Genomic DNA, 55,370 nt, shown 5'->3' with positions numbered 1-55,370 from the left:
ACAACCCTGGCTACGCCGACCTCATCGACCCAGGGCACCCGGGAGTGGCCAACCGAGGCTGAGGCGACGGCGTAGCGTCAGAGCGAGGGGCCCGTCCGCGAATCATCGACCGAACGGAGCCGGCATGACCACGATTCACCTGCAGCGGACCACGACCGCGACGCCCGAGGAGTTCGTCGCCGCGTTGACCGATTTCGGGCCGGGGCGGTCCGAGATCTTCAGCCGCAGCGCCGACGGCTATCTCGAGGTGCACGATCTGGGCACCGATCAGGCCGACGTCACCGAGGGCTCGGGCGGCATCTGGGAACGCATGCACTACGACTGGTCCGACGTGAACCACGTCGTGGTGACCACCACGGATTCCAACAGGTGGGGTGGCAGGTCGGGCTTCACGTACACGCTGAGCCCGCAGCCCGACGGCACGACCAATGTGGACCTCGTCGAGGTGCGCGACGGCAAGAACGTCAAGGGGCGCGCGCTCGGCTTCCTGATCGGATTCATCGGCAATCGGGTGCTGGGCAAGGAACTGGAGCACGCCATCAATGCCATCGAGGCCCGCAACAACGGCGGAGACGAGCCTAGAGTCGCCCCTCCGCCACCGCGCGGGTGATCCACGGGATCACCTCGTCGAGCATCGCGTCGAGGGTCGTCGTCGCCGTGAAGCCGAGGACCTCGCGGGCCTTGGTGACGTCGGGCACCCGCTTCGCGACGTCGTGGGCGAACGGCTCGTCGCTGACGTGACGGAATGGCACGTCCGGGCCCTTGATCTTGCGCCAGATCAGGGCGGCCAAGGCCAGCACGGTCGTCGACGAAGCCGTCGAGAGGTTGAAGTCCTCGTTGCGGGCGGCCTCGTGCTCCATCGCTGTCACGATGCCCCGGGCCAGGTCGCCGCCGTAGGTGTAGTGGCGCACCTGATCGCCCGAACCCAGGATGTGCAACGGGTCCTGACCCTTGAGGACCTTCTGCACCAGGTCGGGCACGACATGTGACATCGCGAGCTTCACGTTGCCCGAAAGCACTTCGGCCGAACCGAGTGCTCGGCCCTCGCCCACGCCGACGCAGTTGAATGGCCGGACGATCGTGTACGGCAGCCCGTGCTGATCCCAGGCCGCCCGCGCCCAGTATTCGACGGCGAGCTTCTGGAAACCGTACGAGGAGACCGGTGGCGGTATGCGCCGCTCGTCACCCTCCCGACTCGGCCACACGTCGGCCGACTCGAACACCATCGACGACGAGATGTACGTGACCTTGCGCAGCTGACCGGCGCGGTGAGCCGCGATCGCCGCGTCGCACGAGGCCGCCATGATGCGCTCGTTGGCAGCCAGCAGGTCGTACGCGTACGCGTGGAAGTAGGAGATGCCACCGATCATCGCGGCGCCCGCGACGAAGTGGTCGCAGTCGGCGAGCAGGTCGGTGAGCAGGCCCGGGTCGCGGGCATCGCCCTCCACGAACGAGAAGCGCGGGTGGTCGTCGTACCCATGGGACACCGGGCCGTACTTCGAGAAGTTGTCGAGCCCCACCACCGAGTGCCCGCGGTCGAGCAGCTCCTCGACCAGATAACCGCCGATGAAGCCCGCCGAACCGGTGACCAGCACCTTCGCCACGAGAGTTGTGCCTTCCTATCGCGTCTTGTCGAGATCCTGCGACGGCTGCACCGCCGGGCGCACCCGCGCCCACCGCGCCGCGAGCTGGTCGGCCGTGAGTCGCGGCCCGAACGCGAAGAAGTACCAGCGAAGGTAGCTGGGCAGGAAGCGGCCGAGGTCGAAGCGTGACTCGCCGAGCTGGCGGTCGAGCCAGATCGTGGGGACCTCCGCGACGGGCAGGCGCAGCCGGGTCGCCTTCGCGGTCAGCTCGATCCCGATCTCGAAGCCGGTGCGGGACTCGATGCCGACCTCGCGCACGAACGCGGTGTCGTACGCCTTGAAGCTGTTGGTGGCGTCCCTCGTGCCGACCCGGGCGAGCAGTCGCAGGCTGCGGCCGGCCCAGCGCGATGCCATCCGCTTGAACCGGGGACCGCCGACCTGCTGGCCGCCGGGCATGTAGCGGGAGGCGGCGGCGACCACGACGCCGCGGTCGACGAGGCGGGCCAGATCGTCGATCTGGCGGGGGTCGTCGCAGCCGTCGGCCATCGTGACGACCGCGACCGGCGCGCGGGCGGCGTCGATGCCGAACCGGACCGCGTTGGCCGGGCCAGGCCCGTAGGTGTTGAGCACCGCACGAACCCGCGGGTCGCGCTCGGCAATCTGCCGCGCGTACGGGACCGTCGTGTCCTCCGGCATGTCGTGCACGACGAGGATCTCGGCGGGCAGCATGACCTCACGCAGGATGCGGTCGAGGCACCGCACGACCGCTTCGCCCTCGTTGTAGACCGGGATGACGACGGTGACGCGCGGGTTCACACGCGCACGCCCCGCCCGGTCAGGCCCCACATGTCGACGAGGGGTTTGTCGGTGTCCAGCCGGCCGTATTCCGCGTGCGGCGCCGCGATCACCAGCAGGTCGGCGCGCTTGAGCACGTCGTCGAGCGGTAGGAAACGGTCGTCGGTCACGTGCGGGTCGGTGCACAGCGTCTCGCGCGCCTTCAGCGTCAGGATCTTGCGCAACTTGTACGCCAGGCTGTCGCGGGAGTCGTCGCTGCCGCCCTTGAACGCCATGCCCAGGATGCCCACGGTCATCTCCGCCAGGTCGAACCGGTCCTCCAGCCGCGAGACCAGATAGAGCGGCAGGCCTTCGTTGATGAGCATCGCTGAGTGGCCGAGCACGAAGTTGTTGCGGTTGAACGCCGCCAGCTGCATCGTGTCCTTGAGCAGGCACGGCCCGGCGGCGAAGCCGGGCATCGGCAGGTCCGCGGCCCGTGGATAGTCGAATGCCACGGCGTGCCGGATGCGCGCGAAGTCGAGCCCGAAGTCGTTGGCCATCATCCAGAACTGGTTGGCCGTCGCGAACTTGATGTAGCGCCACGTGTTGGTGAACAGCTTCGCGAGCTCGGCCTCCTCGGGCTCCAGCTCGACGATCGAGTCGGTGAGGTGGCGAAACAGCCGGCCGGCGCGGGCCAGCGCGCCGGGCGTGCGGGCGGCGACGATCTGCGGCAGCGCGAACAGCTCGGTCATCGCCTTGCCCTCGGCGATCCGTTCCGGGCAGAACGCGACGTCGACGGCGAGGCCCTTGCTGGCCAACAGCTTCTCGGTCAGCGCGGTGACACCGGGATAGACGGTGCTGCGCAGCACGACGAGCTGACCGTCGTGCAGGTGCTCGGCGCAGCGCTCCAGCGCGCGCGGCACGGCGCCGAGATCGGGGTTGAGGTGCTCGTCGACCGGGGTGCCGACGACCACGACCAGCGCGTCGGCCAGGCCGACGCTCGACGCCGCCGTGGTGGCCGTCAACCGGCCGGCGGCCAGTGCCGCGGTCAGCGCGTCGCCCGCGCCCGCCTCGGCGAACGGCAAGCGGCCGGCGTTGACGAGATCGACCGCCGCCGCATCGATGTCGTAGAGCACGACCGAGAGGCCCCGTGCGGCCAGCGCGATGCCCAACGGCAGGCCGACCCGCCCGCACCCGCCCACGACGCAGACGTCGACCGCGGTCTCCGCAGCTGCCATCGCGACCTCACACTCCTGTCCGCCGGTGCGGATCCTGTGCAGGTTACTGGTGAGGAAACCTCGGGTCCACCCGTCCGCGTGACAGGGGTTAAGGTGCCCGGCATGGCCGGGTCCCTGTCCTCTGAGATCAGCTCGCGCGTGGCCGCGGCGCTGCCGGCCGGTGCGGTGGGCGCCGCCATCCGGGCGGTCTACCCACGGATCGAGCCCGAGCTCGCGCGGCTCGCCTCCTACGCGCCGCGCGGCGGCACCGCTGTCGACATCGGCGCGTGGTACGGGCCGTGGACCCGCGGCCTGCGCCGGCTCGCCGACCTGGTCGTCGCGCTGGAGCCCGCCGCCGAACTGGCGCACCGGGTCGCCACCGCCTATCCCGACGTCCGGGTGGTCGAGGCGGCGGCCTCGGACCACCCCGGCACCGCGACGCTCTACCTCCCGGCCGGTGGACCGGGCGTGGGCACGTCGTCGGTCGAGCACGGCGAGGGTGTCGGCACCACCGTCCGCCGGGTGACCGTGGACAGCCTCGAGCTCACCGACGTGCGGTTCATGAAGATCGATGTCGAGGGACACGAACTGCCCGCGCTGCGCGGTGCCGAGCAGACGGTGCGGCGGGACCACCCGCTGCTGCTCGTCGAGGTCGAGGAGCGGATCCAGCCGATCGAGCCGGTCGTCTCGCTGCTCGCGGAATGGGGCTACCGGCCGTTCGTGATGCCCCGCGACCGTTGGCTGCCGCTCGAGGAGTTCGACCTGGTCACGCACCAGCGCGCGGCGGTCGGCCGGGTGCGGCAGAGCTTCGCGCGGCGGGTGGTCGCGCCGTGGCCGCGCTACGTCAACCTCGTGCTGTTCCGGCCGGAAGGATCGCGATGAGCGCCAGCACGGCGGAGGCGCCGGCGACCGTCACGATCCCGGCCTGGATCGCGCGGGATCCGCTCCGGTTGGTCGCCGCGGTGCTGATCGCCGCGAGCACCGCATGGCGAGCCGCGATCACCACGCGCGGCTATCTCACCGCCGACGATTTCCCGATCATCTCCCAGGCCGACGCCAGCAGCCTGAGCCCCGGCTACCTGCTCGAGCTCTACAACAACCACCTGATGCCGGCCGGCCGGCTGGTCACCTGGGTGACGCACCGGCTCACCGAGTTCGACTACTGGCCGTACGCCACGCTGATGATCATCACCAATCTCCTGGTGAGCATCGCGTTCTACCGGCTCCTGCGGCTCATGCTCGCGCCGAGTTGGGCGCTGCTGGTCCCGCTGTGCCTGTTCCTGTTCAACCCGCTGACGCTCGAGGTCAGCGCCTGGTGGGCGGTCGGCATCAACCTGCTGCCGATGCAGCTAGCGATGACCATGGCTGTCAGCAGCCAGGTCCGCTACATCCGCGACCGGCAACGCCGGCACCTGGTCGCGCTCGGGCTCTGGGTGGTCTTCGGCCTGGCCTTCTTCGAGAAGGCGTTGCTGGTCGTGGCCCTGGTCTTCCTGCTGACGGTCTGCCTCTACGGTCCCGGCGGCCCGGTCCGCGCGGTGCTCACCACCATCCGGCGGTGGTGGCCCGCTTGGCTGGTCCTCACGGGCATCTCCCTGGCGTTCCTCGCGCTCTACCTCACCGGGTCGACGTCGTCGCTGCGCCGACCGATGTCCAGCGCCGAGGTGGGCACGTTCGTCCAGCAGTTCTTCGGGCAGTCGCTCACGTCCGGGCTCCTCGGGGGGCCGTGGACCTGGCTCGACGCGTCGGACGGCCCGGCCGTCGCCGCACCGACGGTCACCCTCCAATGGGTCTCGTGGGCGCTGGTGGCCGCGCTCGTCATCGTCACGTTGTGGCTGCGCCGGACGGTCGCCCTGCGGGCCTGGCTGCTGTTGCTGCTCTACGCCGGGTTCGCCGCCGGCCTCATCGGCGCCACCCGCCTCGGCTCGGCGTTCAGCGGTGTCGCCGGCCTCGTGCCCCGGTACATCGCCGACGTGCTGCTCGTGGCCGCGATCTGCGTGGGCGTGGCGCTGTGCGGGCTGCGCCGCCAAGACCAGGAACTGCCCGCGGCGGTACGGTCGCGCCCGCGCACGTTCGGCGCCGCGCTCGCGACCGCCACGGCCCTGCTCGTGGCCAGCAGCCTCTACAGCGGGGTGGACTTCGGCACCGACTGGGCGTCGAAGCTGGGCCGCGACTACCTGACGACCGCGCGGGACGGCCTCGCGAACGCCGCTCCGGGCACGGTGTTCATGGACCAGCCCGTGCCGGCCAGCATCGTCGACCCGCTCTCCGCGCCGTGGAACATGCAGTCGCGGTTCTTCGCCCCGCTCGACCATGACCCGGTTTTCGTGACCAAGGCGCAGAACCTGTGGGTCTTCGACTCCTCCGGAAAGGTGCGGCCGGCGTGGGTCAAGGGCGTCAAGGCCCAACCCGGACCGACACCCGGCTGCGGCTACCAGCTCACCGGTGGGCGGACCACGACGATCGCCCTCGCCGGCACCGTCACCGAATACTGGCAGGCGGTCCGCATCGCCTACCTCAGCGACCGCGAGACCAGCGGCGCGTTCCGGCTCGGCGCGGGCGACGCCGTCACGTTCGACGTCCACCGCGGGCTCAACGCGATCTTCCTGCTCGTGCACGGTGGCGGCAGCTCGATCGAACTGGCCGTGACCGAACCGGCGGCCAGCTTCTGCACCGACGAGATCGAGATCGGCGAGCTCGTGCCGCAGCCGATCGGCTAGACCGTGTGGCGACCGACAGCCCGGCTCGCGCCGCACCTCACCTCGGCGGCGATCACGGCGGTGGTGCTCGCGCCGCTGGTCGCCCCCGGCTACGTGCTCCGCTACGACATGGTGTTCGTCCCGCGGCAACCGTTGAGCTGGGAGATGGTCGCGCCGGCTGACGCGCTGCCGCGGGCCGTACCCCTGGATGCGCTCGTGTCGTTGGCGAACCTGGCCGTTCCCGGGTGGCTGCTGCAGCGCCTCGTGCTGGTGGCGACCCTCTACTTCGCGGCGCTGGGCATGGCGCGGCTGGTGCCGACGGAGCGGACACTCACCCGGGTCGTTGGGGCGCTCGCCTACGCGTGGACGCCGTTCCTCGCCGAGCGGCTGTTGCTGGGCCAGTGGGGGCTGCTGTTGGCGTACGCCGCGCTGCCGTGGCTCGTGGCAGCGGTGCGCGACGTGCGCACGGGGCGGCCCGGCGCGTTGGGCCGGCTGGTGCTCGCGGCGGCTCCCGCCGCGGTGACGCCGACCGGAGGCTTGATCGCGCTCGCGACCGTGCTCGTGCTGCTCCCCACCAAGGGTCGGTGGCGGGCGACCGTGCTGGGCGTCGGTGCGGTCGCGGCGCTGTGCCTGCCGTGGGTGGTCGCGGCGCTGACCAGCGCGGCCGGTGGCCGGTCGGATCCCGAGGGCGTGGCCGCGTTCGCGGCGCGGGCCGAGAACTGGAGCGGCACCGTCGGCGCCCTGGCCGGCACCGGCGGGATCTGGAACGCGCAGACCGTGCCGGGCAGCCGCTCGTCGGCGCTCGTGCCGGTCGCCACCCTCGTCCTGCTGGCCGTCTGCGCGGTCGGGTTCGGCGCGCTTCGCCGGCGGTGGCCGGACGGCATCGCCCGCCTGGCGTGGCTGGCCGCTTGCTCGTTCGTCCTCGCGCTGGCCGGCACGGCGCCGGGAGCACCCGCCCTCGAGTGGCTCGTCACCACCGTTCCCGGCGCGGGCCTGCTGCGCGACGGCCAGAAGTTCCTGATCCCGTACGCGCTGCTGGTAGCGCTCTCGTTCGCGGTCGGCGCGGAGTCGTTGGCGCACCGGCTCGCCGGCCGCATCGACGCGAACGCCGGGCGGGTCGTGCTGGTCGCCGCCGCCCTGCTACCCGTCGTGATCCTGCCCGATCTCGCCGTCGGCGCGGCCGGTCAGCTACGGCCGGTGCGGTACCCGGCCGACTGGGACGCCGTGTCGGCGCGGGTCGCCGCCGCACCGGGTGAGGTGCTCTCGCTGCCGTTCGACGGCTACCAGCGCTACCGGTGGAACCACGGCCAGGTCGTTCGTGACCCCGCGCCGCGCTACTTGGACGCGCCGGTGCTGATGAACGACGCCCTCCGGGTGGGCGCCGTGACCGTCGACGGAGAGAACCCGCGGGCCGCGAAGGTGCAGGCGGTGCTGGACGCGGGACAGCCGGTCGCGAGCCTGGGCGTGCGGTGGGTGCTAGTCCGCGCGGAGCCGGGTCTCGACGTGCCCGCGACGGTCCTGTCCGGACTGCGGCCCGTCTACACCGGCAACTACCTGGCCCTGTGGGAGAACACCGAGATCACGGCGGCACCCCCGGGGCCGGGCCGACGCTGGCCCGCGGTGGGCGCGCACGTGCTCGCGGCGCTCGTCGTGATCATTGGTGCCTGCGCAGTGCTGCGCGGGCGGCGGAAGCCGTGATACGGTCCGCGCACTCACAGTTCCGGGGAGGGGTATCAATGGCCAAGTTGGCCACCTTCATCGTCGCCGCCGTCCTCGGTGCGGCGCTGGGCATCATCGGTATCTTCGCCACGGTTGGTGCGGTGAGCCCGTCCGCGGATCACGTCGCCGACCAGAGCGTCGAGGACCCCGCCATGACGGTCTACGGCACTCGCTGACCCCGCAGCGGCTCCGCCTCGCGGGTTCGGGCGTCGCGCGGCTCAGCTTCCGCAGGGAGCTGAGCCGCGACCAGTTCGGCGAACGCCGCTCCCGAGGATTCCCAGGTGAACCGCTGCGCGTAGGCGCGCGCGGCGACACCCATCTCCGCGCGCCGGTCCGCGTCGTGCAGTAGCCGGCGCACGACCCGCAGGAAGTCCACCTCGTCGTCGACCAGCACGCCCGTCTCACCGTCGAGGATCGCCTCGGAGACGCCGCCCGCCGACCGGAACGCGACCGAGGGCGTGCCGTGCACGGCGGCCTCGACGATCGTCAGGCCCCAGCCCTCTTTGAGCGACGGCGCCAGCGCCAGCCACGAACCGCACAGCAGTTCGTGCTTGCGTTCCTCGGTGACGAAACCGGTGAACCGGACGCACTCCTCGATGCCCAGGTCGGCCGCGAGCCGCCGCAGCGGCGTCTCCCACCAGCCCTGGCCGGCGATCACCAGCTCCAGGCCCGGCATCTCGAGCGAGAGCAGCGCGGTCGCGCGCATCGCCAGCTCGATCCGCTTGTGCGGCACCAGGCGGCCGAGCACGATCAGGCTCGGGTGGGCCGTACGCGGCGCGGGCGGGCCGATGACCGCCGGGGTGCCGTTGTGCACGATCCTGATCGCGCCTTCGTCGACGCCGAGACCGGCGAGCTCTTTGCGGGTCGACTCGGAGACCGTCACGTACGGGCAGCCGCGGTAGACCCGGACGGCCAGGCGCGACTCGATCCACCAGCCGACCCGGGCGGGCCTCGGTCCGAAGAGCACCTGCCACTGCTCGCGGTGCACGTGGTGGACCAACGCGATGACCGGGCGCCGGGCGTAGAGCCGGCTGAGGAACGGCAGGCCGTTGCAGACGTCGACGACCAGGTCGGGCCGGCCGAGCCGGCCGCTGGACAGCGGTCCCACGCCGAACACGCCCAGCACGTAGAACAGCGCCGCGAACAGGTAGACCGTGTGCCGGCCGCCGCGCCGGACGACGTTGACGCCGTCGGGCTTGGCCTCCTGTGCCGGCGCGTGCGCGTGCGCCTGGCAGAACATGGTCGCCCGATAGCCCCGCGCGACCATTTCCGCCGCCATGCGCTGGATGTAGACCTCGGAGCCCCCGCCTTCCGGATGCAGCGTGTCGCGCCAGTTCAGGAACAGCACGTGACGAGCGGGAGCATCGGCCATGGTCTACTCGTTCACTCCTACTACCGAGTACGATTCGCGGTCGCGTCACACTAGGGCGCCCGCCCGATGATCCGCAACGCCCTACCGCGAACGTCCAGGGCGCGGTGAGAGCCGTTGACAACGCAGGGAGAGACTCTTGGCGGACAGTGGCGTCCGACGACGAGCGGAGTTCTGGCCGGTCGTTGTGCTGAGTTCCGCCCTCGTGCTGGTGCTGGCCGGTTGGGCCGCGGTCACCTATCTGGACCGCACGCGCAGTGACCCCGCCTGCGCGCAACGCACCTCCGTGCGGATCGCGGCGGCACCGAGCGTGGCGGCGCCGGCGCGCGAGGTCGGCGAGCGGCTCGCCGCGCGCGACCGTTGCCTGGACATCGCGATCGACTCGCGGGAATCCGCCGATGTGTCGCGCCAGCTCGCCGACACCGCGCCGGGAGCCGAGCCGTCCGGTCTGCCCGACGTCTGGTTGCCGGAATCGACGCTCTGGCTGCGCAAGGCGCGGGCCGCGGGCGCCTTCCAGGTGCCCGAGGCCGGTGTCTCGGTGGCGAGCACGCCGGTCGTGCTCGCCCTCGACGAGCGCACCGCCCGCCGGCTCGGCTGGCCCGATCGTGCGCTCGACTGGAAGACGCTCGTCACGGCCGAGCAGCCGCCGGTGCCGGTGGTGCTGCCGGACCCGGCGACCAGTCCCCTCGGTTTCGGTGGGCTGGCCGGCATTCGGGCGTTCGCCGGCAACGGTCCGGGTGCGGCCGCGGCGACCGCCGCGATCATGCGGCGGCTCGCACCCCGCACGGTGGCGATGTCCGGTGAGACCCCGCCCGCGCCGGGTGCCCCCGGCGCGGCCGGCGGCGAATCGGCGGTGATCAGCACGGAGCAGGAGGTCCTGCGCACCGAAGGCCGGGTCGCGGTCTATCCGGCCCGTCCGGTGCCGAGCCCCGACTACCCGTACGCGGTCCTGTCATCCAGCCCGGCGCGCGAGGGCGCCGCCGCGTTCCTGCGCGCCATGCTCGCCGACGAGGGCGTCTCCGCGCTCACCCGGCACGGGTTGCGCACCGCCGGTGGCGCACCGCCGACCGGGTCCCATGAGGCCGGCCGGATCCGGGAGGCGACCTACGCGCCGGCACCCATACCCACCGACGGCGAGACGGCGACGCTGCTCAACGCCTGGGGTGGCGTGCACATCAGCGCGCGGCTGCTCGCGGTGCTCGACATCTCCGGTTCGATGGCGGCACAGATACCGGGAACGGCGGAGACCCGGCTCTCGGCGACCGTCAAGGCCGCGCAGGGCGGTGTCCAGCTGCTCCTCGGCACGACCGAGATCGGCATCTGGACGTTCTCCACCGACCTCGACGGCAACCGCGACTATCAGGAGGTCGTGCCGGTCGGGCCGGTGGGTCCGCGGCGTGCCGACATCGTGGCGCGGCTCGGCCAGGTCAAGGTCAAGCCCAACGGCGCGACCGGCCTCTACGACACCACGCTCGCGGCCTATCGCGACGGCGCGCGCAACTGGACCGCGGGCCGGATCAACCTGGTGCTCGTGCTCACCGACGGCAAGGACGACAACGCGAGCGGCATCAGCCGGGCCGAGCTGCTGCGGGATCTCGGCGAGCTGCAGGACCGGCGGCGCCCGCTGCCGATCCTGTTCATCGGCGTCGGACCGGAGATCGACTCGGGCGAGCTCAACCAGATCGCCGAGGCCACCGGCGGGCGGGTCGCGCTGACCCCGAACCCCGCCGGTATCCGGCAGATCTTCTTCACCGCGCTGGCCGAGTTCAGCTGCCTGCCGCCGAAGTGCCGCCGATGACGGCCGGGACACGCGGACGCCGGCTCGGCACGGCCGCCGGCGCGCTGCTGCTCGTCGTGGTCAGCTTTCTCCAGCGGTCCGGCGAGGTCACCTTCGACACGAAGCTCGACCTGGCCGTCGACCCGTTGGGCTTCATGGCTCGGGCGCTGCATCTGTGGAACCCCGAGGCCACGTCCGGGGAGCTGCAGAACCAGGCGTACGGCTATCTGTTCCCGATCGGACCGTTCTTCGCGGCCGGCGACGCGCTGGGCGTGCCCGCGTGGATCACCCAACGGCTCTGGTGTGCGCTGCTGCTGTGCACGGCGTACCTGGGCGTGCTCCTGCTCGCGCGGGCGCTGCGGATCGGCTCGGAGCCAGGGCGCCTGATCGCCGCGCTCGCCTACGCCCTCGCACCGCGGATGCTCACCGAGGTCGGCCCGCTGTCGTCCGAGATGCTGCCTGTAGTCATGCTGCCGTGGGTGCTGCTGCCGCTGGTGCTCGCGCCGCGGCTGGGTTCGCCACGCCGGGCCGCGGCGCTGTCCGGGCTCGCGGTGGTCTGCATGGGCGGGGTCAACGCCGCCGCCGTCGTCATGACGCTGGCGCTGCCGGCGCTCTGGCTGGCGACCCGGCGCTGGGACCGGCACCTGGCCAAGCTGGCCGTGTGGTGGAGCGTCTGCGTCGCCGCCGCGAGCCTGTGGTGGGTCGTGCCGCTGCTGCTGTTCGGCCGGTACAGCCTGCCGTTCCTCGACTACATCGAGTCGTCGGCGACCACGACCGCGGTGACGTCGCTGTTCCAAGCCGTCCGGGGTACGAACCAGTGGGTCGGCTACATCGTGCAGGGCGAGCCGTGGTGGCCCGCCGGTTGGGTGCTCGTCGACAACCCGGTGCTGATGGCCGCGACCGCGCTGGTCGCGGTCGTCGGGCTCGTCGGGCTCGCGCAACGCGGCCTGCCGGAGCGACGGTTCCTCGTGCTCGCGATGCTGACCGGGCTGACCCTGTTGACGATCGGCTACCTGGGCACGGTCGACAGCCCGTTCGCCGGCCCGGTGCGCGGCCTGCTCGACGGCCCGCTCGCACCGCTGCGCAACGTCCACAAGTTCGAGCCCGTCCTGCGACTGCCGATCGTGCTCGGCCTGGCGCACGCGGCCGCGACCCGGATCTCGCTGCCGCGGCTGCGGGTGCCGGCGGCGCCGGTCGTGGCGTGCCTGCTGGTCGTCGCGGCCGCGCCCGCCTGGCTGCTGCTGCTCCGGCCCGGGCCGGGCTGGTCGGACGTGCCGGCGCACTGGAAGCAGGCGGCCGACTGGCTCGCCGATCAGGACCCGCACGCGCGCACGCTGGTCGTGCCCGGCGTCGGGTTCGCGCAGAACCGCTGGGGCCGCACCGTCGACGAGCCGATCCAGCCGCTGGCGGGAGCGCCGTGGTCCACCCGCCACCAGATCCCGCTCGGTTCCGAGGGCAACATCCGCGTGATGGACACCGTCGAGGCGGTCCTCGAACAGGGCCGCGGGTCGCCGGGACTGGCCGACTTCCTCGCCCGCGCGGGATACCGCTACCTGCTGGTCCGCCACGACGTCGACCGCGCGGCCACCGGCGTGCCGCCGATCGCCGTCATCCGCCAGGCCGTCGCCGGGTCGCCGGGACTGACGCCGGTGGCGACGTTCGGGCCGGAGGTGGACGCGGGCCCCATGCACAGCCCCGTCGACGCCGCGGCAGCCGTACCGTCGATAGAGATTTTCGAGGTACGACGAACGGTGCCGCAGGTGTCGGCGGTGGCGCGCGCGGACGTGCCGACCGTCAGCGGAGGGCCCGAGTCGCTGCTGGGTCTCCTGGAGCAGGGCCTGATCGACGGCAGCACGCCCACGATCCTGACCGGCGACGACGCGTCCCCGTCGGCGAGCCGGATCGTCACCGACGGGCTTCGGCGGCGCGAGCTCAACGTCGGCCGGATGCGCGACAACCTCAGCTACACGCTCACCCGTGACGAGCCGACCCGCCAGCAACGGCAGCGGGCCGACCTGGTGCCGTTCCCGATCGACGGGCACGACACCGTCGCGACGTTCCAGGGGATCCGCTCGGTGGACGCGTCCAGCAGCGCGGCCTTCGCCGACACGGTCGGCGCCACGGAGGTGTCGTACGCGCCGTTCGCGGCGCTGGACGGCGACACCCGCACCGCCTGGCACTCCGACCCGCTGCGCGAGCCGGCCGGCCAATGGCTGGAGGTCACCTTCGACACGCCGCAACGGGTGGACGAGTTGACCGTGGACTTCGTCGAGGACCTGCGCGTGGCGGCGCCCGTCGGTTATCTGCGGGTCACGACCGATCAAGGCGCCGTGGACCGGGCGCTGCCCGAGACGCCCGGCCCGCACCGGCTGGCCACGCTGCCCGGCCTCACGACGACGGTGCGGGTGACCGTGCTCGCGTTGCGACCGGGCCACGAGGGTGGTGCGGTCGCGTTGCGCGAACTCGGCATCCCCGGTCTTTCGGCACAGCGGGCGTTGCGCGCGCCGGCGGACGTCACCGGCGGACCCGCGCCGACCTACGCGTTCGGTCGTGCCATCGAGGACCGGGGTGCCTGCTTCCCGTCCGGCGGCGAAACTCGGTGCGACCAGTTCCTGGCCCGGACCGGCGAGGAACCGCTGGGCCTGGACCGCATCTTCACCACGCCGGTGGAGTCGCCGTACGAGTTGCGGCTGACCGCACGCCCGCGCACCGGTGGGCCGCTTCCGCTGGACCGACCGGTGACGGCGTCGGCCACCTCGGTGCTCGCCGGCGATGTCGAGGTGGGCGCCGACGCCGCCGTCGACGGTGATCCCGCCACCGCCTGGCTCGCCGAGCCGGTCGACGCGAACCCGGCCGTGGAGCTTTCCTGGGACGGGCCGCGGAAAATCGACCAACTGCGTCTGGTGACGCCCACCGCGCCGGTGGCGTCGGTGCCCCTCGACGTCGTCGTGCGCACACCCACGGGCGCGCGCAACGCGAGCGTCGGCGAGGACGGCTGGGTCCGCTTCCCGGCGGTCACCACCGACCGGGTGACGATCGCGGTCGCCCGGTTCGACAAGAAGATCGCCGACGAGCGGGGCAACGGATGGCCGGCGCCGGTCGGCATCGCCGAGGTCGAGATACCCGCGTTGAGCGACCTGCTCCCCCAGGCCTCGGCGGCCGCGTCCACCAAGCTGGTCGCGCCGTGCGGACGCGGGCCGACCGTGATGCTCGACGGCGTGGACTTTCCGACGTCGGTCGCGGGCACCTTGGCGGACGTACGCGCGGGCCGGGCGCTGCCGTTGACCGTCTGCGACGACTTCGCGAGCGAGTCGGTCGAACTCGGTGCCGGCGAGCACCGGTTGCGCACCGAGCCGTCCGACTCGTTCGTCGTGGACTCCGCGGCGCTCGTGCCCGTGTCGACGGCGCGGACGTCGGCGGCGGAAACGGCGCGGACGCGCGGGGTCGAGGTCACCCGCTGGGACCCGACGGCGCGCACGGTGACCGTCGCGGCCGGCGAGGCCGCCCTGCTGGTCGTGCCCGAGAACTTCAACGCCGGTTGGACGGCGTCGCTGGGCGACACGCGGTTGACCGCGGTGCGGGTCGACGGCTGGCAGCAGGCGTTCGAGGTGCCGGCCGGGTCGGGTGGGACGGTGACGCTGACGTTCGCGCCGGACGAGCCGTACCGGAACGGTCTGCTGGCCGGCGCGGCGGCCGTGCTGCTCGTCCTGTTGCTCGCGGCCGTACCGGCGCGCCGGCGTCGAGTGGCGGCCGCGGTCGGGCCGGCGGTCGGCGCACCCACCGCGCTCTCGGCGTGGTGGATCGCCGTGCCGCTGGTGGGCATCGCGGTCGCGCTCGGCGGCGTCGCGGCGCTGGCGCTGCTGGTCGCCGGGATGCTCGTGCGCCAACTCCGGCCGGGCGCGCTGCCCGGCATCGCGTTGGTGGCCGCCGGCGGCGGCACGGCGGTCGCGGTGGTCGGTCGGATCCAGGGGTACGGCCAGGATTGGGCGCACGGCGGTATCGCACAGGCCGCGATGCTGACCGCGGTCTGCGCGGTCGCCGCGACCCTGGTGCCGTCGCCCAAGCAGGCCGCCGAGCCGCAACTCGAGCCCCCGGTCGCGCCGGAACCCGAGGCGCCGCCGCACCGCGCGACCGTCGGCCGCTCGGTGCGGTTGTTCCGAGCCTTCCTGCACGAGCAGAGCGATCCGGACATGTTCTATTCGCTGCTGGCCAAGGACTCGGTGGATCAGCTCGGGTCGTACGCGAGCCTGAACGACGCGGTCGTGCTCGACGTGGGCGGCGGACCCGGCTATTTCGCCGCCGCGTTCCGGACCGCGGGCGCGACCTACGTCGGTCTGGATCCCGCCGTCGGGGACTTCGCCACCGACGGAGCCGCGGTGGCGGGCATGGTTCGCGGCGGTGGCACGGCGCTGCCGGTGCGGTCCGGCATCGTCGACGTCTGCTACTCGTCGAACGTGCTGGAGCACGTGTCGACACCGGAAGCGATGCTCGACGAGATGGTGCGGGTGACCCGGCCCGGCGGCACGATCTTCGTCTCGTTCACGCCCTGGCTCTCGCCCTGGGGCGGTCACGAGACGGCACCGTGGCACTACCTCGGCGGCACCCGGGCTCGGCGGCGGTATGCGCGGCGCATGGGACGGGAGCCCAAGAACCGCTATCTCGAGACGCTGTTCCCGATCAGCGCCGCGCGGACGTATCGCTGGGCGCGCGCAGCCCGTCGTGACAGCCGAATTGTGATCATCGATGTTCTGCCCCGATACCACCCCCGATGGGCGCATTGGGTGGCCCGTTTGCCGCTGCTACGCGAGACCCTCACGTGGAACTACACGATGGTTCTGCGACGCGAGCCGGATCAGGGGTCGCGTCCGGATGTGACTCAGTAGTAACCTGCTCGCCAGCCAGCGGACGTCCAACCCCCACCGTCCGTCCTTACATTGTGGAGGCACCATGAGGTCTCGCGTCATCGGCGCCGTCTTGTTCGGCCTCGGTGTCCTAGCGTTGATCTTCGCCGCGGGTCTCGCGTTCGTCGTCGGTCCACGCGTCGCGCAGCTTCCCTACGACCTCGATCTCACCCAGTCGGTCGCCGAGGCGCCCAACGCCACGTTCCTCCAGGTCGACAACGGGGTGGCCACGATCGAGACAGGGAAGACCCTGCGCTCGACGGTCACGGTGCAGCCCGACAAGGCCGAGACCGCCAAGCTCGAAGGAGACCTCGACGGCAAGGCAGTCGTCTGGCAGGTCGGTCAAGAGGTCGTCCGCACCGACAACAACGTGCTGATCAACGCCTACAGCACGAAGCTCGCGCTCGATCGCAAGACCGGCGCGGCCGTGCCCTGGGACGGCGCGTGGCTCGACACCGGCAACAACCGCCAGACCGTCGAATACTCCGACCAGATCTACAAGTTCCCGTTCGGCACCAAGCAGGAGTCCTACGGGATCTTCGACCGCGACGTGCTCGCCGCCCAGCCGGCGAACTTCGTGAAGACCGAAGAGATCGACGGCCTGGAGACCTACCAGTTCACGCAGGAGATCCGTGACGGCCGCCAGCAGGTGCCGTCCGACCGGATGGCGGTGCTTCTCGGCGCGTTCCTGCCGGGCGCGACCTCCGGCGACATCGTCTACAACAACACCCGCACCGTCTGGGTGGAGCCGACCACCGGCGCGTTCATCAAGGTCCAGGAAACCCAGGAGAAGAACCTGGTCGGCAACAACGGCCAGTCGGTGAAGATCCTCGACGCGGTGTTCACCTACACCGACGACACGATCGCCAAGAGCGCCGACACCGCCAAGTCCAACCGGCAACTGCTCCAGATCGTCAAGCTGTGGGGGCCGATCGGCCTCGTGGTGATCGGTCTCATCCTGCTGGTGCTCGGGTTCATGTTCTCCGCACGCCGCCCGCAAGGGCGACACACGGCCGACGAGCAGACCGACGTGACCGAGGACGGCACCGTCAAAGCATCGTCGTAACAGCGGTATTCGAAGGGGCATCGGAACGTTTCCGGTGCCCCTTCGCGCATCCGGCTAGGTGAGGCGGGATCGGGTGCGGGCCGGTGTGGTCGCGGGAAGTGTCGCGATGATGTCGGCGAGTGAGACGCCGGCGAGGCTGCGGCGCCAGGCTTCGTGGGCCTCGGCCATCTTCTCGGCCAGGATGCACGTGTTCTGGCACTGCTCGGGCGGCAGTGCTCCCCGTCCTTGTTGACGGATCTCGCGGCACTCATAGGGCCCGGCGGTGCCGTCGACCGCCTCCACGATCCGCAGCAGCGTGATCTCCGATGCCGGTCGTGCCAGCCGGAACCCGCCGCGCGGGCCGGTGGTCGCGGTCAGCACCCCCGCCTTGACCAACTCCTGTAGCTGCTTGGCCAGATAGGCCGCGGGCAGGTCGAAGTAGCGCGCAAGCTGCGCCGCCGATGCGCTGGCCCCAGGCTCCAACTGCGCCAGGGTCGCGGCGCAGTGCAACAGCCATTCGGTGCTCACGGGCAGCTTCACCGCGTCAGCATATCGCGGATATTGCAGATCTGGTAAGTCCGAGATAGCGTCAGCCCCGCAGTGAGCGAGAGGAAAGATCATCATGCGAATCGCAGTGGTCGGGGCGACCGGGAACATCGGTGCCCTCACCGTGGCCGCCCTCGAGCGGGGCGGACAGGACGTCGTGCGGATCAGCCGTGCGCTGGGCGTGGACCTGTCGACCGGTGACGGGCTCGACCGCGCCCTGACCAGCGTCGACGCGGTCATCGACGTCACCAACGCGCCGGGCGGTGGCCACGCGGAGACGGTGGCGTACTTCGGCACCACCACCCGCAACCTGCTCGCCGCCGGCGAGCGGGCCGGCGTCCGGCACCACGTGCTGCTCTCGATCGTCGGGGTCGACCGCGTCGAAGGCAACGCGCACTACGCCGGCAAGCGCGAGCAGGAGCGGCTCGTGGCCGCCGGCCCACTGCCGTGGACGATCGTCCCGGCCACGCAGTTCCACGACTTCGCCGCGATGGTCGCGGGTTGGACCGAACACGACGGCGTCGCGACGATCGCGCCCTTGCTCGTGCAGCCGATCGCCCCCAGGGACGTCGCCGAGATTCTCGCCGAGATCGCGGTGGGCGAGCCGCGCGGCCGCTACGCCGACGTCGCCGGCCCGGAGCCGCAGGACCTCGTCGACATGGCCCGCCGCACCAACGAAGCGCGCGGCCACACGGTGACACTCGTGCCGACGTGGTCGGGCATCTTCGGCCCGGCGATGGCCGGCACGGTGCTGCTGCCCGGCGAGGGCACCCGCATCGCACCGACCACCTTCGACGAATGGCTCGCAGAACAGCGTGTCTAGCCCACGGCGAGGTCGGTGACGTCGACGACCTTCGCGTTCCTCGGCGGGGCGAAGGCGGCCCGGTCGACCTTGTCCGAATAGGACACCAGCTCGATCGCCGTCTGCTCGCCGCCGTGCGTCTCACCGCTGAAGGACGAGAGCAGGCCGGCGTCCGTCACGCAGACCGAGAACGACTTCAGGTCGCCGGGCTGGGCGCCGGCCTGCGGGTCCTCGATGCCGTCGACGTCGGCGCAGAGCGAGTCCTGGCCGGCGATCTCGCGCTCGCTGGTGCTGACGTCGGTGCCGGGCACGATCGCCGCGGCCGCGACCATGCCGAGGGCCAGCTCAGGAGTGAGGAAGCCGGCGCCGCCGACGGCCGCCACCAGGTTGGCGTCCGGGCCCGCCGCCGCGGGGGCCCGCTGGCACTCGCCCTTGTCGCACATGATCATCGCCTGCGGGGTGAAGATGAGCCGGCCGCCGGCGCTGAGGACCGCCGAGTTCGGCGGCTGCTGCACGAAGGTGACGGTCCCGTCGTCGGTCTTGTACTCGGCGGTGTAGGTCAGCTCGGCCGACTTGCCGAGCCGGTCCGAGAAGTCGCCGAGGGTCTGTGCGGTGTCGACGGCGTTCTGCACGAGACCGCAGCCGAGGGTGAAGCCGCCGAGCACGACGGCGGCGGCGACGGTGGCGACACGAGCGGTGGTGCGGCGCTGGTTCGTCATGTCGACGAGAGTGGGGCCGATCCGGCGGGGACGCTCGTGCCGGCGGCGGCCGCGGCACGAAGCCGGTAGAGCTATTCAGCCGTCCACCGGACGACGGCCTCCGTGCGGCTGCGGACGCCGAGCTTGGCGAAGATGTGGTTCAGGTGGTTCTTCACCGTCTTCTCGGTGAGCCAGAGCTGTTGGGCGATCGAGGCGTTGGACAGCCCCTGGCACAAGAGTTCCAGCACCTCCAACTCGCGCTCGGTGAGGCTGCCGCGCGCGGGGTCGACGCGCTGGCGCCGCGGGCGCTCGCGGGCCATCGACACGGCCACGGACGCCGCGATCGGGGAGAGCCAGCCGCGGCCGCCGACCACTTCGTGGACGGCGCGCACCAGATCGGTCGGCTCGAACTCCCCGTGCACCAGGTATCCCCGAGCGCCCCGTTGCAACATCTCCGCGATGGTGCCCGGGTCGTCGGAGCTGGTCAGCACCAGCACGGCCGAATGTTGTCCCAGCTCGCCGACGACCGACAACCCGTCGGCGATGGGCATCCGGTGGTCCAGCAACGTGACGGCCGGCCGCAACTGCCGGGCCAGGGCCAGCGCCTCACGGCCGTTCGCGGCCTCACCCACCACCTGGAGCCGCTCGTCGGCCGCCAGGATGCCGCGCAGGGCGGCACGCATGATCTGGTTGTCGTCGACGACGAGCACGTCGATCGCCATCAGAGCGCGCCGACCGAGCGGCGATGAGCCCGATCGTCCAGCGGCACGGAAACCGTGATCCGCGTGCCGTAGCCGGGTGCGGACGCGATCCGCAGGGCGCCGCCGGCCGTGCGGGCCCGCTCGTTCATGCCCACGATGCCGAAGTGGCCGGCCGACTGCAGACCGGTGAGGTCGGCCGGCACGGTGAAACCGACGCCGTCGTCGGAGATCTCGAGCACGAGGCCGTGCGGCCGCGGTGCGAGCCGGACGGCGACCTGTCGGGCGCCCGCGTGCCGCGCGACGTTGGCGAGCGCCTCCCGCAGGATCCGCGTCAGCTCGTAGGACACCGAGTCGGGCGAGTCGACGGCGGCGACCGAGACCTGGACCGGAATCCCGGTGGACGCGCTCCAGGCCCGGCACAGCTCGTCGACGCTCGCGGCGAGGTTCCGGACGTCGAAGCGCATCTCCTCCAGCAGCTCCCGGGCTTGCGCGGCGGCCGCGGTGGCACCGGCGACGACCGTGCCCGCCAGGTGTTCGGCCAGCGCGGGCTGGCGCCGCAGCAAGGACGGCAGGGCGAGGGCGGCCAGGGAGACGCCGCGGAGTGTCTTGGTCACCGAGTCGTGCAGCTCCCGGGCCAGCCGGGCGCGCTCGGAGGCGACGGCCGAGCGTTGGGCCGAGGCGACCAGCTGGGTGGAGAGCTCGAGCTGGTGGGTCAGCACGCTGGTGGCCACCGCGGCGCCCACGCCGGCGAGCGCACCGGCCATCGGGAACGCGACGACGAACGCCACGAGGTCGACCGGCGGCTCGGTCCGGCGGAGCATCTCGGCGATGACCGTGAAGCCCAGGGCGGCGTGGGCCGCCCAGACCGGCAGGGCACGCAGACCGAGCAGGACCCCGGCCACGGCCCCGGCACCGGCGGCGTAGCAGAAGTAGGCGACACCGCCGTGGCTGACCGCGAGCACGACGAGCACCAGCACCGAGTCGAGGGCGATGGCCGCGAGACGTCGGGTGACCAGGCCCGGCCAGCGGCCGAGGGCGGCGAGCTGTGCGGCCGTGGCCAGCACGACGAGGGCGATCACCGCGATGACCGGCACGCGGTCGTGCACCAGCAGCAGGCCGGCCGCGGCCGCCGTCACGGTGGCCGCCGCGCGGCCGATCAGCACCGCCCGGGCCAACGCCGCCGCAGCGACCGCACGGCCGACACTCACCACTGGCTCTTCCACCCTTCGCTCGCACTCAGGAGATCAGGACCTGGTCGACGTCAGGGGCCGGGGTCTCGTCGTTGAACAGGGTCAGCCGCAGCGGGCCGGCCGGCAGGTCGGCGGTGAAGCGGAACGACCGCGGCGTGGTCCAGTCGGTGCCGGTCACCTGCCAGGTGCGGGCCGGCGCGCCGTTGACGCTCACCTTCAGCGCGCGGTCGCCGTCCGTCTCGTACACGATGGTCACGGTTCGTCGCCCGGAGACCGGCACCGTCGTGCGGACCGTTACCCGGCAGGCGATGCAGAGGTAGCGGACCCGTCGGCCGCCGCGGCAGCTCGCACAGGTGGTCGCCGCCGCGCCGCCGGACAGGATGTTGCCGGGGTCCTCCGCTTCGACGGTGATCGGCACGAATCGGATTGCGGGGCTGGCACTGCCCGAAGGCGAGGCCGCGGCGGCCGCGGTGTGCGGGGCGGTCGACGGCTCGTTCGGAGCGAGCACGGGCTCTCGGTTCGGAGTGATCAGGGGCGGCACGGCAACGGTCGCGACCGCGACGACGGCCGTCACCGCGGCGAGCCCGACCCACTGACGACGACTGGGGCGATGGTGACCCGGCAGGGTGTCCGGCGCGATGCCGTTTGCCACGGGCACTCCTCGTTCGAGCTGGTCCAGCCGGCCGCGTCGACAATACGACGAGGGGCGGAGCGGCGTCAGACGCCGCCCCACCCCTCACGCCCCGGCAGGAGCGCTTACGGCAGGAGATAGTCCTTGTTCAGCACGTACGGCGCGGGCTGCTGGTCGTCCCGGCCGTCGTGACCCTGTGCGTCGCACTGCCTCGCCGCCACGATGCAGCCGTTGACCATCGCCGCGAGGGTGCGGTCGTCCCAGGCGTTGATGAAGTCGTAGTGGAACGTCGGTCCGGCACCGCTGGCGAACTTCACCTTCGACATGTCGCCGTTGACCGGCCAGGCCATCTTGAACTCCAGCTTCGGCACCGCCACCGGGTGCGAGTCCGGGCAGACGACGCCCGAGGCGGTGTGGGTGTCGATCGGGTACGCCATGTGGCTCTGGTGGTCAGGCGAGTCCAGGTGGATGCCGTCCCAGCAGCTCGGCGCCTGGTAACGGATGTTGAGCTTCACGCTGCGCTCGCTCGAGCAGGTCAGCGGGATGTTCTTGTTCTTGTAGCTGTCACCGCACTCGAAGCCTTCCTCGGTGGCGGCGAGGAACTCGTCCGCGTCGGTGTTCTTGGCGTTGCCGACGACGAACCGGAGACCCTTGGGGAACGGCCGCACGCTGCGGTAGTCGTACACGCCGGACTTGTAGTAAATGGTCTGGAGACCCTCCGGGTTGACCGCCGTGTTGCCGTTGAAGAGGGCCGGCATCCAGTAGGCCGACAGGTCACCCTTGGCCTTGCAGGTGGTCTGGCCCCTGGAGAGCGACTCGATGGTGCTGTTCGCGTTGGTCGTCGTGTTGCCCATGAACGTGTGCAGGTGCGACGCGCCCGGCAGCTTCGGGAAGACGATCGGGTCGTCGCCGATGTTGGTGCGGCTCACCGAGCAGTTCGCCTGGAACTCGTGGAACCCGCCCTTGTTCGGCGGGACCGCGCGGGACGGCTTGACGTCGGTCACCGGGTTGGGCGCCATGATCCATCCGGCCGCGTTGTTGCCGCCGGACGGGGTGGACGCGCTCGACGACGGGCTCGCCGAGGTGCTCGGCCGGGTGCTCGGCGACGCGCCGGTCGACGGACCCGCCGGCGTGCTGGGCGCGGAGGTCGGCGCGGTGGTGGGCGCGCCGCCCGGCTTTCCGAACACCTGGAACTCGAACAGCGAGTAGCCGTAGCCCGAGGACCGGGTGGTGCCGTACATCCGCACGAAGCGGCCGGTGGTGTTCAGGGTGTGCGTCTCGGTGCCGCCGGCGCCCGTGGTGGTCTGGTAGACCGACGTCCAGGTGTTCGCGTCGGGCGACACCTGGATCTCGTAGGCCTTGCCGAACGCCCGCTCCCACTTCAGCACCACCCGCTCGATGGCAGCCGGTGCACCGAGGTCGACCTGGATCCACTGTGGATCGGCAAAGGCGCTGGACCAGCGCGTCTTGTCGTCACCGTCGACCGCCGCCTCGGCGGGGAAGGCGCGCCCCTCGCTGGACGAGGCGGTCACCGGCTTGCCCTGGGACAGGGAAGCCTCCTCGGCGCCGGCCAGGTGTAGCTGCCCGACGGCGAACCATGCGACGAAACCGGCGAGTGCGAGGCCGATGCCGGCCATGGTGAAGCGCCGCGATCGCGACGCGCGGGGACGGGAACTCATCGGGATTTCTCCATTGCTGGGCAAGACGATCGAGTACGCCGCCGAACGCTAGCGATTAGGCGGGCCGCGGTCTTGAGCCCAAAGACCCAGATTCCCGGGCCGCAGAAAAGGGCCGAAAATCGCAGGGAAAAACTGTTATCGCCGCCGGACGGACAACAAGTCTTTAGGAGATTCTTAAGAGCATAGGAGTACCCGCGACAAGGTGCCTACGCTGCGATGCCATCTGTTCCGATCAGCACGTAGGAGTGATCGTGTCGTACTCGGCGGTGCCCAAGGGTCGGGCCGTCCTCTGGGGCAGCCTGACCGTGGCGGCGGTGGCGGTCGCGGCGACCGCGGTCCACCTGACCGGTGCCCTGGCTGCCGGCCCTGCGCCGACGACCAACGCCGCACAGACCGTGCCGGCGACCGCGGCCGGCGCGGGTGCCGCCGGCGCGCCGACGTCGACGCCGAAGCCGACCGCGAAGCCCACCGCCTCGGCCAAGGCCTCGAAGAACCCGCCGCCGGCCGCGCCGCAGCAGGCGACCCCCAAGGGTGGCTGGATCCCGGTCGACCAGGCGGCCTGGCAGAAGCAGGTGGCGGCCTACCAGGCCCGCAAGACCGACCCGGTGCCGGCCGGCGTGGCCGACATCCCCGAGTTCCGGGCCGACTGCACCTACAGCCACCGGCTCGCCGACGACCCGATCGTCTTCCCGGGGCTCGCGGGCGCCTCCCACATGCACTCGTTCTTCGGCAACAAGGCGGTCGACGCCGACACGACGACCGGTGACCTGACCAGGTTCACCGCCACCACCTGCAAGCCGGTGCTCGACCACTCGTCGTACTGGGTGCCGACGCTCTACGACGCCGCCACGAAGAAGCCGGTCGAGCCCACCGGCTTCCGGGTCTACTACCGGTCCATCCGCAACAACTCGACCGGGATGATGCCGATACCCACCGGACTGCGCATGATCGCCGGCGACGCGAAGAAGCGGGTGCCGACGCCGCGCGGCGCACACGGTCAGTTCTACTGCGCCTTCTACGGCCCCGGCGACCTCGACGGCGTGGCCCGCAGCAGCAACGGCAACTGGCCGATCTGCGACCCGAACAGCTACGCCACGCTGCACTACATGCTGCAGTACCCGGACTGCTGGGACGGCAAGAACCTCGACAGCCCCGACCACAAGAAGCACGTCGCCTACGGGACCGACAAGGGCTGCCCGGCCTCCCACCCGGTGCGTATCCCGTCGCTCACCTTCGACATCCAGTACGGCGTGAAGGGCACCACGCAGGGCTACTACCTGTCGTCGGACCCGACGGGCCGGACCGCCTCCTCGATGCACGGCGACGCGTTCCTGGTGTGGGACACCGACGCGATGAACAAGCGCACCAAGAACTGCGTCCTCCAGCGCCGTCAGTGCGACAACGACGGCTACCAGAACTAGGGCCTCACCAGGCGAAGCGCTCCCGGTGCAGCCGGCCGGGAGCCACGCCGGCCCCGCGGGCGGAGCGCAGGACCGCGGCGGTCCACGCGTCCGGGCCGCAGACGTAGACGTCGTGGTCGGCGATGTCCGGTGCCAGCTCGCGCAGGGCCTCGGCGTCGGTGTACTCGGCGTACTCGGCCGGCAGCCACGAGTCGGCCGCGGCCCGGGGGCCGACCAACAGCACGAGGCGTACGCCCCGGTTGCGGGCCAGCCACCTCAGCTCACCCAGGAAGGCCACGTCGTGCGCATGCCTCGTGCGGTAGACGAGTGTCGCCTTTCCGTGCCCGTACGGCAGGTCCCAGAGCAGGGCCAGCAGCGGGGTCACACCGACACCGCAGCCGAGCATGGTGATCGGCCCGCCGCTGTAGGTGGCCGCGGTCATCCGCCCGTACGGTCCCTCGATCAGCACCCGGGTCCCGGGCCGCAGGGCGGCCACCCGGGCGCTGCCGTCCCCGACCGTCTTCACGGTGATCCGCAGACCCTCCCGGCGCGGCGGACCCGACAGCGAGAACGGGTTGCCGCGCAGCGCACCCTCCCCGTCCAGGAACCGCCACACGAAGAACTGCCCGGCCCGCGCCGGAAGCCGGTCCAGCCGCCGGCCGCGCAGGTAGACCGAGACCAGACCGGGCGCCTCCGGGTGGACCCGGTCGACCACCAGCCGGTGCCGCACGGTGCGCCAGACCGGCAGTCCGATCCGGAAGACCAGCACCGCGCCGGCCACCGCGACGTAGGCGGACCAACCCGCGAACTGCGCCGCCGGGTGCTGGAAGTCGCTGCCCAGCAACAGTTCGTGCGGCACCGCGAGGCCGATGCCCAGGTAGGCGTAGAGGTGCAGCAGGTGCCAGGCCTCGTAGCGCATGCGGCGGCGCACCGACCTGGCCGAGGTCGCCACGACCAGCACCAGGGCGGCCAGGGCCACCATGGCCAGGACCATCGTCTTGTACGCCGAGAGCAACCGCCACAACCGCGTGAGCGGGTCGCCGCCGAGGGCCAGGGCCACGTGCGCGAGCAGCAGCACGAACGAGGTCACGCCGGTCCACCGATGCCAGCGGGCCAGCGTGTCCTGCCCGAACGCCCCTTCGACCCACGGGATGCGGGCCATCAGCAGCACCTGGAGCAGCAGGAGGTCGGTGCAGACGAGCGCGGCGAGCCGGCCGTACGCCGCAGCGCCGACCGGAGCGGTGTCACGTCCACCGAGCCAGAGCATGACCACGGCGAGCAGGCTGAGGGCTGCCACCGTCTTGACCGCGAGTCGCACGGCGACCGAACCTACAAATCCGAGCCGAGAACCGGGAGTGGTCCGTGAAACTTCCCTCGGTTTCCCGATTTCCTGTTATCCGGGCGATCGGCCGAAGAATTGTTATCCGGCGCACGGTCCCGCGCGTTTCTTCGCCAGTTGATCCACCGGCATTCGATACGCATACTCCACGAAGCGAGGCACGGTTGAGAACACGATTCGCGGCGCTGCTCGTCGCGGCGGCGCTCCTGCCGGCCGCCGCCGGATGCGCGGACGAGGCGCCCGCTCCCCCGGCCGTGGTGCCCACGACGGCGACCACGACCACCGCCACCACCTTCGGCGGCACCGACCTGGCCTGGATCGAGATCAACATCGCGATGAACAACCAGGTCCTGCCGCTGGTGGCCCTGGTGCCGACCCGCAGCGACGACCCGGCCCTGACGGAGTTGAGCGCGCAGGTGCAGGCCGCCGCCACCGCCGAGCTGACCACCTTGCTGAGCCTGCACGCCCAGGCCGGCCTGCCGGCGCAGAACCCGCACGAGGGCATGCTGATGCCGGGCCTGGTGCCCACGGACGCGGTGGCCGAGGCGGCGAAACTCTCCGGCCCGCCGTTCGACAAGGCGGTCCGCGAACAGCTCGCTGGCTATCTTGAGCAGAGCCACCGCCTGGCCCAGGACGAGCAGGAGGCCGGCACGGACCCACAGACCCGCGCCCTGGCAAACCAGGCGGCAACCGCCCGCGACACGGCCCTGCGCCAACTCGCCGACTAGGACAACCGGTCCCGGAAGCGGTCCGCCGCGACGAGCAGGGTGACGTCATTGGTGCGCGCGTACTCGCGCCGCGCGGCCTCGGTCAGCTTGATGACGTGTTCGTCGTCGTGCTCGACCGCGCGGGCGCCGAGCGTCTCGGACAACGCATCGGCGAAGCCGGCGAGCCGGCGCAGCGACACCAGCCGGCCGCCGATGCCGAGGCCCTCGGACGGTATCGCCGGGTCCAGCCGAGGCAGGCCGCGCAGGGCCGCGACCGAATCGGAGCCGCCCACGAGCCGGGGGTCGCCGGGCACGGTCTGGTAGCGCGCCGCCCAGTAGCCGAGACCCTGTGCGAGCTCGTCGACGAGCAGCGGGTGCGGCTCGGCGGCTCTTTCGAAAACGCGTGTCTGCCGGCGCGCGGGCGCCTAGGCTGCACGCGGGAGCCGACACCGGTTCGCGGCCGGTCGTCATCTGCCGGAGGGCAACGGCAGCGCTCGTGCGCGTGTCCGCGCATCCCTCCAATCAGGAGCGACATGAGGCTTCCCAAGGCACTGCATGCCCTCTGGATCGTGTTGGCCGCCGCCGTCGTCGCGGCGACGCTGCTCGTGGCGTCGCCCGCCAAGGCGGCGACGTTGAACGAGGTCACGAACTTCGGTGCCAACCCCGGCAACCTGCGCATGTACCTCTACGTCCCCGACCGTGTCGCCGCCCGGCCCGGGCTGCTGGTCGCCGTCCACTACTGCACCGGCAGCGGGCCCGCGTTCTACAGCGGCACCGAGTTCGCCCGGCTCGCCGACCAGTACGGCTTCATCGTGGTCTACCCCTCCGTCACCGCCAGCGACGGCTGCTTCGACGTCGCCTCGACCGCGACGCTGACGCACAACGGCGGCGGCGACTCGCTGAGCATCGTCTCGATGACGCGGTACGTGCAGCAGAACTTCAACGCCGACCCCAACCGCACGTTCGTCACCGGTGTCTCGTCCGGCGCGATGATGACCAACGTCCTGCTCGGCGCGTACCCGGACGTCTTCCGTGCCGGCGCCGCCTTCGCCGGGGTGCCGTTCGGCTGCTTCGCGGGGCCGAGCAAGTGGAACAGCCAGTGCGCGCAAGGCCAGCTCACCCGCACGCCGCAACAGTGGGGTGATCTGGTCCGCAACGCGTACCCGGGATATTCGGGTTCGCGACCGCGCGTGCAGCTCTGGCACGGCACGAACGACGAGATCCTGTCGTACGTCAACTTCGGCGAAGCGATCAAGCAGTGGACGAACGTCCACGGTGTGAGCCAGACGCCGACGTCGACGGACAGCCCGCAGTCGGGGTGGACCCGGACCCGTTACGGCTCCGGCCAGGTCGAGGCGATCAGCATGGCCAACACCCCGCACAACCTGCCGGTGCAGGCGTCCGCGGCGATCGCGTTCTTCGGGCTCAACAGCGGCGGCCCGACCAACCCGCCGACGTCGAACCCGCCCACCGGTGGGCCGACCACACCGCCACCGGGTCCGGGCGGCTGCACCGCGGTGTTCCGGGTGACGAGCTCCTGGCAGCAGGGGTACGTGGCCGCGGTCCGCGTCACCGCCGGCAGCGCCGGCATCAACGGCTGGCGGGTCGGCCTGCCGCTGCCGGCTGGGTCCACGATCGTCAACTCGTGGAACGGCACGTTCAGCGGCTCCGGCAGCGGGACGCAGGTGTCGAACGTCAGCTACAACGGCCGCTTGGCGGCCGGCGTGGCCACCGAGTTCGGCTTCCAGGCCAACGGGGCGGCGCCGAACCCGACCCTGACCTGCACCGCACTGTGACGGTTTCGCGCGGCGGGGGCTCGGGACAGATCCCCCGCCGCGCGCCGTGGATGATGTCGCGATGACCGATGGGCCACCCACCCGCATCGCCATCGACCACGACGACTACCACGCCGAGCACGTCGGCCACACCGCCGACGGACGGCAGTTCTTCCTCACCACACCGTTCGAGCCGGCGGGGGACGACGGCGGCGGGGCGGAGTTCGTCGCCCTGTTCCTGTTCGCCGCCGACGGCCGCTTCGTGGAAGCCAGGATCGACGCGTTCGGCCCGCGGGACGGCATGGACCAGGTCGCCGCGCGAGAGACCTACGACGCCCGGCTGGCCGAGTTGGGTGACGTGACCTTCGCCCGCATCGAGGTCGAGCCGTTCGCCGTCGAGCGGTTCGGCACGACGTTCGGCCTGATCCCCGAGCCGCCCGAGGACGAGGACGACGGCTGGTGGGTCATCCTCGAACCGGGCGACTACATGGCCTTCACGGCGCCGTGGGACAGCGGCGGGTACGACACCTGACCTCCCCGAACCCTGACCTCCCCGAAACGTGGCCTTGACGGGACTGATGCGCACAGCGATAGTAGCCATTGTAACCAGTGATGGGAGGGCTGCGATGGGCCGCAGGCCGAGCTACATGGACATCGTCGACGACATCCGTCGACAGATCGCCGGTGGCCGGCTGGCGCCCGGTGCCACGCTCCCGACCTGCCGCGAGCTGTGCGCGAGATACCAGGTGAGCCGGCAGACCGTCGGCAGCGCGATGATCGTGCTCCGCACACAGGGCCTGGTCGTGGGCCAACAGGGCCGCGCGGTCTACGTCTCCGCGGACCCGAAGCGCCTCCTCCTGGCCACGAACGGCCCCGACGGCGACTGACTACCGTAGGGACCATGCGGCTTCAGGTGGGTTGCGCGATGTGGACGCTCAAGTCCTGGCACGGACGCTTCCTGCCGCCGCAGTCCCCGGACCGGTTGCGGCACTACGCGGGCTGGTGCGACGCGGTCGAGGGCAACACGACCTTCTACGCGACGCCGACCCGGGAGACCGTGGAGTCGTGGGCGCGGCAAACCGACCCCGACTTCCGGTTCGTCGTCAAACTGCCCAAGGTGATCACGCACGAGCGCCGCCTCGTCGACGTCGAGGCGCCATTGCGGGCGTTCCTGGACGCGATCTCGCCGCTCGGTTCGCGCGCGCACGCGCTGTGGGTCCAACTCCCGGGTTCGTTCACCCCGGCCGACGTCGGCAGCCTCGCGGTCTTCCTGCGGCGACTTCCGACCGATCACCGGTACGCGGTCGAGGTGCGACACCCGGCGTTCTTCACGGACGCCCGCGCGACCGCGGAGCTCGAGCGCGCGCTCGGCGGCGCCGAATGGATCCCGTTCGACACCACCGCCTTCTTCGACCGCCTGCCGACCAGTGCCGCCGAGCGGGAGGCGTGGATGAAGAAGCCGCGCATGCCGCTGCGCACCCGCTTGTTGACCGAGTTCCCGATCGTCCGCTACCTCGGCCGCGACGCCACCGCGGAGACGGTCGCCGGCTGGCAGCGGTGGGTCGACCTCGCCGCCGGTTGGCTGCGCGAGGGTCGGTCACCGACGGTCTTCATCCACACGCCGGACAACGCCGACGCCCCGGCCCTCGCCCGCCGCTTCCACGACGAGGTCCGGGCCCGCGTGCCCGCGCTGCGGCCCCTGCCGGAGCCCGTACCCGTGGAGCCGTTGACGCTTTTCTAGCGACCCGCCGTGATCCGTTCCCGGAGCAGGCGAAGTGCCGCGGCCATGGTGTCGTCGGGAGCGGTCTCGACGGTGGGCACCACGCCCGTGCCTTCCCAGTTGCCGCCGGTTATCGGGGAGACCGAGCGGGCGACCGGAACGGTCAGCTCCAGGTGGTCGTCGATCCGGAAGCCGCGCCGGGGGTGGGCGCCGCCGCGGCTGCGTTGACCGACCACGGTGGCCCGGCCCGTCTGCTGCAGGTCGTAGGCGAGCTGTTCGCCGCCCGAGAACGTGGTGCCGCTGATCAGCACGGCGACCGGCTTGTCCGGGCCGAAGCGGCGGCCCGGCACGTACGGCAGGGTCCAGGTTTGCGTCACGCGCCCGGTGGTGCGTTCGAAGAGACCGCTCAGCTCGACCGGCTCGCCACCCAACAGGTAGCTGCAGATGAACGTGACCATCGAGGGTTCGCCGCCGAGGCAGTGGCGCAGGTCGAGGACCAGGGCGTCGGCCGTCGCGACGAGGGTCATCGCCGCCGTCATCGTGTCGCCGGAGACGACGGTCGGGAACAGCACCGGGTTGAGGTCGAGATGGGCGATGCCGCCGTCGAGACGCTGGACGGTGGCGACGCCGCCGCCGGTGCTGTCGGCCCAGGCGGCCATCGTGGCGAGGTCGGTGTCGTCCTCGCCGTGCCCGGCCGGCAACGGTTCCGCGTGGTGGATCAACCGCAGATGCTTGTCGCCGTTGACGGACTGGAGGTCACGCGTGACGGCGTCGGCCAGGGCCACACTGTCGGCCGGATAGGAGGCGGATTGGAGCACCCCGACCACCTCGTCCGCCACCTCGGGGAAGACGTAGTGCTTCGACATCAGATCGACGACTTGCCCAACGATCTCCATGACCGAAAGAGTCAAGAGTTCTTGACCCTTTGTCAAGCCCCTGCTTCGCTGATGCGATGACCAACGGGCCACCGGCACAGACGCTCGAGACTCGACACTTCAAGGCGCTGTCGCACCCGACGCGGCACCGGATGCTCTTCGCGCTCGGCGACAAACCCGCCACCATCAGCCAACTCGCGGCCGCCCTGGCGACGGGCAAGGGCAACATCGCCCACCATCTCAAGGTGCTGCTGGCGGCGGACCTGGTCCGACCGGCGGGAACCCAGCGGGTGCGCGGGGGCGTCGAGCAGTACTACGAGCGGACGGCACAAGCCGTCCACCTGCCCAGCGAGCACTACGCCGAGCACCTGCCGACGGCGTTCCGGGCCATCGCCGAGGAGATCGCGGGCGCCGAGCAGGAACCCCTGCTGGTCCTGCGGTACCTGCGCCTGAGCCCCGAGCAGGCCGCGCGGATCACCGAGACCCTCAACGCGATCGCGCACGAGACCCAGGACGCGGGCACCGACCACCCGCGGTACGGGGTCCTACTCGGACTCTTCCGGCCCGCGGGCGGCTGACGCGCGTCAGGCTTGACCGACCAGTTGGCGCTGCCGGCCCAGGCCCTCGATCTCGAGCTCGACCACGTCACCGGCCGCCAGATAAGGGAAGCGGCCCGAGAGGGCCACGCCCTCCGGGGTGCCGGTGTTGAGCAGGTCGCCCGGCTCCAGCACCGTCAGCTGGCTCAGCTCGTAGATCAGCGTCGCCACCGAGAAGATCATGTCGGCCGTCGTCGAGTCCTGGCGCGGCTGGCCGTTGACCCACGAGCGCAGGCGCAGCGCCTGCGGGTCCGCGATCTCGTCGGCGGTCACCAGCCACGGCCCGAGCGGGTTGAAGGTCTCGCAGCTCTTGCCCTTGGACCACTGGCCGCCGCTCTGGCGGAGCTGGAACTCCCGCTCCGAGACGTCGTTGGCGATCGCGTAGCCCGCGACGTGGGAGAGCGCCTCCGCGGGCGACGACAGGTAGCGGGCCCGGCGGCCGATCACGACCGCCAGCTCCACCTCCCAGTCGGTCTCCTTCGAGGCGCGCGGGATCAGCACCTCGTCGTCCGGGCCGACGACCGTGTTGGGGGCCTTGTAGAACATCACCGGCTGCTCCGGCGGAGCCGCACCCGACTCGGCGGCGTGCGCCGCGTAGTTCATCCCGATGCAGAGCACCACGCTCGGCCGGGCGATCGGTGCGCCGATCCGCTGACCCGTGACGTCGACCGCCGGCAGCGTTCCGGCGGCGTGCGCCGCGCGCACCCGCTCGACGCCGTCACCGGCGAAGAACGCCGGGTCGATGTCGGCGGTGACGCCGCTCAGGTCGAAGTGCTGACCCGCCGCGTCGAGCAGGACGGGCCGCTCGGCGCCGGCCGGGCCGATCCGCATCAGTCGCATGCCGCTTCTCCTTCGCTCAGGCGGCGACCCACCGCCGTCGGTCGACGGTACCCGGGCACACGCGGTCGGCCCGCACCCTGGGTGCCGTCCGGGCCGCAGAGCACAATTCGCCGCACGTGGTCGATGGAGGTTCTCGATGGGTGAGTTCGACGGCAAGGTGGCGCTGGTCACCGGCGGATCGCTGGGCATCGGCGCGGCCGTGGTCGAGCGTCTGGTGTCCGGCGGCGCCGCGGTGGCCTTCTGCGGACGGGAACCCGACGCCGTGGCCGAGCTGGCCGGGCGGACGGGTGCGTGGGGCACCGTCACCGACGTGACCGACCCGGCGGCGGTGGACGGGCTCGTCGCCAGGTCGGTGGACCGGTTCGGCGGCCTCGACATCGTGGTCACCAGCGCCGGCGTCCAGCGCTACGGCACGGTCGAGGAGACCTCCGACGCGCTCTGGGCCGAGGTGCTCGACGTCAACGGGCCCGGGGCGGCGGCGCGATCGTCGCCGTCTCGTCCGTGCAGGCGTACGTGTCGCAGCAGGGCGTCGCCGCGTACGCGGTCAGCAAGGCCGGCATCAACGCGCTGGTCCGCTCGATGGCGCTGGACCACGCCGGGGAGAACATCCGGGTCAACGCCGTGTGCCCGGGCTCGGTCGACACGCCCATGCTGCGCGGGGCCGCCGACCTCCACAAGGGCGACTCGACGGTGGAGGAGACGGTCGCCACCTGGGGCCGCACGCATCCGCTCGGCCGGGTCGCCCGCGCCGCCGAGGTGGCGGAGGTCGTCGCCTTCCTCGCCAGCGACCGCGCGTCGTTCGTCACAGGCGCGGAGTACCGCGTTGACGGCGGCCTGCTCGCCGTCAACCCGGCCGCCCTCCCCCACTAGGCGTCGGCGGCTTCGGCCGCGGTGAGGATGTCGGCGGCCTCGTCCGCGACCGCTTCCGCGCCGGGGCCCGTGACCGTCACCGTGACCTCGGTGCCGGTTACCGCGCCCATCGCCATCACGGCCAGCACGCCCCGGGCGTTGGCCTTCTTCTCACCGGCGACGAGCTGGATGGTGGCCTCCTTGTGCCGCCCCGCGAGCTGGGCGAGCTGGCCGGCCGGGCGGGCGTGCAGCGGTTTGGGCAGCACGACCACGCGCTCCGCGACATCGTCCTCAGAACTTGGCGGCATCGCGCGCCTCCTCGGCCGCCGCGATCACCGCGGGCAGGTCGGCGCCCGTGCCCGCGGCCACGGCGGCCGCGACGGCGCCCTCCACGAACGGCGCGTCGACGAGCTGCGCGGTGGTCTCGCCGGCCAGGTCGGCCAGCACGGACCGGGCGCTGAGCACCGCGCTGCCAAGGTCCGGGATCAGCACCACGCCCGAGCCCGCGTCGGCGTCCTCGATCGCGGCCTCGATCTTGTCAGGGCTCGTGCCCAGCCCGCCATCGGGTGCGCCGCCGGCCGGCACCACGGTCGCGCCGCCCGCGATCTGCCGGACCAGGTCGGCCGCGCCCTCGGCGAGCGCCTCGCTGTGCGAGACCAGCACGATGCCCACGAGTCCAAGGCCTTCAGTCATGGCATGACCACCTCGATCCGCTCCTCGACCAACTCGGCGACATCGCCGGCGCCACCCAGCCGCAGCGCGTCGGTGAACAGCGCCCGGCACTGTTCGGTGTCCAGCCGGCGGAGCCGCCAGCGGGTCTCGTCGATCCGCGCCACCGCCACGCTGACCGACCGCACGCCGGCACCGACCAGCAGCGGCAGCGTCGTCGGGTGCGAGCCGGCGTCGCCACACACCGTCAGCGGCGGCAGTCCCGCTGCCACGGCCGCGTCGACCACCTTGCCGATCAACGACAGCACGCGCGGGTGGGCGGCCAGCTCCGTGCGGGCCCGCGGGTCGACGCGGTCCAGGTCGAGCACCTCGGAGGTCAGGTCGTTGCTGCCGATCGAGACGAAGTCCGCGACCTGGCAGAGGGCGTCGATCTGGCGCACGGCGGACACCGTCTCGACCATGGCGCCGACCGGCGGCACCGGCGTGCCGAGGTTCGCGGCGGACGCCTCGACCGCGGCCCGCACGGGTGCCATCTCCGACGGGTCCGACACCATCGGCACCATGATCCGCAGGCCGACGTCGCGACCGAGGTCCAGGATCGCCCGGACCTGGGCGATCACCGCCTCGGGGTGGGCGAGCAGCACCGGCAGCCCGGCGGGCGGTGACAGGAACGGGGGGATCTTGTCGTTGGCGAAGTCGAGCAGCCGCACCGTGACGGGCCGCCCGCTCGCCTCGGCGAGCAGCGGTGCCAGCGCGCGCCGGTGGTCGGCCTCGGTGGGCCAGCGGTCGGCCTCGAGGAACTGCAGCTCGGTGCGGACCAGGCCGCTGCCGATCGCACCGCTGTCCAGTGCCAGCCGCACCTCCACATCGGACGATACGTTGGCGTACAGGCCGAACGGCTGGTCGTCGGCGGTCACGTGCGGCAGGCCGCGCTCGGCGGCGAGCCGGTCGCGGCGCTCGACCTCGCGGGCCGACGCCGCCTCCGTGCTGGCCACCTCGGCGGCCGAGGGCTCCGCGACCACCGCGCCGGCGTCGGCGTCGACCAGCAGGTCGGTCGCGTCCGGCAGGTCCAGCACCTCCGCGTCGACGCCCATGACCAGCGGCAGCCCGACCGAGCGGGCGACGATGGCCGCGTGCGAGTTGGCGCCGCCGCGCACGGCGACCGCGCCGACCAGGCCGGCGCCGAGGTGCTCGATCAGGTCGGCCGGGCCCAGCTCGGCGGCGACCAGCACGAACCGTTCGGCGGGCGCGTCCCGGCCGACTCCCCCGTACGCCAGCCGTTCCACCACCCGGCGACCGACCTGGCGCACGTCGGCCGCCCGCTGCCGCAGCGCTTCGTCGTCCAGGGAGTCCAGCACGGTGGCGTAGCCCTCGACGGCGTCGCGTACCGCCGGCAACGGCTGCGCGGTCCCGGCCGCCTGTTTGGCCGAGTCCACCAGGTCCGGGTCGGCGGCGATCAGCGCGCCGACCGCGACGATGTCGGCGGCCGCCGTGCGGCCCTGCGCGCGCACCTGCTCCGCCACCCGGTCGAGGTCGGCGGCGACCGCGGCGAACGCCGCCTCCACCTCGTCGGGACCGATGTGGACGGTGAGCGCGGGGACCGGTCGGTCCGCGCGCCACGAACCGGCGACGGCGGCGCCCGGCGCGACCCCTTGCCCGGTCCACCGGTGCGCGACCGCCGTCACGTCGCCTCGCCGGCGGCCACCGTGGCCAGGGCCCGCAGGATCAGCACCGTGGATGCCGCGCCCGGGTCCTGGTGACCGATGGTGCGCTCGCCGAGGTAGCTGGCCCGCCCCTTGCGGGCCAGCATCGGCACGGTCTCCTGCAAGCCGCGCTCGGCGGCCTCCGCGGCCGCCCGGGTGGCACCGACGAGGTCGGCGCCACCCTCGGCGGCCACCTGGTAGGCGGTGACCGCCGGACCGAGCGCGTCGAGCATCGTCTTGTCGCCCTCGTGCGCGGCGCCGAGCTGCTGGATCCCGTTGAACGCCGCCTCCAGCGACGAACCCAGCCGCGCCACGTCGACCTCGGTCGCGTCGGCCAGGGACTTGCCGGCCTGGCGGAACGCGGTGCCGTAGAGCGGGCCGGACGCGCCGCCGGTCTTGCTGATCAGCGCCCGGCCGACCGTCTGGAGCACCGCGCCCGGCGTCTCGGCCTCGGCCTTGTCGAGCATCTCGTCCGCCGCCTGGAATCCGCGGCGCAGGTTGATGCCGTGGTCGCCGTCGCCGATCGCCGCGTCGAGCCGGGTCAGCTCCTCGGCCTCCGCCGTGATCAGCCGGGCCGACTCGTGCACCCACGCGCGGAACGCGCTGGTGTCCATCAACGGCCCCAGCGCAGCGCCGGCGTCTGCACCGGTGCGTCCCACAGGTCGGTGAGGTCGGGCGTCATCCGGCACACCGTGATCGAGCAGCCGGCCATCTCCAGGCTGGTGATGTAGTCGCCGACCAGGTTGCGGGTGATGATGCCGCCGTGCGCCTTCAGCCAGTCGGCGACCGCGGCGTAGACCACGTACAGCTCGATCAGCGGAGTGCCGCCCAGGCCGTTGACCATCACCATCACTTCGTCGTCGAGCGGCATGTCGGCGTGGATCGCCTCCAGCGCGATGGCGGCGACCTCCCGGGCGGTGGACATCGGACCCCGGGCCCGGCCCGGCTCGCCGTGGATGCCCACGCCGATCTCGATCTCGTTGTCGCCCAGCTCGAAGCCCGGACTGCCGGTGGCCGGGATGACGTTGGCCGTCAGTGCCACGCCGAACGAACGGGACCGGTCGTTGACCTCGCGCCCGATCGCCGCGCAGGTGGCCAGGTCGGCACCGCGCTCGGCGGCCGCACCCACGATCTTCTCGACGAACACCGTGCCGCCGGTGCCGCGCCGGCCCGCGGTGTAGGTGCTGTTCTCCACCGCGACGTCGTCGTTGACCAGCACCGACTCGACCTGGAGACCGTCGTCGCCGGCCAGCTCGGCGGCCATCTGGAAGTTGAGCACGTCGCCCGTGTAGTTCTTCACGATGTGCAGCACGCCGGCGCCGCCGTTGACCGCCTTCGTGGCGGCCAGGAGCTGGTCGGGCACCGGCGAGGTGAACACCTCACCCGGGCAGGCGGCGTCGAGCATGCCGTAGCCGACGAAACCGCCGTGCAGCGGTTCGTGGCCGGAGCCGCCGCCGGAGACGAGGCCCACTTTGCCCGCCGTCGGTCCGCGGGTGATGTACCGGTCCTCGAGGTTGACGGTGAGCTCCGGGTACGCGGCCCCGAACCCGATGAGCGCATCGGTGAGCACGTCGTCGGGCGCGTTGATCAGTTTCTTCACGACTCTGACTCCTTATCCGGCTGTCCGGGCTCGGAACGCCCTCCTGGAGCGAGGCGGAAGAACGAGGATCGGCCCCGCGAAAGGTCGCGCCGGGCACGTGGCCGCGCGATAGGCGCGCTGAGGCCACCCCTGCCAAATATCAGCTTAGCGGGCGTTAAGGAGGCGGGTCCGACTTTCCGGAATCGGCGGCTTATCCGGGCATCCCGGGCAGGCCCTAAGATCAACGCCATGACCCGGGTACGCCTCGTGCTGGTCCGGCACGGCGAGTCGCACTGGAATGTGGAAGAGCGCTACCAGGGGCAGGAGGATTCCGGGCTGACCGAGGTCGGCCGGGCCCAGGCCGAGATGGCGGCCGAGGTGCTGATCGACAGGTACGGCGCCGCCGACCTGGTGCTCTCCAGCGACCTGCCGCGGGCCGTGGACACCGCCGCCGCCTACCTGCGCAGGATCGGCGGCTCGGCGCGCACGGATGCCCGCCTGCGCGAGATCGACGTGGGCACGTGGGGTGGCCGCACCCGTGCCGAGGTCGCCGCCGCCCATCCCGACGAGATCGCGGCGTTCAACCGCGGCGTCGACATCCCGCGCGGCGGCGGCGAGACGTTCGGGCAGTTGCGCGAACGGGTCTGGGCGGCGCTGTCCGAGGCGGTCGGCGCGACGGTCGTCGTCTTCACCCACGGCGGGCCGATCCGGGTCGCCACCGCGGCCGCGTTGCGCGTGCCGCCGCCGGGCGAGCACGCCTTCGCGTCGGTCTCGAACTGCTCCCTGACGGTCATCGACCACGCCGGCCCGACCGGCGTCCACCGACTGGTCGCCTACAACGCGCCGACCGCGGCCGGCAGCCAAGCGACCAAAGTGGAGTGACCGTGCGGCTCTCCCGGCACGCGCGTGCCTCGGCCGCGCTCGCACGCCGCGGCGACACCGAGTTGGCGGCACTGCTGCACGCGGCGCCCGTCGTCGCCGTCGGAGTCGGTGGCGGCTGCTCGTTGCTCGACGTCGAGGGCGTGCCGGTGTTCGCCAAGCGGATCCCGATCACCGACCGCGAGCTCGACCGTCCACACAGCACGGCGAACCTGTTCGGGTTGCCGACCCACTGCCAGTACGGCATCGGCGGACCGGGCTTCGGCGCGTGGCGCGAACTGGCCGCGAACGAGATCGTCACCGAGGCGGTCCTGGCGGGCGTGACGGCGTCGTTCCCGTTGCTGCACCACTGGCGGGTGCTGCCCGGCCGGTCGCCCGTCGCCGAGGAGCATCAGGCCGTCGACGCGGTCGTCGCCCTGATGGGCGGCTCCCCCGCGGTGCGGGAACGGCTCACGGCGCTGGCCGGCGCCACCAACAGCCTCGTGCTCTTCCTCGAGTACGTGCCCCGGCCGCTCGGCGACTGGCTCGCCGACGACCCGGTCGCCCGGGCGACCGCGCTGGAGCGGCAGCTCGCGGACATCACCACGTTCCTGCGCGACCACGGGCTGCTGCACATGGACGGGCACTTCGAGAACATGCGTGCCGACGGCGAGCAGGTGTTCCTCACCGACTTCGGGCTGGCCACCTCGCCGCACTTCGACCTTTCCGCCGCCGAACGCGAGTTCGTGGCGCGACATGCCGACCACGATGCGGGGTACGCGGCCATGCGGTTGGTCAACTGGCTGGTCGGCACCGTGTGCGGGGTGCGGTCGGACGGCCCGCCGGTGGCCCGCAACGCGTACGTGCGCCGCTGCGCGACCGGCGACATCCCGCCCGATCTGCCACCACCAGTGACGAAGATCCTCGCCCGGCACGCGCCGGACGCCGCCCGGATGAACGCCTTCTACTGGCGGCTCTTCGACGGCGACGTGCACACCCCGTACCCGGTCTAAGGGCAGTTGGCGCTCGTCCGTTCCACCTCGTACTCGTGGTCGTCGGTGGTGATGCCCGAGGGCGCGCCGCCGAACCAGGCCTCCACCTTCTCCCGCGCCATCCGCTGCTCGTAGTGCAGGTGCGGGGCGCCGGAGTCGCCCGTGCTGCCGACCTTGCCGATCTGCTGGCCGACCGCCACGTCGTCGCCGACCTCGACCAGCGGCGGCTCCAGCATGTGCAGGTACTGGCTCTCCCAGCGGTCGCCGTGGTCGATCTTCACCCAGTAGCCGCCGCCGCGGCCCTTCGGGCCGTTCGGGTTCTCCGGCGTGCGCCCGCCGAGCGCGCCGTTGATGCCGGACTCGATCACCGTGCCGCCCGCCGACGCCAGCACCGGCCGGCCCCACGAGTCGCCCTCCGTCGGGAACAGGTCGACGTCGAAGTCGTCGTGGCCCGGGTAGGTGGACAGCCGCCAGGTCTCGCCGCAGGTCACCGGAAGCTGGAACAGCGGCCGCGGCCCGGGCCGGCGCAGGTGGTCGACCAGCAGCAGGACGAGCACGGTGGCGACGACGATCGCGACGCCGGCGCCGACGGCACTGGCGCTGGCGCGGGTGGGTGCCGCGGTCATCAGGTGCCCAGGAACGTCTCGACCGCGTCCGCGAAGGCGGCGGGCGCGTTCGGGTGCACGACGTGCCCGACCGGGATCGTGGTGAGCGCGCCGGCCGGCAGCCGCGCCGCCATCTCCGCCATCGCGTCCTGCGGCAGGAAGCTGTCGGGGCCGCCGGCCACGACCAGCACCGGCACGGTGATCTTCGCCAGGTCGTCCCACCAGCGCGGGTCCGGCGCGTTGAGCGAGGCCAGCACGCTGGGTCGGATCTCGCGGTCGTAGAACGGCGCCGAGTCGGGCAGCCCGGTCGGCACCGGGATGCCCAGCGGCACCGGCGGCGGCGCCTCCTCCAGCACCAGGGCCGCCACCCGCTCCGGCGCGGCCATGGTGAGCAGCAGGCTGACCAGCCCGCCGAGCGAGTGACCCACCAGCACCACCCGGTCGAGCGACAGGCGGTCGAGCAGGGCCAGCACGTCGTCGCGGAACACGATCGGCCCGTACGGGCCGGTCCGCTCGCTGGCGCCCATCCCCCGCAGCTCCGGCACGTAGACCCGGCGATGCTCGGCGAACCGCGGCGCCAACTCGTCCCAGCTCGACCCGTCCCCGCCACCACCGTGCAGCAACACCATCGGCACGCCGTCAGCGGAACCGGGGAACACCCGACACGCCAACTGAACCCGGCCCGTGTCGACGTAGTCGGTCATGTCCACGACCCTATGCGGCCCGCGCCACCGAGCCCTAGTGGCTCGTCGTGCGGCCGAGCTCCAGCGCGACCACGCCGGCGATGATCAGCACGAGGCCGCCGATCTGCACCGGTGACAGCGACTCGTGCAGGAACACCGCACCGACGGTGGCGATCAGCGCGACCCCGATCGCGGACCACACCGCGTACGCGACGCCGACGTTCATGCCGAGCTTGAGCGCCTGCGACAGCGCGTAGAACGCGAAACCGTAACCGACCACGAGGATCACCGTCGGCACGAGGCGGGTGAAACCCGCCGAGGCGCGCAGCGCCAAGGTGGCCGCGACCTCGGAAACGATCGCGCCCGCCAACCAGAACCACACCCGCGGTGCCCCTCTCAGTGCGCGGTCAACTCGACCCGGATGTCGTGGAACGTCGGGGCGCCGCCGAGGTCGGCGTCGCGCACGGCGGTGACCGCGTTGACGGTGTTGCGACCGGGGCTCCGCTTGGCCCAGTAGGCCTTGAAGGTGAACGCCACACCGGGCCGCGTGGCGTCGTCGACCGCCACGGCCGCATCGAAGGCGCCGTTGGCGTTGTGCACCCGCACGGACGCACCGTCGGCGAGCCCGCGGGCGGCGGCGTCGTCCGGGTGCAGGTGGATCCGCGGCGGGCCCATCTTCTTCTCGTGCCAGGGCAGCGACGCGAACGTGGAGTTGAGGAAGAACCGCCCGGCGGCGGCGATCAGCACGAGGCCGGGACCGTCGTGTGCCACCGGCGGCGTGTAGCCGACCAGCGGGTCGACGCCCTGATCGGCGAGCGCGGGATCGTGCAGCCGCGCCCGGCCGGTCGGCGTCGGGAAACCGCCCTTGGCGAACGGCGCGCTGCCCACGGGCACACCGGTGGTGCGGGCCCAGGTGGTCTCGGCCAGCTCCTCGAAGGTGACCGGCCCACCGGCCAGGTGCTGCCGGACCAGCTCCTCGTCGCTCTCGTGGAGCCGTGGGTGGTGCAGCCCGAGGGCGGCGGCGATCCGGCGGAAGATCTCGGTGTTCGGCAGCGCCTCACCGGGCGGCGCGGTGGCCGGCAGGTTGAGCGCCGTGTAGTGGTGCCCGTAGGAGCTGACCAGGTCGAGGTGCTCGGGCTGCATCGTGGCCGGCAGCACCACGTCGGCGTAGTCGCAGGTGTCGGTCCAGCGCTGCTCCAGGACGACGGTGAACAGGTCGGCGCGGAGCAGCCCGGCCCGCAGCCGGGTCTGGTCGGGCGCGGTGGCCGCCGGGTTGGCGTCGAAGACCACCAGCGAGCTGACCGGCGGGTCCGCCTCCCCGGTCAGCACGGCGGCGAGCCGGCTCATGTTGACCCGGCGGGCCGGCGGCTGCGGCAGGTCGGCCGGGCGCGCGACGTCGGTCTCGCCGCCCGGGAAGTGCCCGCTCGTCATGCACAGCGCGCCGCCGCCCGGATAGCGGAAGTCGCCGGTGACCAGCGGCAGCGCGCAGATCGCCCGGATCGCCTGGCCGGCGCCGGCGTGCCGCTGCAGGCCCAGCCCGACCTTGATCGCGGTCGGCCGGGTGGTGGCGACGCGGTCGCCGAGGTCGCACAGCACGGCGGGGTCGAGGCCGCACTCGGCCGCGGCCCGCTCGACCGGCCACTCCGCGAGTCGCTCGGCCAGCTCCGGCCAGCCGTCGACGTGTGTCTCGAGCCACTCGAGGTCGGCCGCGCCCGCGTCGACGACGTGCCGCATGAGGCCGAGCGCGAGCGCGCCGTCGGTGCCGGGCAGCGGCGCGACGTGCGCGTCGGCGCGGCCCGCGGTGTCGGTGCGCAGCGGGTCGATGGCCACCACATAGGCGCCTCGCCGCCGGGCCTCCTGCACGAACGGCCACAGGTGCAGGTGGGTGGAGAGCAGGTTGGCTCCCCAGAGCAGGATCAGCCTGGCCTCGACGATCGACTCCGGCTCGAAGCCGACCATCCCGCCGTAGAGGGAGTCGAGGGCGGCGCCCGCGGCCGCGGTGCAGATCGTGGTGCGCAGCCGGCTGGCGCCGAGGTGGGCGAAGAGCCGCTGGCCCATCGTGTAGCCCTGGACGTCGCCCATCGTGCCGGCGAAGTAGTAGGGAAGGATCGACTCGGCGCCGTGCCGGTCGATGCTGTCCCGCAGCCCGGCGGCGACCCTTTCGAGCGCCTCCGGCCAGGTGGCCGGCCGGAAGGCGACCGGGCCCTCGCCCTTGGGGCCGACCCGGACCATCGGCGTGGCCAGCCGGTCAGGCCCGTTGACCGCGTCGAGATAGCGGTTGACCTTGCCGCAGAGCACGCCCCGGGTGAACGGGTGGTCGGCGTCGCCGCGGATCTCCACCGCCCGCCCGTCCTCGACGGTGAGCTGCCAGACACAAGTGTCCGGGCAGTCGAGCGGGCAGGCGCCGCGGTGCGTGGTTCGGGCCATGCCGGCGATGCTACGTGAGCCCCAGCCGTACCATCTCTCGCATTTTCCCGCAGGTCAGCGCGGTGGCCGGTTTGGCGGTGACGGGCCGGGGAAGACGGCCGGCATGGGATTCATGGACCGTTTGAAGAGCATGGCCGGTAAGCACGACGACAAGGTCGACCAGGGCCTCGAAAAGGGCGGCGACAAGGTCGACGAGCGCACCGGCGGCAAGTACGACCAGCAGATCGACAAGGGCGTGGACGAGGCGCAGAAGCGCACGGGTGGCGGCGACACGATGCCGGGCGATCAGATGCAGTAAGCGCCGGGGCGGCCCGGAGGGCCGGGATTGCCGTACCGTCATGGCATGGCGACCCTGGACGACGTGTCCCGGTTGGCCGCTCGGCTGCCGGAGGCCACGCAGGGCGAGCGACACGGCAACCGCGCGTGGTCGGTGGCGGGCAAGGTGTTCGCCTGGGAGCGGCCGTTCAGCAAGGCCGACCTCAAGCGCTATGGTGACGCGCCCGTCCCGGCCTATCCGATCGTCGCGACCGTGGTGGGCGACCTCGCCGAGAAGGAGGCCGTGCTCGCCGCGGGCACGCCCGGGATCTTCACGATCCCGCATTTCGACGGCTACGCGGCCGTGCTGATCGAGCTGGCCGAGGTCGACGAGACCGCACTCGAGGCCGCGCTGGTCGACGCGTGGCTCGCCAAGGCACCGGCCAAGCTGACCCAGGCCTATCTGGCCGGCTGACCGTAGCGGGCCGCCACGGCGTGGAACGCCGCCTTGGGCTCCCAGCCGCCATCGGGCCGCATCGCGACCAGGCCGTACGACGCCAGGTCCAGGTCGTGGGCCGGGTCGTCGGGCCGGTGCGGCAGCGCGAAGCCCGCGAACGTGAACCAGAACGCGCCCGCCACCCGCTCCGCCTCGAACACCGCGTCGAGTTCGTGCAGATACTTGACCTGCTCGGCCTCGAACCGCTCGTACTCCGCCGGGATCGACCGGTCTTCGCGCACGATCGTCCAACCCAGGCCGCCGCGGTCCGCCGCGCCGCGGTAGGTGCAGCAGCCGAACTCGGTGACCACCACGGGACGACCGAAACGGTGGTACGCGCGCAGCTCCTCGGCATAGCGGCCGGCGTTCCCGGAGTCCCGGTAGGCGTCCACCGACACGATGTCGAACAGGTCCCAGTCGACCTGCTCCCAGAGCCCCGCGGCGTACGTGAGCCGGCCACCGAACACCTCCCGCGCCGCCGCGACCGTCTCGCGCTGCACGTCCCTGGCCCGCTGGAAGCCCGCCAGCAACGGCTCCCGCCCTGCCGGTGAGGACCAGGTGGCCGGGTCCGTCATCGTCGCGGTCCGGCCGGCCAACCCCTCCCCTGGCACGAAACCCGCGCTGAACAATGTCAGCTCGCACCCGAGCACGAGCACGACCTCGCCCGCCGCCGCGCGGCGCAGCTCCTCGGCCCGCTCCGCGGCGCCCCGCAGGTAGCGGACCAGCTCGTCGGGGCCGAGGTCGTAGGGGAACGGCGAGAACCACACGTCGAGCCCGGCCGCCGCGGCGTGCCGGCCGGCGGCGAGGATCCGGTCGGGGTCGTCACCGGAGATCCGCACCGCGGTCGCGTGCAGGTCGCCGGCGATCGCGGCCATGTCGCGCCGCACCGCGCCGTCGTCGAACGACGGGCGGCTGTCGAAGTCGTCGAGCTTCTGGCCGGTGTCGTAGTTCACCCCGCGGATCTCCACGATCCCGACGCTACGCGTTGATCACAAAGCCGAACGGCCCGGCCGGGAAACCCGGCCGAGCCGTCGCGATGGGGTGACTGAGGGGATTTGAACCCCCGACACCCGGGACCACAACCCGGTGCTCTGCCAACTGAGCTACAGCCACCATGCCGACCCGCGCCGGCTTACCGCCGGGCGAGGCGCCGACCAATGATAGCCATAGGCCGGCCGGTGACGTCGACAGGGATACGTCAAAGATCCGCTGCGATGGCCTTGGCGGTTTCCACGTCCGGGCCCGGAAGGGGCACGAAGACCGTGCGGCGGTAGTACTCCAGCTCGCGGATGCTCTCGCGGATGTCGGCGAGGGCGCGGTGGGCCAGGCCCTTGGCCGGCTGACCGAAGTAGACCCGCGGGTACCAGCGCCGGCACAGCTCCTTGATCGACGAGACGTCGATCATGCGGTAGTGCAGGTGGGCGTCGAGCCGGGGCATGTCGCGGGCGAGGAAGCCGCGGTCGGTGGCGATCGAGTTGCCACACAGCGGGGCCGTGCGCGGGTCTTTCACGTAGGTCGTGATGTAGGACAGGAGCTGGTCCTCGGCCTCTTCCATGGTGACGGTCGACCGGCGCACCTCCTCGGTCAGCCCGGACTTGCCGTGCATCTCGCGGACCACGTCGGGCATGCCGTCGAGCTGCGCGTTGGAGGCGTGGATGACCACATCCACGCCCTCGCCCAGCACCTGGAGGTTGGGGTCGGTCACCAGCGCCGCGACCTCGATCAGGGCATCCCTGCCAAGGTCGAGACCGGTCATCTCACAGTCGATCCAGACCAGAAGATCAGCCACGATCGACAGCCTACGCGCAGGGGCAGGTCCGCGGCCTCCACTAGGCTCCCGGGGGTGCAGGCAGCTGCTCCCCCGATGAAGATCAAACCCAGCACCGCGCGGCGGATCGCCGTCGTGACCGCGCTCACCGCGGCGGCGGTCGCTTTCGTCTGGGTGTACGCCGCCCGTCGCGATTTCTTCGACCTGCGCATCTACGTCAGCGCGCTGCGCTGGTGGGCCGACGGGCACCCGCTCTACGACTACGCGCAGCCCGACCGGGTGCAGGGCGAGCTCTACTTCACCTATCCGCCGTTCGCCGCGCTGCTGCTGCGCCCGTTCGCCGCGGTGCCGGTCGGGTTCACGATCGGCTTCTTCTGCGTGTTCACGGTCGCCGCGGTCGCGGTGGCCGCCTGGTGGCTGACCGCGCCCGTCGCCGACCGCCGCGGGCTGCCCCGGTGGCTGCTCGCAGGCCTGTTGTTCCCGGTGGCGCTGGCGGTCGAGCCGACCCGGGAGACGTACTTCTTCGGCCAGATCAACATGCTGTTGGTGCTGCTGATCCTGGCCGACTTCGGCTACGCCGTGCCCCGCCGCTGGTTCTGGGCCGGCGCGGGCGTAGGCCTGGCCACGGCGATCAAGCTGTTCCCGGGCATCTTCATCCTGTACTTCCTGGTCACCCGGCGCTGGCGGGAGGCGGCCGTGTCGGGCGGCACCGCGGTCGTGGCCACCCTGCTGGCCGCCGCGGTGGCACCCCGCGACTCGTGGCAGTTCTGGACCGCGTCCCTGTTCTCGACGGAGCGGGTCGGCCGCACCGACTACACCGGCAACCAGTCCCTGCAGGGGCTGCTGGCCCGGCTGGTCGCGCCCGAGGAACCCGCGAAGGCGCTGTGGCTGGTGCTGGCCCTGGCGGTCACCGGGTTCGGGATGTGGCGGGCGGCGCGGGCGTTCCAGGCCGGCGACGACCTCTCCGGTGTGACGCTGACCGGCCTGGTGGGCGCGCTGGTCAGCCCGATCACCTGGCCGCACCACGTGTTCTGGTTCGTGCCGGCGCTGGTCGTCCTGGTGGACTCGGGGCGGCGCCGGGACCTGGCCCTGGCCGGCGGGACGCTGGCGGTCGCGCTGTACGGGGTCAACACGTTCATCGACTGGGGCGTGGCGGCGGAACCGACCCGGACGGTCGGTGACTTCGTGCTCCGGAACCTGTACGTGCTCGCGGCGCTCGCGCTGATCGCGCTGTTGCCCGCGCGCAGAGGCGCCCGAGGCCCTGTTTCATAACTGGGGTCGAGGCGAGGCGGAGTCCAGGGGTCGGCTGGGCGTGCGGCGGCTTTGCCCGGATACCGGTGTTGTATCCGGGTGAAGCCGCCGTGCGGCCAGGCGGCGCCTGGGCCCGCCGCAGCCCGGCCCCAGTTATGAAACAGGGCCTAGATCCGCCCAGAACCGGACAGACGTAGCCAGTCGCGACCGGAGGGGTTAAACTGGCATTAACGGATCGACTTCTCCGGTTGCACCGTTCCCCCGGTGAGAGCGGCCCTTCGCGTCGGCAGCGCGAAGGGCCGCTCTGTCTTTCGGGTCAGCTTGCCTGGTCAGTGGCCCGATTGGTCGGGCTGGCGGCCCGCCGCCGGGTGGTGGCCGGCCGCTTGTTGGCCAGCGCCGCGACCGCGTTGTGCGCCGGTCCCGCCTCGGTGTTCTCCGGTGCGGGCAGGCCCGCGGCGGTCTTCCGGCGGCGCTTCGGCGGCGTGGCCTGTCCCCCGAACGGAGTACCCGTCGAAATCTCGGCCGGCGCCTTGTCGGCCGCCTCGGCCGCCTCGGTCGCCTCGGCCGTCTTGCGGCGCCGGGTCGGCTTGGCCGCCTCGGTCTCCGGTCCGGCTGCCGTGGCCTTCTTGGCCCGCGTCGTGCGCTTGGGCTTGGCCGGCGCCGGCCGGTCGCCGGTCACCGGAGCTTCGCCCGGGTCGCCGGCCACCGAGGCCTCGCCCGGATCGCCGGTCACCGAGGCCTCGCCCGGGTCGCCGGCCACCGGAGCCTCGCCCGGGTCGCCGGTCGAGGCGACCTCGGCGCCCGTGCCGACCGGGGTGCCGACCGCGGCCGGACTGTGCGTGGCGCTCGGCTCGTCGGTGGCCGAGCCGGCGGTCTCGATGACCTCGATGCCCGCCATCGGGAGCATCGGCTCGGGCTCGGGCGCCGGCTTCGCCTTGGCCGACTTGGTCGTCGTGCGGCGGGCCCTGGCCTTCGCCGGCTTGGCCTCCGCCGGCCCGGTCTCGGCGACCGTCGTCTCGCCGGTCGGTTCCGCCTCGGCGGTGGGTGCGTCCTGCCGGTCCGCGTCGCGCGGCTGCGGTGCGGTCTTGGCACGGGTGCGGGCCGCGACGACCGGCCGGTCGGGGCTCTCGCCGGTGGGCTCGACCGCGGTGTCGACGAACACCACCGGGCGCTTCTTCGCCGCCGCCGTGGTCTTGGCCGGGCGTTCCGACTCGTCGCTCTTGACCGCGCGCAGGTGCTTGGCGCCGGAACGCTGCGCCGGGGTCCGGCCGTCCGACTCGTCCACCTCGGCACGGGGAGCCGGCGTACGCGCCGCGGCGTCGGTGTTCGCACGCGACGCCGGGATCGCGGTGGCCGCGCCGGCGGGCGCACCCGAGGTCGGCACCGCCTCGACCGAGAGCTGTGTCGCCACGGCGGTCACCGCGGGCAGGCCGGCCAGTCGGGCGGCCTCGGCCCGGCGCCAGGCGCTGGGCGTCGAGGGCGTGGGCTCACCGGACTCCGGGGACCGGGCCGGCGACGACGGGCCGGGCTGAGCCGGCGGCCAGGCCGGGCCGGGCGGCGGCGTGGCCGGCAGGCCGGCGCCGGCCAGCGCGTCGGCCAACGTCGCCGGGCGGGTCTGCGGTGTGTCGGACGGCCACTGCGGCCAGGTGCCGTCGGTGCCGCGAGACTGCTCGCCGGGCAGCACCGGCACCGGCTCCGCGACCTCGGTCGCGGGCAACGCCGGCCAGACCGGCGGCGGACCCGCGGGGCCGTCGACCGTGGCACCGCCGAGCCGCTGGGACACCTGCGGCACCTGGCTCGGGTCGACGACGAACACCACGTCGCGCGGGCGCGTCCGCCAGGCCAGCGCCGCGATCCCGCCGGCGATCAGCAGCACCCCGGCGGCCAGCAGGCTCCAGCTCGTCGGTGCGAGCCAGCCGGGCTCGGCCGCCGCCCGCACGTCGACGGTCAGGGCGGCGCCCGCGTCGACCCGCATCACCACGAGGCTCAGCTCGCGGCCGTCGACCTCGTTGGCCGTCCACTCGATGGCGCCGCTGCCCTGCCGGATCCAGAACGACTGCGATCCGGGCGTCACGCCGGACGCCGCAGGGCCCGGTGCGGCGGTGCCGCCACCGATCGGCGTGCTGCGCACCGGCAGGTCACCACGGGCGACGGTGACCGCGTCGACCCGCGTGTAGGCGGCGCCGGACAGGTAGTCGCGCACCGCGGCCGCCGGCGCCAGGCCGAAGAACGTGTCGCCGGGCGCGGAGAGCCGCATCCGGGTGTCGCCGGCCCGGACGAAGGCGGCGTCCTCGCGCAGCAGCTTGTCGACGTCCGGCACGACGATCGCCTGGCCGGGCGTGCTCACGGGTTCCAGCGAACCACTGAACGCGCCGCCCGCGTCCCGATGTTGCATGAGTGTCCACAATGAACCGCCGACCAGCAGCACCGGCAGTCCGATAGTCAGCAACACCAGCCCGGCGACCGTGCGTACGACCCGCATCAGCGTCATCCCCCTTGATCGCGTTACCGGACAAACTCTACCCAACGTGACGATCCGAACACACGACGCAGATGGCGCGGCACGCGGACAAAGAAAATCCCGCCGGTCCAGGGACAACGCCCCAGGACCGGCGGGACCGGCGGAAAGACCGTCAGGCGGATTTACGTGTACGCATGAAGGCCAGGCCGCCGAGCACGAGACCGAGCACACCCGCGACGAGACCGGCGATGCCGAGCCCGACCGCCGCACCCGACGTACCGGAGTCGTCGGCACCGACAGCCACCGTCGCACCGGCCGTCGCGGCGGTCGTCGGCGCCGCGGCGTCGGCCGCCTTCGCCAGCTTCAGCACCGGCGCCGGGCTCTCCGGCTCCTCGCCGCCCTCGACCGGCTCGTCGATCCAGCGGGAGATGTCGCCGTCCGAGTAGGTCTGCAGGACCTTGAAGATCATCTGGTCCTTCTCGGGCAGCGGGCCCATCGAGACCGGGAACTCCTGGAACTCGCCCGGCTTGACCCCGCCGCCGGCCGCCGCGGTCCAGGTCACCTTGCCGACCACCTCGGTCACCTGGCTGCCGTGCACCTCCAGCGGCGTGGTGAGCTTGCGCTTCTCCACCACCACCGTCCAACCCGGAACCGGCATGGTCGACACCGACGCGACGGGCGCGTCCTCGGGCAGGTTCAGCTCGAGCTTCACGGTCGACGCGGTGTCGCTCTCGTTCGGCACGCGGAACGCCACCCGCCCGTACCCGCCCTGCGTGAGCGAGTTGGGATTGACCGTGACGTGCGCGAACGCCGGACCGGCGATGCCGAGGGCGACCACGACGGCGCCGGCGCTGAGAGCGGCGGCCTTGGCCAGCCGGTTACGGATCATGGGGGAACCTTTCCTACGTGACGGGCACGGTGGCGGTCACCGTGGCCTGGTCGATGTCGGATATCCGGACGACGAACTTGAGCTCCCACTGCCCCGGGCGGGGCAGTTGGATCGCGCCGCTGGCGTGCGTCGGTGCCAGGCCGAGCAGCGGGATGTCGATGGCCTCGATGCCGGCCGAGGGCAGGGACGCCGTGCCCTTCCACTCGACGACCACCTGCGGCTGGTTGTCCTTCGTGTACGCGTACAAGTGGATGTCGTTGTTGCCCTGTTGCGCGGGATCGACCTCGACCTGCAGGTTCAGCTTCGGGCTGGTGGTGATCATGGCCGAGTAGTAGCCCGCCGGCTGCTGCTGGACCGTGGAGGCGGCCGACGCGGTGCGGGCCGGCGTGGTCTGCACCAGCACCGACGACAGCGCGAGCACCACCGCGATGCCGGCGACCTCGATCAGCACCGCGCGGCGCAGCGGCTTGGGGTCGTCCGGCGCGGACCGCTTGCGCACCTGGTTGCGGGAGAACGCGGCCACCCCGACCACCGCGCCGAACAGGACGACCTTCGCGATGACCAGCTGCCCGTACGTCGTGCTGTAAAGGGCCTTGATCGTGGAGATCTCGACCAATGCCTGCACGATGCCGGCGAGGAAGAGCGTGGTCACCGCGAGCGTCGCCCAGCGCGACCAGACGGGCAGGATCACGCTCAGCTCGCGCGGCGCCGCCTGGCGGAACAGGAACGCGACCAGCATGACCAGGCCACCGAGCCAGACCGCCATGCCGGCGATGTGCGCGATGTCGACCACGACCGAGACCGCCGGCACCGGCGACGCGGCCGGGTGGCCCGAGATCGGCCAGGTGGCGAGCCCGACCACGCCCAGCACGACGAGCAGCGCCCGGTCGGCGACGCCGCTGCGGCCGGCGAACAGCGGTCGCAGCAGGAACGCCGAGGCGGCCAGCACGCCGAGCCGGATCAGGTGGGCGGTGCCGAACGTGCTGCCGAGCACGTCACGCAGCGCGGCGCCGTCGAAGTAGCCGCCGCCGGTCGTGTAGGGCGCCTGCAGGAACAGGTCGCCGAGCGTGGACAACGCCACGAGCCCGAAGCCGAGCCAGGCCAGGCCCGCCGGGCGCGCCCGGGACAGCCGCTGCGGCCAGAGCAGCGCGAGCACCAGGGCCGGGCCGATGAGCAGCACCAGGCCGGCGTACCCGAGGTACTTGACCACCGGGAACGCGATCTTGAGGAAGGTGCTCTCCTCGGCGACTGGCGCGTTGCTGTCGGTCGGCGGCGCGGCCGACGGCGCGCCCACCGAGTAGGTGAAGGCGCCCGCGATCGGGTGGCTGTCGGCCGAGATGACCCGGTAGTTGACCAGGTAGGTGCCGTTGGCGCCGCCCGACTTCAGCGGGATCCGGACCGTGGTCTCGGCGAACTCCGGCTCACCGGCGTCGGCGCGCGAGCCGTCCGGCGCGATCACGTGGATCTTGTCGGGCACCTTCCGGACGCCCTCGCTGAACGTCAGCACGACCTCCGGCGGCGAGGCCGGGACGATCGAGTTGGCGGCCGGGCTGGTGCTCTCCAGCACGGCGTGCGCGCTGGCCGGTCCGGCGGGTGCCAGGAAGACGGCGGCCCAGCCGACGACGAGCGCGGCTACGACGACGAACCGCGAGACGACCCGGCTCACCCGCGACCTGCCGCGGTCGCGGTGGTCAGCGGGGTGGTGCGGCGGCCGCCGCGGCCGAGCGCCCAGAGGGCGGCGGCCTGGACGACCGCGGCCAGGTGGCCGATCTCGTGCGCGGCGGCGGCGCGCCCGCTGGCGACGTCGACGGCGCTGGTCACGGCGAGGCAGAGGGCGAGGACGATGGCGACGGGCACGACCCCCCCGGCCCGCTCGGGGCGCAGCGCGGCGAGCGCGAAGCCCACCGCGATCGCGATGTCGAAGCAGGCCATCTCGCGGCTGGCGTGGGCGCCGAGCGCGCTCTCGACGCCGAGCAGGGCGGGAGCGGCGGAGACGAGCTGGGCGACGGCGAGCACGCCGACCGCGACGCGGAGCACCTGGCGCCGGGCGGCCGGCTCGGCCTCGGCACGCCGCTGCCGGTCGGCGGCGACGGCGGCGAGCACACCGGCGGTCAGGTCCGGCGCGACCGGTGGGGCCGCCTTGACCAGGCGGTCGAGCCGCTCGGCGCCGGTCAGCCAGGCCTGGCAGGCGGTGCAGGAGGCGGCATGCGCGTCGATCTCCGCGGCGGGTGCCGGCGGAGCCTCCCCATCGAGTCGCGCCGACAGCGCGACCCGGACGTGCTCGCACATCATGGTCAGGTAGTCGTCGGCAGGCAGCGATTGGTTCCCGGCAATCTCCCGGGTCGGCGTGGCGCTCGACACGGCGACGCCGGGAACCACGCGAAAACGGACGCGTCGCGTACATTGGGTTGCCGTGATCCCCGTCCAGCGTGCGGCCGAAGACGCGCCCGCCATCGGTGCCTCGCTCGACGCGGCGACCCGGTGGGCGCTGGCCGCGCGCGACGGAGATCCGGTGGCGCAGGCCGCGTTCGTCCGGGCGACCCAGGCCGAGGTCTGGCGGCTCGCCGCGGCGCTGGTCGATCCGGACGCCGCCGACGACGTGGCACAGGAGACCTATCTGCGGGCGTTCCGCTCGCTGCCGGACTTCGAGGGACGATCCAGCGCGCGTACGTGGCTGCTGGGCATCACCCGGCGGGCGTGCGCCGACCACCTGCGCGCGGTGGTCCGCCGCCGCCGGCTGCGCTCGCGGCTCGAGGCCCACCCGGAGCCCGAGCGGTCGGTGATGTCCGCCGCGGAGCCCGACCCGGCCCTGCGCTTCGACAGCGCGGAGCTGCTCCGCCGGCTGCCGGCCGACCGGCGCGGCGCATTCGTGCTCACCCAGCTCATCGGCCTCTCCTACACCGAGGCGGCGGAGGTCGAAGGGGTGCCGGTCGGCACGATCCGGTCGCGGGTGGCCCGCGCCCGGGCCGAACTCGTGGCGGTGCTCGCCGAGGCGGGCGCAGGCTGAAAGTCCGCCGTCAGCTAGCTGGCAGATCGCTGAGCATTGGAACCTTCGCGCAATACGGGGCGACTATATGAGCGTGACGACGTTGACCAGGAGCCTGACCTGGCCGGGCATCCGGCCGTGGCTGGGCACCCTCGCGCGGCTGGGCCTCGCGGCCGTCTGGCTGTTCGCCGGCGGCGCCAAGGTGGGTGACCTCGGCGGCTCGGGGCGCGCGGTCAACGCGTACCAGGTGATGCCCTTCGAAGTTGCCAAGGTCATCGGGGCCGCGCTGCCGTTCGTCGAGATCGCCCTCGGCGTGCTGCTCGTGGTGGGTCTGGCCACCCGCGCGGCCGCCGCCGTCTCGTCCCTGCTGCTGCTGGTCTTCATCGCCGGCATCTCGTCCGCGTGGGCGCGCGGGCTGTCCATCGACTGCGGCTGCTTCGGTTCGGGGGGCCAACTCGCCGCGGGTCAGAGTCCGAGTTACGCGCCCGAGATCGCGCGTGACATAGGTTTCCTGGTCCTAGCCGCATTCCTTCTCGTCTGGCCCCGCACCAGGTTGTCCGTCGACAGGTGGCTGGAGAGCACGACATGAGCAAGCGTCACGAGCGCAAGAGCGCCGCGAAGGTCGTCCGCAAGCAGTTGGCGGCCGAACGCCGCCGCAAACGCACGATGTGGGTCTCGATCGCCGCAGTCGCCGTCCTGGTGATCGCCGGGCTGATCGGGTGGGGGGTCTACCAGAGCCAGCGCTCCAACAGCGGGCCGCTGGTCGCGCCGGCCTCGGCCACGACGACCACCGGCGAGACCGTCGGCACCGGGCCGGTGCAGATCCAGATCTACGAGGACTTCATCTGCCCGTTCTGCAAGCAGTTCGAGGACAATGCCGGGCCGGCGATCAACAACCTGGTCAGCCAGGGCAAGGTCACGGTCACCTACAACACGGTGGCGTTCCTCGACCCGGCGTCGACCACCCAGTACTCGACCCGCTCGGCCGCGGCCGCCGCTTGCGCCGCCGACGGCGGGAAGTTCAAGCCGTACCACGACGCGCTCTACGCGCAGCAGCCCGCCGAGGGGACCGCGGGTCTCTCCGACAGCCAGTTGATCTCGATCGGCACCGGGCTCGGTCTCGACCAGGGCAGCTTCTCGCAGTGCGTGAACTCGGGCCGCTACGAGCCGTGGGTCGGATCGGTGACCGACGCGGCGGCCAAGGCCGGCGTGACCGGCACGCCGACGGTCAAGGTCAACAACCAGGTCATCCCGAACCCGACGGCGGACACCGTGGTCGCGGCTGTGAACGCGGCCTAGATGCGGGGTCTGTTGGCCGGCGCCGCTGTTGGCTTGGCGGTGCTGGTGCTGGTGCCGGCCGCGCCGGCCTGGGCGCACGGTGGGGACGCACCGGACGGCACCGACTATCGGACGGTGGTGACGTCGGTCTCCCCGGCGCCCGCGGGGCTGCGGGTCCGTGCGGTCGAGGCGGGGGCGCGGTTGGAGTTGACCAATCGCACGGGTACGACGGTCGAGGTGCTCGGCTACGAGAACGAGCCCTATCTCGAGGTGCGGCCGGACGGGGTGTACGAGAACGTGCACTCCCCCGCCGTGTACCTGAACGAGACCCTGACCGGCACGGCCACCTTGCCGCCTGCGGCTGACCCGACGCTGCCTCCCTCGTGGCGGAAGGCGTCGTCGGAGCCGGTGGCGCGGTGGCACGACCATCGGTCGCACTGGATGCTGTCTTCTCCGCCGCCTGCCGTGGCCGCCGATCCTGGGCGGCAGCAGCGGGTCCGGGACTGGGTGGTGCCGCTGCGGACCGGTGGGGTCACGGCTGTCTCGGTGTCGGGCACGCTCGACTGGGTGCCGCCGCCTCGTGGTGGGGTCTGGTGGGCGTGGTCGGTGGTTTTCGCGCTGGTGGTTGCGGTGCTGGGGCTGGTCGGGCGGCTGCGGCGGCTGGTCGGGTCGCTTTCGGTGCGCTCGTCTTCGCTCGTTCCCAGCGTTTCACCCCTGTGGGTTTTGTCGGTTTTGTCTGGCGCGTCCGCCCTGGGCGGCGTGGCGGCGGTGGTCTATGCGGTCGGCCGGGAGATAGATGCCGGCAACGACGGGGTCGGTGCGCTGGTCAACGGGCTGTTCGCGAGTCAGATCTGGCCGGTGCTGACCGGGCTAGCCGCCGTTTTCGCTTCTGGTTACGCGCTGTTCCGCCGACCGGCCGCCGACTTCGCGCTGGCCTTGGCGGGCGTGTGCGTCGCGATCTTCGCCGGGGTCAGCAACGCGGGCGCGTTCACCAACGGCGTAGTGCCCGTACCCTGGTCGCCTTTTGTGGGTCGCCTGCTC

Annotated in this window: 55 protein-coding genes, 1 tRNA gene and 1 pseudogene (1 of these 57 running past the window's edge); 27 read left to right on the top strand and 30 right to left on the bottom strand. The window is 72.3% G+C overall.

Annotated elements, in window-relative coordinates:
- Together Air01nite_RS26615 and Air01nite_RS26610 are read left to right on the top strand one after the other, a co-directional pair.
- Nucleotides 1–62, top strand: the end of a protein-coding gene (locus Air01nite_RS26615) for a GNAT family N-acetyltransferase (protein ID WP_203706047.1). It extends 262 nt beyond the left edge of the window; only the last 62 of its 324 coding nucleotides appear in the window; its start codon lies beyond the left edge, outside the window; its stop codon occupies nt 60–62.
- Nucleotides 63–124: 62 nt separating this feature from the next.
- Nucleotides 125–610, top strand: a complete 486-nt coding sequence (locus tag Air01nite_RS26610) for a hypothetical protein (RefSeq protein ID WP_203706046.1) — start codon at nt 125–127, stop codon at nt 608–610.
- On the opposite strand, the gene Air01nite_RS26605 is transcribed toward Air01nite_RS26610, so the two are convergent.
- The 3 genes from Air01nite_RS26605 to Air01nite_RS26595 are packed head-to-tail and all read right to left on the bottom strand — an operon-like array spanning nt 579 to nt 3,595.
- Nucleotides 579–1,604, bottom strand: a complete 1,026-nt coding sequence (locus Air01nite_RS26605; RefSeq protein WP_203706045.1) for an NAD-dependent epimerase/dehydratase family protein — start codon at nt 1,602–1,604, stop codon at nt 579–581. The two genes, Air01nite_RS26610 and Air01nite_RS26605, sit on opposite strands and share 32 nt — an antisense overlap.
- Nucleotides 1,605–1,619: 15 nt before the next feature.
- The gene (locus Air01nite_RS26600) at nt 1,620–2,399 is read right to left on the bottom strand and encodes a glycosyltransferase family 2 protein (RefSeq protein ID WP_203706044.1); all 780 of its coding nucleotides are present in this window, start codon (nt 2,397–2,399) and stop codon (nt 1,620–1,622) included.
- Nucleotides 2,396–3,595 carry a nucleotide sugar dehydrogenase gene (locus tag Air01nite_RS26595; protein ID WP_203706043.1) on the bottom strand — a complete coding sequence of 400 codons (1,200 nt, stop codon included), beginning with the start codon at nt 3,593–3,595 and terminating at the stop codon, nt 2,396–2,398. The genes Air01nite_RS26600 and Air01nite_RS26595 overlap by 4 nt, the downstream gene beginning before the upstream one ends.
- A gap of 102 nt (nt 3,596–3,697) precedes the next feature.
- Between Air01nite_RS26595 and Air01nite_RS26590 the strand changes: the two genes are divergently transcribed.
- The 4 genes from Air01nite_RS26590 to Air01nite_RS26575 are packed head-to-tail and all read left to right on the top strand — an operon-like array spanning nt 3,698 to nt 8,165.
- Nucleotides 3,698–4,456 (top strand): FkbM family methyltransferase, encoded by a 759-nt coding sequence (locus Air01nite_RS26590; protein WP_203706042.1) that lies wholly within the window; start codon nt 3,698–3,700, stop codon nt 4,454–4,456.
- A complete protein-coding gene (locus Air01nite_RS26585; protein WP_203706041.1) occupies nt 4,453–6,291 on the top strand; it encodes a hypothetical protein in 1,839 nt (612 codons plus the stop codon). The genes Air01nite_RS26590 and Air01nite_RS26585 overlap by 4 nt, the downstream gene beginning before the upstream one ends.
- 3 nt (nt 6,292–6,294) lie before the next feature.
- Nucleotides 6,295–7,968 carry an MmpA family trehalose lipid delivery protein gene (locus Air01nite_RS26580; protein ID WP_203706040.1) on the top strand — a complete coding sequence of 558 codons (1,674 nt, stop codon included), beginning with the start codon at nt 6,295–6,297 and terminating at the stop codon, nt 7,966–7,968.
- A 38-nt stretch (nt 7,969–8,006) separates the two neighbouring features.
- Complete coding sequence (locus tag Air01nite_RS26575; protein WP_203706039.1) at nt 8,007–8,165, top strand: hypothetical protein; 159 nt, start codon at nt 8,007–8,009, stop codon at nt 8,163–8,165.
- Here Air01nite_RS26575 and Air01nite_RS26570 read toward each other — a convergent pair.
- The gene (locus tag Air01nite_RS26570) at nt 8,150–9,361 is read right to left on the bottom strand and encodes a glycosyltransferase family 4 protein (protein ID WP_203706038.1); all 1,212 of its coding nucleotides are present in this window, start codon (nt 9,359–9,361) and stop codon (nt 8,150–8,152) included. The two genes, Air01nite_RS26575 and Air01nite_RS26570, sit on opposite strands and share 16 nt — an antisense overlap.
- Before the next feature lie 184 nt (nt 9,362–9,545).
- Between Air01nite_RS26570 and Air01nite_RS26565 the strand changes: the two genes are divergently transcribed.
- From Air01nite_RS26565 to pgfA, 3 genes are all read left to right on the top strand, one after another.
- The gene (locus Air01nite_RS26565) at nt 9,546–11,156 is read left to right on the top strand and encodes a substrate-binding domain-containing protein (RefSeq protein ID WP_203706037.1); all 1,611 of its coding nucleotides are present in this window, start codon (nt 9,546–9,548) and stop codon (nt 11,154–11,156) included.
- Nucleotides 11,153–16,018 (top strand): alpha-(1->3)-arabinofuranosyltransferase domain-containing protein, encoded by a 4,866-nt coding sequence (locus Air01nite_RS26560; protein ID WP_203706036.1) that lies wholly within the window; start codon nt 11,153–11,155, stop codon nt 16,016–16,018. The genes Air01nite_RS26565 and Air01nite_RS26560 overlap by 4 nt, the downstream gene beginning before the upstream one ends.
- Nucleotides 16,019–16,082: 64 nt before the next feature.
- Nucleotides 16,083–17,102 carry a cell envelope lipid trafficking protein PgfA gene (gene pgfA / locus Air01nite_RS26555; RefSeq protein WP_203706035.1) on the top strand — a complete coding sequence of 340 codons (1,020 nt, stop codon included), beginning with the start codon at nt 16,083–16,085 and terminating at the stop codon, nt 17,100–17,102.
- Between the two features lie 54 nt (nt 17,103–17,156).
- Here pgfA and Air01nite_RS26550 read toward each other — a convergent pair whose 3' ends face one another.
- Nucleotides 17,157–17,621: an RrF2 family transcriptional regulator gene (locus Air01nite_RS26550; RefSeq protein WP_203706034.1), complete on the bottom strand. Its 465-nt coding sequence runs from the start codon at nt 17,619–17,621 to the stop codon at nt 17,157–17,159.
- Nucleotides 17,622–17,703: 82 nt separating this feature from the next.
- On the opposite strand from Air01nite_RS26550, the gene Air01nite_RS26545 reads away from it, so the two are divergent.
- Nucleotides 17,704–18,450, top strand: coding sequence for an SDR family oxidoreductase (locus tag Air01nite_RS26545; RefSeq protein ID WP_203706033.1), 747 nt, complete (start codon nt 17,704–17,706; stop codon nt 18,448–18,450).
- On the opposite strand, the gene Air01nite_RS26540 is transcribed toward Air01nite_RS26545, so the two are convergent.
- The 5 genes from Air01nite_RS26540 to Air01nite_RS26520 all read right to left on the bottom strand — a co-directional run bounded on the left by Air01nite_RS26540 (nt 18,447) and on the right by Air01nite_RS26520 (nt 23,328).
- Nucleotides 18,447–19,148: a hypothetical protein gene (locus tag Air01nite_RS26540; protein WP_203706032.1), complete on the bottom strand. Its 702-nt coding sequence runs from the start codon at nt 19,146–19,148 to the stop codon at nt 18,447–18,449. The two genes, Air01nite_RS26545 and Air01nite_RS26540, sit on opposite strands and share 4 nt — an antisense overlap.
- Before the next feature lie 71 nt (nt 19,149–19,219).
- Nucleotides 19,220–19,849 (bottom strand): LuxR C-terminal-related transcriptional regulator, encoded by a 630-nt coding sequence (locus Air01nite_RS26535; RefSeq protein ID WP_203706031.1) that lies wholly within the window; start codon nt 19,847–19,849, stop codon nt 19,220–19,222.
- Nucleotides 19,849–21,036 carry a sensor histidine kinase gene (locus Air01nite_RS26530; protein WP_203706030.1) on the bottom strand — a complete coding sequence of 396 codons (1,188 nt, stop codon included), beginning with the start codon at nt 21,034–21,036 and terminating at the stop codon, nt 19,849–19,851. The genes Air01nite_RS26535 and Air01nite_RS26530 overlap by 1 nt, the downstream gene beginning before the upstream one ends.
- A gap of 28 nt (nt 21,037–21,064) precedes the next feature.
- A complete protein-coding gene (locus Air01nite_RS26525; protein WP_203706029.1) occupies nt 21,065–21,670 on the bottom strand; it encodes a carbohydrate-binding protein in 606 nt (201 codons plus the stop codon).
- 104 nt (nt 21,671–21,774) lie between these two features.
- Nucleotides 21,775–23,328, bottom strand: coding sequence for a DUF1996 domain-containing protein (locus tag Air01nite_RS26520; RefSeq protein ID WP_239090986.1), 1,554 nt, complete (start codon nt 23,326–23,328; stop codon nt 21,775–21,777).
- Nucleotides 23,329–23,579: 251 nt separating this feature from the next.
- Between Air01nite_RS26520 and Air01nite_RS26515 the strand changes: the two genes are divergently transcribed.
- Entirely contained in the window at nt 23,580–24,749 is a 1,170-nt protein-coding gene (locus Air01nite_RS26515) for a DUF1996 domain-containing protein (RefSeq protein WP_203706028.1), read from the top strand.
- A 4-nt stretch (nt 24,750–24,753) separates the two neighbouring features.
- Here the strand turns inward: Air01nite_RS26515 and Air01nite_RS26510 are convergent, their stop codons facing one another.
- The gene (locus Air01nite_RS26510; RefSeq protein ID WP_239090985.1) at nt 24,754–26,046 is read right to left on the bottom strand and encodes a ferredoxin reductase family protein; all 1,293 of its coding nucleotides are present in this window, start codon (nt 26,044–26,046) and stop codon (nt 24,754–24,756) included.
- A 185-nt stretch (nt 26,047–26,231) separates the two neighbouring features.
- Here Air01nite_RS26510 and Air01nite_RS26505 point away from each other — a divergent pair, with 185 nt between their 5' ends.
- Nucleotides 26,232–26,795 carry a DUF305 domain-containing protein gene (locus tag Air01nite_RS26505; RefSeq protein WP_203706027.1) on the top strand — a complete coding sequence of 188 codons (564 nt, stop codon included), beginning with the start codon at nt 26,232–26,234 and terminating at the stop codon, nt 26,793–26,795.
- On the opposite strand, the gene Air01nite_RS26500 is transcribed toward Air01nite_RS26505, so the two are convergent.
- Nucleotides 26,792–27,088: a hypothetical protein gene (locus Air01nite_RS26500; protein WP_203706026.1), complete on the bottom strand. Its 297-nt coding sequence runs from the start codon at nt 27,086–27,088 to the stop codon at nt 26,792–26,794. The genes Air01nite_RS26505 and Air01nite_RS26500 overlap by 4 nt on opposite strands.
- Before the next feature lie 219 nt (nt 27,089–27,307).
- On the opposite strand from Air01nite_RS26500, the gene Air01nite_RS26495 reads away from it, so the two are divergent.
- The 4 genes from Air01nite_RS26495 (at nt 27,308) to Air01nite_RS26480 (ending at nt 30,290) form a co-directional block, all read left to right on the top strand.
- Entirely contained in the window at nt 27,308–28,570 is a 1,263-nt protein-coding gene (locus Air01nite_RS26495) for an extracellular catalytic domain type 1 short-chain-length polyhydroxyalkanoate depolymerase (RefSeq protein ID WP_203706025.1), read from the top strand.
- 61 nt (nt 28,571–28,631) lie between these two features.
- Complete coding sequence (locus tag Air01nite_RS26490) at nt 28,632–29,081, top strand: hypothetical protein (protein WP_203706024.1); 450 nt, start codon at nt 28,632–28,634, stop codon at nt 29,079–29,081.
- Between the two features lie 94 nt (nt 29,082–29,175).
- Nucleotides 29,176–29,436, top strand: a complete 261-nt coding sequence (locus Air01nite_RS26485; RefSeq protein ID WP_203706023.1) for a winged helix-turn-helix domain-containing protein — start codon at nt 29,176–29,178, stop codon at nt 29,434–29,436.
- Nucleotides 29,437–29,474: 38 nt separating this feature from the next.
- The gene (locus Air01nite_RS26480) at nt 29,475–30,290 is read left to right on the top strand and encodes a DUF72 domain-containing protein (protein ID WP_203706061.1); all 816 of its coding nucleotides are present in this window, start codon (nt 29,475–29,477) and stop codon (nt 30,288–30,290) included.
- Here the strand turns inward: Air01nite_RS26480 and Air01nite_RS26475 are convergent.
- Nucleotides 30,287–31,237 carry a S41 family peptidase gene (locus tag Air01nite_RS26475; protein WP_275408311.1) on the bottom strand — a complete coding sequence of 317 codons (951 nt, stop codon included), beginning with the start codon at nt 31,235–31,237 and terminating at the stop codon, nt 30,287–30,289. The genes Air01nite_RS26480 and Air01nite_RS26475 overlap by 4 nt on opposite strands.
- Between Air01nite_RS26475 and Air01nite_RS26470 the strand changes: the two genes are divergently transcribed.
- Nucleotides 31,222–31,722 (top strand): ArsR/SmtB family transcription factor, encoded by a 501-nt coding sequence (locus tag Air01nite_RS26470; protein WP_203706021.1) that lies wholly within the window; start codon nt 31,222–31,224, stop codon nt 31,720–31,722. The two genes, Air01nite_RS26475 and Air01nite_RS26470, sit on opposite strands and share 16 nt — an antisense overlap.
- 6 nt (nt 31,723–31,728) lie before the next feature.
- Here Air01nite_RS26470 and Air01nite_RS26465 read toward each other — a convergent pair whose 3' ends face one another.
- The gene (locus Air01nite_RS26465) at nt 31,729–32,580 is read right to left on the bottom strand and encodes a fumarylacetoacetate hydrolase family protein (protein ID WP_203706020.1); all 852 of its coding nucleotides are present in this window, start codon (nt 32,578–32,580) and stop codon (nt 31,729–31,731) included.
- On the opposite strand from Air01nite_RS26465, the pseudogene Air01nite_RS26460 reads away from it, so the two are divergent.
- Nucleotides 32,579–33,450, top strand: a pseudogene (locus Air01nite_RS26460) (SDR family NAD(P)-dependent oxidoreductase). The gene Air01nite_RS26465 and the pseudogene Air01nite_RS26460 sit on opposite strands and share 2 nt — an antisense overlap.
- Here the strand turns inward: Air01nite_RS26460 and Air01nite_RS26455 are convergent.
- Genes Air01nite_RS26455 through dhaK form a run of 5 tightly spaced genes read right to left on the bottom strand, consistent with a single transcriptional unit; the run spans nt 33,447 to nt 37,401 of the window.
- Nucleotides 33,447–33,737: an HPr family phosphocarrier protein gene (locus Air01nite_RS26455; protein WP_203706019.1), complete on the bottom strand. Its 291-nt coding sequence runs from the start codon at nt 33,735–33,737 to the stop codon at nt 33,447–33,449. The pseudogene Air01nite_RS26460 and the gene Air01nite_RS26455 sit on opposite strands and share 4 nt — an antisense overlap.
- A complete protein-coding gene (gene dhaM / locus Air01nite_RS26450) occupies nt 33,721–34,122 on the bottom strand; it encodes a dihydroxyacetone kinase phosphoryl donor subunit DhaM (RefSeq protein ID WP_203706018.1) in 402 nt (133 codons plus the stop codon). Before dhaM ends, Air01nite_RS26455 begins: the two co-directional genes overlap by 17 nt.
- Entirely contained in the window at nt 34,119–35,783 is a 1,665-nt protein-coding gene (locus tag Air01nite_RS26445; protein ID WP_203706017.1) for a putative PEP-binding protein, read from the bottom strand. Before Air01nite_RS26445 ends, dhaM begins: the two co-directional genes overlap by 4 nt.
- Nucleotides 35,780–36,415, bottom strand: coding sequence for a dihydroxyacetone kinase subunit DhaL (dhaL, locus tag Air01nite_RS26440; RefSeq protein WP_203706016.1), 636 nt, complete (start codon nt 36,413–36,415; stop codon nt 35,780–35,782). The genes Air01nite_RS26445 and dhaL overlap by 4 nt, the downstream gene beginning before the upstream one ends.
- Nucleotides 36,415–37,401 (bottom strand): dihydroxyacetone kinase subunit DhaK, encoded by a 987-nt coding sequence (gene dhaK, locus Air01nite_RS26435; RefSeq protein ID WP_203706015.1) that lies wholly within the window; start codon nt 37,399–37,401, stop codon nt 36,415–36,417. The genes dhaL and dhaK overlap by 1 nt, the downstream gene beginning before the upstream one ends.
- Before the next feature lie 228 nt (nt 37,402–37,629).
- On the opposite strand from dhaK, the gene Air01nite_RS26430 reads away from it, so the two are divergent.
- Nucleotides 37,630–38,262: a histidine phosphatase family protein gene (locus tag Air01nite_RS26430; protein WP_203706014.1), complete on the top strand. Its 633-nt coding sequence runs from the start codon at nt 37,630–37,632 to the stop codon at nt 38,260–38,262.
- Nucleotides 38,263–38,264: 2 nt separating this feature from the next.
- Nucleotides 38,265–39,251: a BUD32 family EKC/KEOPS complex subunit gene (locus Air01nite_RS26425; RefSeq protein WP_239090984.1), complete on the top strand. Its 987-nt coding sequence runs from the start codon at nt 38,265–38,267 to the stop codon at nt 39,249–39,251.
- Here the strand turns inward: Air01nite_RS26425 and Air01nite_RS26420 are convergent.
- The 4 genes from Air01nite_RS26420 to Air01nite_RS26405 are packed head-to-tail and all read right to left on the bottom strand — an operon-like array spanning nt 39,248 to nt 42,945.
- Nucleotides 39,248–39,856, bottom strand: a complete 609-nt coding sequence (locus Air01nite_RS26420; protein WP_203706012.1) for a M23 family metallopeptidase — start codon at nt 39,854–39,856, stop codon at nt 39,248–39,250. The two genes, Air01nite_RS26425 and Air01nite_RS26420, sit on opposite strands and share 4 nt — an antisense overlap.
- A complete protein-coding gene (locus Air01nite_RS26415) occupies nt 39,856–40,539 on the bottom strand; it encodes an alpha/beta fold hydrolase (RefSeq protein ID WP_203706011.1) in 684 nt (227 codons plus the stop codon). Before Air01nite_RS26415 ends, Air01nite_RS26420 begins: the two co-directional genes overlap by 1 nt.
- Before the next feature lie 34 nt (nt 40,540–40,573).
- Nucleotides 40,574–40,900 carry a DMT family transporter gene (locus Air01nite_RS26410; RefSeq protein WP_203706010.1) on the bottom strand — a complete coding sequence of 109 codons (327 nt, stop codon included), beginning with the start codon at nt 40,898–40,900 and terminating at the stop codon, nt 40,574–40,576.
- Between the two features lie 14 nt (nt 40,901–40,914).
- Nucleotides 40,915–42,945: a molybdopterin-containing oxidoreductase family protein gene (locus tag Air01nite_RS26405; RefSeq protein ID WP_203706009.1), complete on the bottom strand. Its 2,031-nt coding sequence runs from the start codon at nt 42,943–42,945 to the stop codon at nt 40,915–40,917.
- Nucleotides 42,946–43,048: 103 nt separating this feature from the next.
- On the opposite strand from Air01nite_RS26405, the gene Air01nite_RS26400 reads away from it, so the two are divergent.
- Nucleotides 43,049–43,243, top strand: a complete 195-nt coding sequence (locus Air01nite_RS26400; RefSeq protein ID WP_203706060.1) for an antitoxin — start codon at nt 43,049–43,051, stop codon at nt 43,241–43,243.
- A 45-nt stretch (nt 43,244–43,288) separates the two neighbouring features.
- A complete protein-coding gene (locus Air01nite_RS26395) occupies nt 43,289–43,675 on the top strand; it encodes an MmcQ/YjbR family DNA-binding protein (protein WP_203706008.1) in 387 nt (128 codons plus the stop codon).
- On the opposite strand, the gene Air01nite_RS26390 is transcribed toward Air01nite_RS26395, so the two are convergent.
- From Air01nite_RS26390 to orn, 3 genes are all read right to left on the bottom strand, one after another.
- The gene (locus Air01nite_RS26390) at nt 43,660–44,664 is read right to left on the bottom strand and encodes a glycoside hydrolase family 113 protein (RefSeq protein ID WP_203706007.1); all 1,005 of its coding nucleotides are present in this window, start codon (nt 44,662–44,664) and stop codon (nt 43,660–43,662) included. The genes Air01nite_RS26395 and Air01nite_RS26390 overlap by 16 nt on opposite strands.
- 69 nt (nt 44,665–44,733) lie before the next feature.
- Nucleotides 44,734–44,809, bottom strand: a tRNA-His gene (locus Air01nite_RS26385).
- 85 nt (nt 44,810–44,894) lie between these two features.
- Nucleotides 44,895–45,485: an oligoribonuclease gene (orn, locus tag Air01nite_RS26380; RefSeq protein WP_203706006.1), complete on the bottom strand. Its 591-nt coding sequence runs from the start codon at nt 45,483–45,485 to the stop codon at nt 44,895–44,897.
- A 75-nt stretch (nt 45,486–45,560) separates the two neighbouring features.
- On the opposite strand from orn, the gene Air01nite_RS26375 reads away from it, so the two are divergent.
- Entirely contained in the window at nt 45,561–46,736 is a 1,176-nt protein-coding gene (locus tag Air01nite_RS26375; protein ID WP_203706005.1) for a glycosyltransferase 87 family protein, read from the top strand.
- 295 nt (nt 46,737–47,031) lie between these two features.
- Here the strand turns inward: Air01nite_RS26375 and Air01nite_RS26370 are convergent, their stop codons facing one another.
- The 4 genes from Air01nite_RS26370 to Air01nite_RS26355 all read right to left on the bottom strand — a co-directional run bounded on the left by Air01nite_RS26370 (nt 47,032) and on the right by Air01nite_RS26355 (nt 52,444).
- Nucleotides 47,032–49,197, bottom strand: coding sequence for a hypothetical protein (locus Air01nite_RS26370; protein WP_203706004.1), 2,166 nt, complete (start codon nt 49,195–49,197; stop codon nt 47,032–47,034).
- A gap of 151 nt (nt 49,198–49,348) precedes the next feature.
- On the bottom strand, nt 49,349–50,065 hold the full coding sequence (locus Air01nite_RS26365) for a YcnI family copper-binding membrane protein (RefSeq protein ID WP_203706003.1): 717 nt from the start codon (nt 50,063–50,065) through the stop codon (nt 49,349–49,351).
- Between the two features lie 13 nt (nt 50,066–50,078).
- On the bottom strand, nt 50,079–51,731 hold the full coding sequence (locus Air01nite_RS26360) for a copper resistance CopC/CopD family protein (RefSeq protein WP_203706002.1): 1,653 nt from the start codon (nt 51,729–51,731) through the stop codon (nt 50,079–50,081).
- Nucleotides 51,728–52,444, bottom strand: coding sequence for a zf-HC2 domain-containing protein (locus Air01nite_RS26355; RefSeq protein WP_203706001.1), 717 nt, complete (start codon nt 52,442–52,444; stop codon nt 51,728–51,730). Before Air01nite_RS26355 ends, Air01nite_RS26360 begins: the two co-directional genes overlap by 4 nt.
- 34 nt (nt 52,445–52,478) lie before the next feature.
- Between Air01nite_RS26355 and Air01nite_RS26350 the strand changes: the two genes are divergently transcribed.
- From Air01nite_RS26350 to Air01nite_RS26335, 4 genes are all read left to right on the top strand, one after another.
- Nucleotides 52,479–53,072, top strand: coding sequence for a sigma-70 family RNA polymerase sigma factor (locus tag Air01nite_RS26350; RefSeq protein WP_203706000.1), 594 nt, complete (start codon nt 52,479–52,481; stop codon nt 53,070–53,072).
- A 67-nt stretch (nt 53,073–53,139) separates the two neighbouring features.
- A complete protein-coding gene (locus Air01nite_RS26345; protein WP_203705999.1) occupies nt 53,140–53,640 on the top strand; it encodes a DoxX family protein in 501 nt (166 codons plus the stop codon).
- Nucleotides 53,637–54,350 carry a DsbA family protein gene (locus tag Air01nite_RS26340; RefSeq protein WP_203705998.1) on the top strand — a complete coding sequence of 238 codons (714 nt, stop codon included), beginning with the start codon at nt 53,637–53,639 and terminating at the stop codon, nt 54,348–54,350. The genes Air01nite_RS26345 and Air01nite_RS26340 overlap by 4 nt, the downstream gene beginning before the upstream one ends.
- Nucleotides 54,351–55,370, top strand: a 1,020-nt coding sequence (locus tag Air01nite_RS26335; protein ID WP_203705997.1) for a hypothetical protein, incomplete at its 3' end; no start/stop codon positions are given.

The organism is Asanoa iriomotensis, assembly GCF_016862515.1.
Lineage (GTDB): Bacteria > Actinomycetota > Actinomycetes > Mycobacteriales > Micromonosporaceae > Asanoa > Asanoa iriomotensis.
The sequence above is the reverse complement of the archived record's forward strand: the minus strand, read 5'-3'. Positions and strand labels throughout refer to the sequence as shown.

Excerpts from the sequence above, each read along its gene's own strand:
- Air01nite_RS26610 (WP_203706046.1), top strand. The coding sequence starts at position 125 with ATGACCACGATTCACCTGCAGCGGACCACGACCGCGACGCCCGAGGAG.
- Air01nite_RS26595 (WP_203706043.1), bottom strand. The coding sequence starts at position 3,595 with ATGGCAGCTGCGGAGACCGCGGTCGACGTCTGCGTCGTGGGCGGGTGC.
- Air01nite_RS26590 (WP_203706042.1), top strand. The coding sequence starts at position 3,698 with ATGGCCGGGTCCCTGTCCTCTGAGATCAGCTCGCGCGTGGCCGCGGCG.
- Air01nite_RS26585 (WP_203706041.1), top strand. The coding sequence starts at position 4,453 with ATGAGCGCCAGCACGGCGGAGGCGCCGGCGACCGTCACGATCCCGGCC.
- Air01nite_RS26575 (WP_203706039.1), top strand. The coding sequence starts at position 8,007 with ATGGCCAAGTTGGCCACCTTCATCGTCGCCGCCGTCCTCGGTGCGGCG.
- Air01nite_RS26570 (WP_203706038.1), bottom strand. The coding sequence starts at position 9,361 with ATGGCCGATGCTCCCGCTCGTCACGTGCTGTTCCTGAACTGGCGCGAC.
- Air01nite_RS26560 (WP_203706036.1), top strand. The coding sequence starts at position 11,153 with ATGACGGCCGGGACACGCGGACGCCGGCTCGGCACGGCCGCCGGCGCG.
- pgfA (WP_203706035.1), top strand. The coding sequence starts at position 16,083 with ATGAGGTCTCGCGTCATCGGCGCCGTCTTGTTCGGCCTCGGTGTCCTA.
- Air01nite_RS26545 (WP_203706033.1), top strand. The coding sequence starts at position 17,704 with ATGCGAATCGCAGTGGTCGGGGCGACCGGGAACATCGGTGCCCTCACC.
- Air01nite_RS26540 (WP_203706032.1), bottom strand. The coding sequence starts at position 19,148 with ATGACGAACCAGCGCCGCACCACCGCTCGTGTCGCCACCGTCGCCGCC.
- Air01nite_RS26535 (WP_203706031.1), bottom strand. The coding sequence starts at position 19,849 with ATGGCGATCGACGTGCTCGTCGTCGACGACAACCAGATCATGCGTGCC.
- Air01nite_RS26520 (WP_239090986.1), bottom strand. The coding sequence starts at position 23,328 with ATGAGTTCCCGTCCCCGCGCGTCGCGATCGCGGCGCTTCACCATGGCC.
- Air01nite_RS26495 (WP_203706025.1), top strand. The coding sequence starts at position 27,308 with ATGAGGCTTCCCAAGGCACTGCATGCCCTCTGGATCGTGTTGGCCGCC.
- Air01nite_RS26490 (WP_203706024.1), top strand. The coding sequence starts at position 28,632 with ATGACCGATGGGCCACCCACCCGCATCGCCATCGACCACGACGACTAC.
- Air01nite_RS26485 (WP_203706023.1), top strand. The coding sequence starts at position 29,176 with ATGGGCCGCAGGCCGAGCTACATGGACATCGTCGACGACATCCGTCGA.
- Air01nite_RS26480 (WP_203706061.1), top strand. The coding sequence starts at position 29,475 with ATGTGGACGCTCAAGTCCTGGCACGGACGCTTCCTGCCGCCGCAGTCC.
- Air01nite_RS26470 (WP_203706021.1), top strand. The coding sequence starts at position 31,222 with ATGACCAACGGGCCACCGGCACAGACGCTCGAGACTCGACACTTCAAG.
- Air01nite_RS26465 (WP_203706020.1), bottom strand. The coding sequence starts at position 32,580 with ATGCGACTGATGCGGATCGGCCCGGCCGGCGCCGAGCGGCCCGTCCTG.
- Air01nite_RS26455 (WP_203706019.1), bottom strand. The coding sequence starts at position 33,737 with ATGCCGCCAAGTTCTGAGGACGATGTCGCGGAGCGCGTGGTCGTGCTG.
- dhaM (WP_203706018.1), bottom strand. The coding sequence starts at position 34,122 with ATGACTGAAGGCCTTGGACTCGTGGGCATCGTGCTGGTCTCGCACAGC.
- dhaL (WP_203706016.1), bottom strand. The coding sequence starts at position 36,415 with ATGGACACCAGCGCGTTCCGCGCGTGGGTGCACGAGTCGGCCCGGCTG.
- Air01nite_RS26430 (WP_203706014.1), top strand. The coding sequence starts at position 37,630 with ATGACCCGGGTACGCCTCGTGCTGGTCCGGCACGGCGAGTCGCACTGG.
- Air01nite_RS26420 (WP_203706012.1), bottom strand. The coding sequence starts at position 39,856 with ATGACCGCGGCACCCACCCGCGCCAGCGCCAGTGCCGTCGGCGCCGGC.
- Air01nite_RS26415 (WP_203706011.1), bottom strand. The coding sequence starts at position 40,539 with ATGACCGACTACGTCGACACGGGCCGGGTTCAGTTGGCGTGTCGGGTG.
- Air01nite_RS26405 (WP_203706009.1), bottom strand. The coding sequence starts at position 42,945 with ATGGCCCGAACCACGCACCGCGGCGCCTGCCCGCTCGACTGCCCGGAC.
- Air01nite_RS26400 (WP_203706060.1), top strand. The coding sequence starts at position 43,049 with ATGGGATTCATGGACCGTTTGAAGAGCATGGCCGGTAAGCACGACGAC.
- Air01nite_RS26395 (WP_203706008.1), top strand. The coding sequence starts at position 43,289 with ATGGCGACCCTGGACGACGTGTCCCGGTTGGCCGCTCGGCTGCCGGAG.
- Air01nite_RS26375 (WP_203706005.1), top strand. The coding sequence starts at position 45,561 with ATGAAGATCAAACCCAGCACCGCGCGGCGGATCGCCGTCGTGACCGCG.
- Air01nite_RS26370 (WP_203706004.1), bottom strand. The coding sequence starts at position 49,197 with ATGCGGGTCGTACGCACGGTCGCCGGGCTGGTGTTGCTGACTATCGGA.
- Air01nite_RS26365 (WP_203706003.1), bottom strand. The coding sequence starts at position 50,065 with ATGATCCGTAACCGGCTGGCCAAGGCCGCCGCTCTCAGCGCCGGCGCC.
- Air01nite_RS26345 (WP_203705999.1), top strand. The coding sequence starts at position 53,140 with ATGAGCGTGACGACGTTGACCAGGAGCCTGACCTGGCCGGGCATCCGG.
- Air01nite_RS26340 (WP_203705998.1), top strand. The coding sequence starts at position 53,637 with ATGAGCAAGCGTCACGAGCGCAAGAGCGCCGCGAAGGTCGTCCGCAAG.